The following is a 57,671-nucleotide window of genomic DNA, read 5'->3' as shown; positions in this document are numbered from 1 at the left end:
TGCAAATGGATAAAGGTTTAGATACCGGCGACATGATACTAACCGCAGAGTGTGATATTGAAAACACCGACACAAGCGCCAGCCTTTATGAAAAACTTGCTAACTTAGGCCCTTCAGCATTAGTAAACACTCTTGAGTTAATGGCAAAAGAAGATTACCAAGCGAGCGAACACAATATTGCACAAGATAACGAACAAGCAACTTATGCTCATAAACTAGATAAAACTGAAGCAGAACTTGATTGGCAACTTAGTGCAAGTGAACTGCATCGTAAAATCAGAGCTTATATTCCCTGGCCTGTTTCTCAATTTACCTTTGCCGAAACAGACAGTAAATTGCATAGATTACGAGTATGGCAAGCGTCTGTGCAAGAACATCAAGGTAATGCATCACCCGGTACCATAATCAAAGCAGACAAAGAAGGTATTGATGTCGCCACAACTAACGGTGTAATTCGTTTAGAAGTTATTCAATTACCAGGAAAAAAAGCATTACCAGTAAAAGATATTATCAATGGTCGCAGCGATTGGTTCGTTGTTGGCAGCCCTATTAATCAGTTAAATTAAATACAGCTGTATTCAAGTAAATAAATTAAGAGAAATAATGACCATTAATATTAGAGCCCTTGCCGCAAAATGTTGTTATGCCGTAATAGACCAAGGCCGCAGCTTAAGTGATGAGCTACCAAAGCAACAAGATAAACTCATAGGTAAAGATAAAGGCCTATTACAAGAAATCTGCTACGGCGTATTACGTTACTTACCGGAGCTAGAAAATGATGTGCGTCATTTGGTACAAAAACCAATAAAAGGCAAACAACGTGTTTTTCATTTTTTATTGTTAGTGGGTGTTTATCAAATACGCTATATGCGCATACCTGATCACGCCGCGGTTAGCGAAACAGTTGCAGCAACTAAACCGCTTAAAAACAGTCATATGAAAGGGCTTGTAAACGCTGTACTTAGAGGCTTTTTGCGTACTCTAGAAGCTGAAAGTAAAGTATCTGGATCAGATAAAAATCTACCCGACCCAATAAAATACAATCACCCTAGTTGGTTTATCAAAAAAGTACAACAAAGTTATCCAGAGCAATGGCAATCGATTCTTGAAGCAAACCAAAATAGACCACCAATGTGGTTACGTGTTAATCAGCAACATCATAGTATTGAACAATACCAAGCATTACTTAATGAAGCCGATATTGAAATTGCTTACATTGAGCCTCACTCACAAGCAATTGCCTTAGCTAAAGCACTCGATGTAGCAAAACTGCCGGGCTTTGATCAAGGCTGGGTTTCAATACAAGATGGTGCAGCACAACAGGCAGCATTACTACTAGACTGTCAGCCAAATGACATTGTTTTAGATTGCTGTGCAGCGCCAGGCGGTAAAACTTGTCATATTATTGAGCAAACATCTAATATTACTTCAATGACAGCTATTGATATTGAAGAAGGTCGTTTGACGCGTGTTCATGAAAACTTAGAACGCTTAAAGCTAAAAGCAACAGTTATTGCCGGTGATGCAGCAACTAAAGACTGGTGGTCTGGTGAATTATACGATCGAATATTACTTGATGCCCCCTGCTCTGGTACTGGCGTAATTCGCCGTCACCCTGACATAAAGTGGCTACGTAAAGCTGACGATATTGAAAAATTAGTCATATTACAACAGCAGATCCTTGATAATATTTGGTCATTACTTAAACCCGGTGGTACTTTATTGTATGTAACCTGTAGTATTTTACCGGAAGAAAACTGTCAGCAGGTATCTCGTTTTATTGAGCAAAATGAAGATGCACAATTAATTGCCATTAGAAACGATAGCCCTGATACTGATGAAGCTTCTATAGGCTGGCAATTATTACCTGATACAAAAAACATGGACGGTTTTTATTACGCCAAACTGTTAAAGACCAAATAAAGTCATTAAATTTTAATTAAACAAGCAGAATAAGTAACGCATGAAGATAATCATAGTGGGTGCAGGACAAGTTGGCGGAACATTAGCTGAAAACCTTGTTGGTGAAAACAATGAAATATCCGTTGTTGATACAAACAGTGAAAAGCTCCAAGAGTTACAAGATAAAATGGACTTACAGGTTATTAATGGTCAAGGTTGCTACCCCGACGTATTAAAAAGTGCCGGCGCTGAAGATGCAGATATGGTTATTGCCGTTACCAGTGACGATGCCACCAACATGATCACCTGCCAAATATGCTCATCGTTATTTAATACGCCGAAAAAAATAGCCCGTATTCGTTCCAATCAAATATTAAAATACTCTGACGAATTGTTTCATAAGAAACACATCCCTATCGATCATATTATTGCTCCTGAAGAACTCGTAACACGAGATATTGCTCGACTTATCGATTACCCAGGCGCTCTACAAGTACTTGAATTTGCCGAAGGTAAAGTCAGTCTAGTTGCTGTAAAAGCTTATTATGGTGGCCTATTGGTAGGTCATGCCCTATCAACGTTAAGAGATCATATTCCTAATGTAGATACTCGTGTGGCCGCAATTTACCGTAACGGTAGGCCAATACGTCCGTTAGGCACCACAGTAATAGAAGCGGATGATGAAGTATTTTTTATTGCCGCAAGTATTCATATTCGCGCCGTAATGAACGAATTACAAAAGCTAGAATCAGCTTATAAACGTATTATGATTGCCGGCGGTGGTAATATTGGTGCGGGTTTAGCTCGTATTTTAGAGAAAAATCATCAGGTAAAACTTATTGAGCGTTCACAAGCGCGTGCTGAAAAACTTACCTCTGAGTTAAACAATACCTTAGTTTTTGCTGGTGATTCTTCTGATCAAGAGTTACTCACTGAAGAAAATATTGACCAATTTGATATTTTTATTGCCGTAACCAATGATGATGAAGCAAATATCATGTCGTCATTACTTGCAAAAAGGCTCGGTGTGCGTAAAACCATGGTACTTATTCAGCGAGATGCTTATATTGACTTAGTGCACGGCAGTACTATTGATATTGCTATCTCACCACAACAAGCAACGATTTCGGCATTGTTAACTCATGTTAGGCGTGGTGCTATAGATAATGTTTACAGCTTACGTGGTGGCGCTGCAGAAGCTATTGAGATTGTCGCCAAAGGTGATGAAAAATCATCTAAAGTGGTAGGTCGTACCATCAAAAATATTAAACTGCCGCCAGGTGCCACGATTGGCGCAGTGGTTAGAGGCAGTGAAGTATTAATTGCTCATTCAAATACGTTAATATACGAAGAAGATCACGTTATTGTATTTTTAGTCAGTAAAAAATATATCAGCGATATAGAAAAACTGTTTCAAGTAAGTGCTATTTACTTTTAACAGCAGCCTTATATTTAGTTTACATGCTTAAGCATACATTATGAACGCCAGAACGCTGGCGTGAATAATACTAATAAAGTAAATATCTCTAAACGACCAAACAACATTGCCATAATTAATACCCATTTACTGGTGTCATTAATTGATGAGAAATTAGCAGCAACCTCACCTAAACCAGGACCAAGGTTATTAATACAAGCAGCTACCGCAGTAAACGCGGTAATATCATCCATACCTGTGGCCAAAAGTAATAACATACAAATAACAAATACTGCCGCATAAGCAGAGAAAAACCCCCAAACAGCTTCAACGACTTTATCAGGTAATACTTTTCGACCTAGCTTGATACTAAAAATAGCGCGCGGATGAACCAACTTATTTAGCTCTCTAAGTCCTTGTAAGTAAAGTAAGGTAACACGCACTACTTTCATACCACCACCTGTACTACCGGCACAACCACCAATAAAACTAGAAAATATAAGTAACATAGGTAATAACGTCGGCCACTCAGAAAAAGACGTAGTAGCAAAACCCGCGGTGGTACTAATAGAAACCGACTGAAAAAGCGCTTGATCAAGTGCATGATCAGCATCTTGATAAGTTCCTGTATTTATAAGTACCGTAAAACAAATTAAGGTAAGCACTACTTGAATACCAATAAACACTTTAAATTCTGGATCAAATATATAACTTTTTAGCGATCGACTTTGTACCGCAGCATAATGCAGAGCAAAGTTAACACCCGCAATAAGTAAAAAAATGACACACACTAAGTTGATTGCTGGACTATTAAAATAGCCGATACTGGCATCATGGGTCGAAAACCCGCCTATAGCAATTGTTGAGAAAGCATGACAAATTGCATCAAACCCAGACATACCCGCTAGCCAATACGCTAACGCACAAGCAACCGTTAAACCTAAATAAATGTACCACAAATGTTTTGCGGTATCCGCTATCCGCGGGGTCATTTTTGAGTCTTTTACCGGACCCGGTGTTTCAGCTCTATATAACTGCATACCACCAATACCAAGCATTGGCAGTACAGCAACCGCAAGTACGATGATACCCATACCACCTAACCATTGCAGCTGTTGGCGATACCACAATACAGCATGAGGTAAGTCATCAATATGCGTTAAGATGGTTGCTCCCGTGGTTGTTAATCCTGAGAAAGATTCAAAAAAAGCGTCTGCCGTAGATAAATTTGGTTGCTCTAATAAAATAAAAGGAATAGCAGAGAAGCTAGCTAATACAAGCCAAAAAAGTACAACAATTAAAAAACCTTCTCTGGATTTAAGATCTGTTTTTTCATTACGGTGCGGATACCAAGCTGCAAAACCAGTAAAAATACACCATAAAAAACCAAGTAAGAAAGGTAGACCACCGCCATCGCGATAGACTAAGGATATTAATGCTGGCGGTAGCATGGTTACGCTAAGTAGCATTACCAGCAAACCTATAATTCGAATTATATTTTTATATTGCACGTTTTATTTTCTTGTTTTTTATTTAACAGCGGTTAAGCATAATTGTCCTGCCGATAACGTTTGTAACTTATCTTGCAGTAATGTTAATTTTTCAATTGGAATAGCTAATTGAAATACCACATCTTGTTGGTAATCTTGTGACGTTACTTCGCCTTCAATTTGTCCTAATAAATGCAATACATCATCTACTTGGCTATATTGACATGCTAAGGTTTTATGCACCATAGCTTTCTTTATTTTAGACTCTAAAAGCGTTAACGCTTGACGTACACTGCCACCATAAGCTCTTTGTAAGCCCCCAGTACCTAATTTTGTGCCACCAAAGTAACGAACAACAATAGCACACACTTGCCCTATTCCTCCGCCTTGTAACGCCAACAGCATAGGTTTTCCTGCGGTGCCGCTAGGCTCTCCATCATCAGAAAAGCCATAACCTTGGCTATCATCAGCAGCTTTAGTTAAAAATGCCTGACAATGATGACTTGCTTGCGGATGAAGTTGTTGTAACTCCTTTAACATCAACTTGGCATCAGCAATACTTTCACAAGGTCTTAAGTAACAAATGAAACGACTACGGTTAACAATTAATTCGTCTTCGACGTTATTAACCGCAATGAGAAAAGATTTAGACACAATGTATTCTTATTTATTAATAGTTTTATGAGGTTTATTCTACACGCTAGGTTAGGCCAAGGTCTCTGGTGATATTTTCATTATGAGATTTATGCACAATAACATTATCTTCAATTCGAATACCGCCAAAATCACGCATTGCATCAACATTTTTCCAATTAACTTGATCCGCGTTGGTTGATGCTTTTAAATCTGCTAACAATGAATCAATAAAATATAAGCCTGGTTCAATGGTAAAGACTTGGTTTGATTCAATCATTCGCGACGTACGTAAAAATGGATGCTCTGCTGGCGTATTGACATGAGTGCCGCGTTCATCTGTCATAAAACCACCAACATCATGCACTTGTAAGCCTAAATGATGTCCTAAACCATGCGGGAAAAAGCTGGAAATTATACCTGACTCCACCGCAGTATCTGCATCTACATTAATAAAATTAAACTCGCGTAAAACTTCACCAATGGCTTTATAAGTTTGAATATGTAAATCAACATAGCTTACCCCTGGCTTTAACCCTGAAACAGCATCAAGCATAAGTATATCCATACGGGTAATTAACTCGGCAAACTTATCATTTTTATAAGAATAAGTACGAGTAATATCGGCGGCATAACCATTAAAATGGGCACCTGCATCAATAAGAAACGATTGATGTACTTGTGGTACTACTTTGTCTAAAGCGGTGTAATGTAAAATTGAACTGTTTTTATTTAACGCAACAATATTAGCGTATGGCGTATCATTAGTACCGTAGCCAATAGACTTTAAATAAGCCTGTTGAATATCATATTCGCTATCGCCTTGTAAAAAAGCATTACGTGCTATTTGATGCGCTTGTACTGCTATTAAGTTTGATTGGCGAATACATTCATGTTCATACTTTGACTTATAACCACGATGATAATGAATATAATTTAATAACGGCTCAGGGTTAATTGCTTCAAAACCAAGCGCTGTTGCTACTTCGATATGACTACCAATATAAGCAAAACCTTTTTTGTCATAAGGTAGTAGCTGATCGACTTCACTCGCTTTGGTTAATACTTTAATAGTAAAAAATTGATTCCAATAACTTTCTTGTAAAGGTGTTACTTTGTGCCAAAAATCAATGGGCTGGTAATAAATTAAGGTGGGTTTATCTTCACCATTGACCACTAGCCAAGAGTTTGGAATATCAATCAGTGGTAACCAATATTTAAAATGTGGATTTACTTTAAATGGATAACTATTGTCATCGAGAAAAGCTTTAATTTCTTGTCCTGAATGAATAACAATACCTTCAAGATTTTCACGTGAAAGCACTGTTTTTGTCATCTGTTGTAGTTGGGCTATATGTGCGGGAAATTGCGAAGCTAGTTTTTCATTAAGCGTTGTCATTATTCATACCTCCAAAATGCGCATTCAGTAACATAGCCTTATCATAGCAATTAGTATAAGAAAATGGTCGTTTCTTTAAGTTAATCATAAATATTACTGTTAACCGATAAGTAATATTTACTCTAATCACCAATATTCATATTAATAACCTGAGCAAATATTTGACTAACCTGCCCCGGCTTATGTTGATAAATCTCTTGATAAGCTAGAACACTTTTTACGTAATTTCGAGTTTCTTTAAATGGAATTGTTTCTATCCATATATCTGCTGGCATAGCTTTAGTTTTTTTTAGCCAGCTTTTAACACGATGCGGACCCGCATTATAAGATGCTGTAGCCAGTATTTGATTACCTTTATTTTCATCAAGAAGATCACGTAAGTACTGTGTACCTAATTGAATATTATTATCTGCATTATAAAGGTATTTACGACTAACACTGCCCTTATTCAGTTGCTTAGCGGTATTTGGCATTAACTGCATTAAACCACTTGCGCCAACAGGTGAGCGCGCATCAGTCATAAATGAACTTTCACGGCGGGCAATGGCAAAAGCCCATGCTGGGTTTATGGTTTGTTTTTGCGCATATTGATTAATTTTTTCATCAAATGCTTTTGGAAAACGTAACGCTACATCGTCTAAATAGCCTTCTTGCGATAAAGTAAATATTGCTCGATCAAACCAACCATTTTCATTAGCCAATTTAGCAGCAGCAAGCTTTTCTCTGCTATCAAGTTGACTCAACCAATAACGCCATTCTCTACGTGCTTCAATATATCGGCCTAAATAATAAAATTCAAATGCTCGTTGAGCTGATGGGTAAAGTAATATTGCACTCTTTTCCTCTCGTGTTATAGCTAATGGGTTATTTTGTAAACTAACAGATGTATCAAGGTAACTTGCTGCTAAAAAACCATAATAATGACGCTTACCAGACAGTTCACTCATTACATTTTGACCAAGCTCTAATTCATCTGTTTCTATTAATGCTCTTGCATACCAATATTTCCACTGCAATTCTGTTTTGTAACCTGCTGGCATTAATGTTAATTCATCAATAACCGCAGTCCAATTCTGATCTTTAAGTACTTCCGTTAATTGCCATTGTAAAATATTACGATCGACATTGGTCGGTTCAAGTTTTGCTAACCAAACTTTTGCTTCCGGATGTTTTTTACTCGACAGTGCCACGGCAAATTTTTCAGCGATTTGTTCTTTTTGCTGATAGGTAAAATCTAGTTTTTTTTGAGCTTTTTGATAACTTTTTATCGCTAAATCAGGGTTACGCCAAATTAAACGTTTAATACCATAAGTATAAATGTCACTTTCTTGTACTGAATTATGAGGAAATTTTTTAAGTTTTGCGACCTTTGCGGGATCACGTCGAACCTCATGCCATAACTTACCAATATATTGTTTTTCGTCTGGTAACAGCTTAGTTAAATAAGGAATTAAAGTATGCTGTCCGCCATTAGCTGCTAAAGCTATACGTTGTATAATTAAATCATCAGTTCTATAGCCAGCATCGGCCCATTTTTTTAACAGTGGATCACACTCTTTTTCAAGAGATTTACCTGTTAGCCATAATTTTTTGACTTGAGGCAAAATAATATCTTCCGATATTCCCGTTTGTAATGAAAAAGTTAATTGTTGGCAAGTCAGTACTTTATTGCTTGTTCGTTGATAAAAAGAAAGAAACAGCTCGGCTTGATCTTGCTCTGCTAAATACGACAACCAAGCTTTTCGTAACGGCCAATCTAGCGGAGTATTTTTATATTTTGCTAAAAACTCAGCGATAGCTTCTGCTGAGGTTAATTGCATATTTTCGAGTAAGTAACCTTGTTCAAGGTAAGGCTGTAGTGGATAGTCTGCTAATTCAGAATAGAGTTTTTTATATTCGGTAAGCTCTGCTGAAGAAATATTTTTTGATAACAAATTTTCTGCATCTAAAAATTTTTGCTGTTGTTCTAGATCGGTGAGTACAGTTAAACCTTCATCTAGTTGTGTGTGTTTTTCTTGAGTAACCTCTACTTCACCATAAGCCGCAGTACTAATCACTGAGCTTAGTGTAAAAGCTGAAAACATAAACACTTTAAAAATATTATTCACAAAAACCTCTATAATCCGTTATGTCCTTTAAATAGCTTAACGCTTTTAATCGTTAAATATCACCATTTATTTGTAATAATATTTATTATAGTTGCTACAATTTTTAGTAAATTTACAATTCGATTAACCTTATGTTCAAATAATGTATAATTCAGAAAAATTTATTTTATTCTGTACTTGTAATGCTAATGACTGTTTTTGAAAACACCGATCACACTCTCGATGCTATCGGACTTCGCTGTCCTGAGCCCGTCATGATGGTTCGTATGAATATACGTAAAATAGCGAGTGGTGAAACTTTATTAATTAGTTGTGATGATCCTTCAACTGCACGTGACATTCCTAGTTTTTGCCGCTTTATGGAGCATGAACTTGTCGCCCAACAAACTGAAACAATCCCTTTTTTGTATGTAATCAAGAAAAGTTAATTTTATTATCTCAATTATTACACACTCACTAAATTTTCCCCATAAAAAAAGGCCATGTTGCCATGACCTTTTCAATTTAACCTTATATTACTTTAATTTTAATAAAAGTAACTTACTGAAGCACTGATATATCAGCAATATCAAGGAAACTATTTCTAATTTCATTAAGTAAGGTTAAGCGATTAATTTTAACGGCTTCGTCATCACTCATTACCATCACATTATCAAAGAAAGTATCGATAGGTGCTTTAAGCTCTGCTAACTCACTTAATGCAGCTTGATAATCTTTATCAGCCATCAAAGGTGCTACTTTCAAACTAATGGTTTGGTAAATATCAGCTAAATCACGTTCCGCTTGCTCTGCTGCTAAATCAGCTTTAAACGCCGGGTAAAGCTCACCGTCAAACTTCGCTAAGATATTACCAACACGCTTGTTTGCTGCTGCAAGAGTCGCTGCTTCTGGTAATTCCCCAAAGAAAGTAACGGCTTTAATACGCTTATCAAAATCAAGTGGTGCACTTGGTTTTTTAGCTAATACCGCTTGAATAACATCAACATTAATACCCTGCTCTTGATAGAAAGCACGGAAACGCCCCATGATGAATTCTAAAACATCACTTGCGGTGTTTTCATTAACTAACTTGTCACCAAATAATTCGATGCTTTTGTTAATCAAATCAGACAGGTCTAAATTAAGCTGTTTTTCGATAATAATACGAATACTACCAATGGCTGCTCTTCGAAGCGCAAATGGGTCTTTATCGCCCTTAGGCGCTTGATTAATACCAAAGATACCAACTAACGTGTCAATTTTATCACTAATAGCGACTGCACAACCAATATTTGCTTCTGGTAAGGCATCACCAGCAAAGCGAGGACGATATTGACCTTCTAATGCTTGTGCGATGTTTTCATTTTCACCGTCATGTAAGGCGTAGTATTTACCCATAGTGCCCTGCACTTGTGGGAATTCTAAAACCATTTCTGACATTAAATCGGTTTTACTTAATAAACCAGCGCGGTAAGCATCATCAGCATTTTCATTTAATTGCTGTGCAATAAACTGGCTTAAATCAGCAATACGTTCAGATTTAGCTTTTAGCGTACCTAATTGTTTTTGGAACAATACTGACTCTAAGCTTTTAAGACGCGATTCTAAGCTTTGCTTTTTATCTGTTTTAAAGAAGAACTCGGCATCAGCTAAACGTGGACGAATAACTTTTTCATTACCAAATACAACGGCACTTGGGTCTTTCGACTCAATATTAGACACAAAGATAAACTTGTTAACTAACTGACCATTTTTGTCATTTACAGGGAAATATTTTTGATGATCTTTCATTGAGTAAATTAACGGCTCAGCTGGCACGTTTAAGAAATCTTTATCAAACGTTCCTACTAAGGTTACTGGCCATTCAACTAACGCAGTAACCTCATTTAATAAATCTTCATCAATTAGCGCTACTGCATCAATATCATCAGCTGCTTTTTTAATTTGTTCAACAATATTGTTTTGACGTTGCGCAAAATCTACATCAACGTAAGCTTTTAATAATTCAGCTTGGTAATCGTTAGCATGATTTATAGTGACTAAACCTTCGTGATGGAAGCGATGACCTTGTACTTGATTATTTGAAGTTACACCTAATGCCTCACCAGCAATTAATTCGCTGCCAAATAACATTGTTAATGTGTGAACCGGACGAATAAATTGAGTACGCTCTGCCCCCCAACGCATAGGTTTAGCAATAGGTAATTTCTTTATTGCATTGTTAACCATATCTGCAACTAATGCTGTAGTAGCAACACCGGTAACAGTTGCCTTATGCAGTAACCACTCACCTTTGTCAGTCACTAAACGTTCTGCTTGTTCTACGGTAATACCGTTTGAACGTGCCCAACCTTGTGCGGCTTTACTCGCATTACCTTCAGCGTCGAAAGCAACATTAACAGCAGGACCACGTTTCTCTACAACTTTATCTTGTTGTTTATCAACTAAATCAATTACTTGAACAGCCAAACGACGAGGTGTAGCAAACCATTTAATATCGCTATAGGCTAAATCATGGCTATCTAGTTGGCTTTTAATGTTATCAAAAAAAGCTGTCGCTAAGGTTGTTAATGATTTTGGTGGTAACTCTTCTGTACCTAATTCAATAAGGAGCGTTTCAGTAGTCATTATTTATCTCCCTTAGTTTTGGTATTGATTTCGGTATTAGTTGAAGTATCGCTGTCTTTACATAATGGGAAGCCAAGCTCTTCACGCTTAGCATAATACGCTTCAGCAACGGCTTTAGACAAAGTACGCACACGTAAGATATAACGCTGGCGCTCTGTAACTGAAATAGCATGACGCGCATCAAGTAAGTTGAACGCATGTGAAGCTTTCATTACTTGCTCGTATGCTGGTAATGGTAAGTTCGCTTCAATTAATTTTTGACTGTCTATTTCACACTGATCAAATTGCTTAAATAATGCATCAACATCTGCATGTTCAAAATTGTAAGTAGATTGCTCAACTTCATTTTGATGAAAAATATCACGGTAATATACAGTGCCTAAAGGACCATCTGTCCAAACAAGGTCGTAAATGCTATCTACGTTTTGAATGTACATCGCAAGACGTTCAAGACCGTAAGTGATCTCACCCGTTACTGGTGTACACTCTAAGCCACCTACTTGTTGGAAGTAGGTAAACTGCGTAATTTCCATGCCATTTAACCAAATTTCCCAACCTAAGCCCCAAGCACCTAACGTTGGTGATTCCCAGTTATCTTCTACAAAACGAATATCATGTACAAGTGGGTCAATACCTAATTCTTTTAATGAGTTCAGGTAAAGTTCTTGAATGTTTTTAGGTGAAGGTTTCAACATAACTTGAAATTGGTAGTAATGTTGTAAGCGATTTGGGTTTTCACCATAACGACCATCGGTAGGACGACGACACGGTTGCACGTATGCGCTGCTCATTGGCTCTGGGCCTATTGAACGTAAAAAAGTCATTGGGTGGAAAGTACCTGCCCCAACTTCTAAATCAAGAGGCTGTACTATTACACAACCTTGACGTGACCAATAATCTTGCAATTGCAAAATTAGGCCTTGAAAAGTTTTACTGTTGTAAGTTGTCATGGTGTTCACTTTTGTTTTGTTTGTCTCGGTATTTATAAGTACTCATTTATGTTCAGAACAATAATCAGTACGTTAAAAAATTTTATGCATTATAACTATATTAGAGTATTTATCCTACAAAAATGCCCGAATCTGAAGACCGGGCATCTTATTTGAGCAGTTACTAAAAACTACACATCTAGGTTTGAAACTTTTAAAGCGTTATCTTCGATAAAGTTTCTTCTTGGCTCTACATGGTCACCCATTAAGGTAGTAAATAATTGATCGGCTGCAATAGCATCTTCAATGGTTACTCGTAGCATACGACGTGTTTCAGGATCCATGGTAGTTTCCCAAAGTTGCTCTGGGTTCATCTCACCTAGTCCTTTATAACGTTGTATATATTGCCCACGTTTAGACTCAGCCATTAACCATTCTAATGCACCTTCAAAGCTTGATGTAGGGTTAACCTTTTCACCACGCTTAACGTATGCACCTTCTTCCATCAAACCATTAATAGCTTTATTTAATTCATTAATTGCTAAGAATTCTTTTGACTGAATGAATTCATAACTACAATGATATTCTTTATCAATACCATGTTTTCTTACGATAAAGTTAGGGAAATAAATATTACGCTCTTTGTCATACTTCACTTCAATTTTGTAAATTGAACCATTACCATCTTGATTTTCAAGTTGCGTAATTAAGTTCTTAGCCCATTCATTTACTTTAGCTTCATCTGTAAAGTCATCCGCTGCAATCGTATCGCTGTAAACCATTTTTTCAACAATATCGACTGGGATTTGTCTCGCTAAGCGCTTGATAATATCCATGGTATCACGGTACTGATTTACTAACTTTTCTAAGCCTGCACCTGAAATAGCTGGCGCATCTTCATTTACATAAATAGCTGCGCTATCTAACGCTAATGTAGTTAAGTATTCAGTTAAGGCTTCGTCATCTTTTATGTAACGTTCTTGCTTACCTTTTTTCACTTTATAAAGTGGGGGTTGAGCTATGAATATATGACCACGCTCCATAATTTCTGGCATTTGACGATAGAAGAAAGTTAACAATAAAGTACGGATATGAGAACCATCGACATCGGCATCGGTCATGATGATGATGCTATGATAACGAAGCTTCTCTGGGTTGTATTCATCACGCCCAATACCACAACCTAGTGCCGTAATTAAAGTACCAACCTCTTGCGAAGATATCATTTTATCAAAACGTGCTTTCTCTACGTTAAGAATTTTACCTTTTAACGGTAAGATAGCTTGGTTCTTACGATTACGACCCTGCTTGGCTGAACCACCAGCAGAGTCCCCTTCCACAATATATATTTCAGAAAGTGCAGGATCTTTTTCCTGACAATCAGCTAATTTACCAGGTAAACCTGCTATATCCAACACACCTTTACGACGTGTCATTTCACGTGCTTTACGGGCCGCTTCACGAGCTCTCGCTGCATCGACAATTTTCATAACAATAGTACGTGCAATTGTCGGGTTTTCTAATAAGTATTCACCTAATTTTTCACCCATTGCTTGTTCAACAGCAGTTTTCACTTCTGATGAAACTAGCTTATCTTTAGTTTGTGATGAGAATTTAGGATCAGGTACTTTTACAGAAATGACAGCAGTTAAACCTTCACGTGCATCATCACCAGTTGCATTTGTTTCAGCACCACCTTTTTTAGGCTTGTTTAATCCTTCTTTAACCATATAAGAATTTAACGTTCTGGTTAATGCAGTTCTAAAGCCACTTAAATGTGTTCCACCATCTTTTTGAGGAATATTGTTAGTAAAACAAAATATATTTTCTTGGAAACCATCATTCCACTGCATAGCAACTTCAACAATAATACCGTCTTCACGTTCTAAGTCGAAGTAAAAAATTTCTTCATTAACTGAAGTTTTATTAGTATTTAAATAATCAACAAAGGCTTGAATACCACCATCATAATGGAAGTGATCTTCTTTGCCTTCTTCTCGCTCATCAATTAAACGAATTGATATACCAGAGTTTAAGAATGATAACTCACGAATACGCTTAACTAATATATCGTAGTGAAATAAGGTATCAGAGAATGTTTCAGAGCTAGGCCAAAAACGTACTTCAGTACCTGTTTTATCACTTACGCCTACTTCTGCTAACGGCGCTTGCGCTTCACCAATATGATAAAACTGTTCATATAACTTTCCATCACGTCGTATATTAAGTTTAAGTTTTTCACTTAATGCATTAACTACTGAAATACCAACACCGTGAAGACCACCCGATACTTTATAGCCAGAGTCATCACCACCAAATTTACCTCCAGCATGAAGAACCGTCATGATAACTTCAGCGGCAGAAACCCCTTCTTCTTCATGTATTTCAGTTGGGATACCACGACCATCATCTTGTACTGATACAGAACCATCTAAGTGGATAGTTACAATAATATCAGAACAATGACCAGCTAATGCTTCATCGATTGAGTTATCTAAAACCTCAAAAACCATATGATGTAAACCAGTGCCATCATCCGTGTCACCTATATACATACCAGGTCTTTTTCGTACTGCATCAAGTCCTTTTAGAACTTTAATGCTAGACGAGCCATATTCATTTTCTACTGTCATAGTTTTAGCCTACTCAATCATTACTGAATTATTCACAGGTAATATACCACCATGTTTCACGTGAAACATATGATATTTTATATTCTTATCACTCTCATTCTTGCTGACATCCACGTCATCAATAAAAGGTTGTAATACATCTTCTTCAATTGCCGTTATAACAACTTGGCAATCTAAACTGCTTATTGCATTTGATAGAGACTGTCTAGAATGTAAATCTAATTCAGCACCTATATCATCAATAAGCAAAATTGGTTTTACTCGATTAACTCTGCCAATTAATTTTGCTTGGGCAAAAGTTAACGCCAGTAAAAACAACTTTTGTTGCCCTCTTGATAGTTGACTCTCTAAAGCGTGTTTTCCAATAAGAAATTTAACGTCAAATTTGTGAGCACCATACAAACTATATCCGTAGCTTTTTTCTCTATCAATACTATCATTAAGCGCTTCTAATAAGGTTTTCTTTTGTGGCCAACCTTGTAAATATTGCACCGTTACTTTATCAGAAATACTTGGTAGTAATATACCTAACCAATAAGGTAACTCAGCAATTAAATCTGTAACGTAATGTGATCTAACTTCAGCCACCTCTTCAGATAACTCACAGAAAATTGTTGTCCAATAATCCAAAGTTGATTTATCTAATTGATTACGTATACAGGCATTACGTTGTTTTAAAACTCTATTGAACTCTCGCCATTGTGTAGAAAAATCATGTTTCACGTGAAACATTCCTAATTCAACAAAACGTCTTCGTTCTCTTGGCCCACCAAAAAACAATTTAAAACTTTCTGGTGTTACAATTTGTACGGCTATATTTTTAGCCAGTTCAGACAAACGAGCATGTCGTTCGCCATTGATTTTAATTAAGGTAACTCCCGTATTAAAATCTTTACTTAAACCCAGTTGTAAATCATTAATATCTTTTATACTGACAACAAAGTTGTCTTTTTCATAACTTGCAATATGCTCTACTTTGCTAGTACGAAATGATTTACCATGACCAATAAAAAAAAGTGCTTCGAGTAAGCTACTTTTGCCACTGCCATTATCCCCAACAAAAAAATTAAGATTAGGGTGTAAGTCTATTGTCAATGATGACAAGTTTCTAAAATTGTACGTCGTTAGTTTAGTAACACTCATCAGCAATAAAACATTATGAATTTATAAACGCATTGGCATAACAACATACAGCGCTTCGCCGTTGTTACTGCCTTCAATAACTACACTGCTATTAGCATCAGCTAAAGTAAACTTTACATTTTCATCTTTAATTGCACTTAATACATCAAGTACATAACTTACGTTGAAGCCTATTTCTAATTCACCGTAAGGGAAGTTAATTTCTATCTCTTCTTCTGCCTGCTCTTGCTCAGGGTTATTTGCGGTAATTTTTAAATTTCCATCTGAAAAGTTAAGACGTACACCTTTAAATTTTTCATTAGATAAAATAGAGGCGCGAGATAATACCTGTCGTAGTGCATCTTTATTGGTTTCAAAAACCTTGTCACCGTTACGAGGTAAAACACGTCGGTAATCAGGGAAACGTCCATCAACTAATTTACTGGTAAAAGAAAACTCTGTATCAATAATACGAATATGATTAGAGCCTAAAAACACTTGTACTTCTTCATCGACTGGCGCTAATAAACGAATTATTTCTAAAATACCTTTGCGTGGTACAATCACTTGTCTTGCTGGTAAAGCTAAACTTTCATTAGAAATTTTACAAATAGCTAAACGGTGACCATCGGTTGCAACTGAACGTATTTCATTACCTTCACTTTCTATCGACATACCATTTAAGTAATAACGAACATCTTGGTTCGCCATTGAAAAATGGGTACTTTCAATTAGACGTAAGAATTCAGATTTAAGTAGCTTAAACTCAACATCCCCTTTCCATTCTTCAATATTAGGAAAGTCAGCAGCAGGTAATGTAGAAAGCGAATAACGACTGCGTCCAGATGATAATTTGATACTATCTTCAGCTGAATCAAAATTAATTAACGAATTTTCCGGTAAGCTTTTACAAATATCTAATAGTTTTCGTGCTGGAATGGTAATTTTTCCGTCTTCACCAAGGTTTTCAACCTCAGCATAAGCAACCATCTCAAGCTCTAAATCAGTGGCTGTTAAAGTAAGTGATTGACCACTAACTTCAAAAAGTATATTACTTAAGATAGGTAAGGTACTTTTACGCTCTACCGCCCCAGAAACCAATAATAATGGTTTAAGTAATAATTCCCTGTTTAATGAAAACTTCATGTTGATACCTGCTTAAGTGCTAATGTTATATTGTTTATTATTTTCAATAACTAAATTTAAGACGAAAGTGTTCTAATTAAATTTGAATAGTCTTCTTTAATATCATGTGTTTCTTCACGCAATGATTTTACTTTACGACACGCGTGTAAAACCGTTGTGTGATCACGTCCACCGAAAGCATCCCCTATTTCAGGTAAACTGTGGTTAGTTAACTCTTTAGATAATGCCATGGCAATTTGTCTGGGTCGAGCAACAGAGCGGTTACGACGTTTAGATAATAAATCAGCTATTTTAATTTTGTAATATTCAGCAACGGTTTTTTGAATGTTATCTATAGTAACTAATTTATCTTGTAAGGCGAGTAAATCTCGTAATGCTTCTCTAACAAAATCAATAGTAATAGCACGACCAGTAAAGTTAGCGTTTGCCATTACTCTATTTAATGCCCCTTCTAATTCACGAACATTAGAGCGCAGACGTTTAGCAATGAAAAAAGCAACTTCATCAGCAAGGTTAATCTGATTTTCTTGTGCTTTACGTTTTAATATTGCAACACGAGTTTCAAGTTCTGGCGGTTCAATGGCAAGTGTTAAGCCCCAACCAAAACGAGATTTTAATCTGTCATCTACCCCATTAATTTCTTTAGGGTAACGATCACTTGTAAGTATAACCTGTTGATTACCTTCAAGTAGTGCGTTAAAAGTATGAAAAAATTCTTCCTGGGTACGCTCTTTACCGGCAAAAAATTGAATATCATCTATCAGTAATGCATCAACACTTCGATAATATTGTTTAAACTTTTCCATAGCATTATTTTGTAATGCCCTAACCATATCTTGTACAAAACGCTCAGAGTGCATATAAGCAATTTTAGCGTTAGGCTTATTTAATAAAATTCCGTTACCAACCGCATGTAATAAATGCGTTTTACCTAAACCTGTTCCACCATATATAAATAGTGGGTTATAAGCAGTACCCGGATTATCAGCAACTTGTGAAGCTGCTGCTCGAGCTAATTGGTTAGATTTACCTTCAACAAAATTATCAAACGTATAATTAAGTCGAACATTGGTTTTTTTAGGAATGTTACTTTCAGGCTCTGCATTTTTTGTTGCTGGAGATGATTTGGAAAATAAAGACTCATTACCACCAGTATTTTTAGTCGTTGCAGATGTTTCAACCGAATTATTAGCAAGGCTGTCAATAATTGGTTTACTGCCTACATCAAAACGCAGTAATAAGGGATTACTTGGTTCGTTAAGTGTAAGTAGTTCGTTAATACGATTTACGTATTTATCTCTTACCCAATCTAAAACAAATCGATTAGGCGCATATAACGTCATAACATTTTCATCTATAACGCATTGCAAAGGTCGGATCCACATACTAAATTGCTGTGCTGGCAATTCTTCTTGTAGAACAGATAGGCATCTTTGCCAAGGTGAATGATCCAACCAAAACTCCAAAAGTAACTAGGGTATTATTTTTCTGAAGCCTATTATCTATTGAGTTATCCACAAGTGCAATATTGACTTTTAACGAAACTAACTTTTTTTAGATAAATTTTTAATAACCTACTGTAAATTAATATAAATATTAATAAAATTTAGACATTAAAAGTAATTTTTTATATGACATTTAAGATAAAAAGTACATAAAATAGTCTTAGTTATTAATATTGCAAAACACTAATGTGATAAAACTGTGAATATAATAGAAAAATACTATGTTTTAGCAGTAACGATCTTAAAGATCCTTTAATAAAAAACCTACGATCTTTGTTAAATAACTCGATAAATGATTGACAAATCCCCTAGTAAGCATTAATATTCGGCCTCATTTTTTAGACCAGTGTGCTCAAAAGGCTGTTTTGCCAGGGCAACAACAACCGACGGATTAGCGTAATGAAAAGAACATTTCAACCTAGCGTACTAAAGCGTAAGCGTAACCACGGATTCCGTGCTCGTATGGCAACTAAAAACGGTCGTGCTGTAATAGCTCGTCGCCGTGCCAAAGGCCGTGCACGTCTTAGCGCATAATATTAAATCTTGTTTACAATATTTAATATAAGGTAGTCAAACTATGACTACTTACAAATTTAATCGGGAGTCACGCTTGTTGACTCCCGGTCATTTTCAAAAGGTTTTTTCTAAACCTATTAGATTTGGCTCTCGCCACTTTACTCTATTAATCACTCCAAAACCTCATACCCTTGTTTCTGATCAACACAATACTATTGCCAAAAACCGTTTAGGTTTAGCAATAGCAAAAAAACGTGTAAAACTTGCTGTGCAACGCAATCGCATCAAAAGACAAATAAGAGAAAGCTTCCGCTTAAATCAACATGATTTACCTGCTATCGATATGGTTGTTATGGTAAAGTCTGGTATTGATCAACTTGATAATAAGTCGATAAATCAGGAATTAGAGAAAATATGGCGAAAAATAATTCAGCGCCACAAAAACTAGTAATACACTCATTAAGAAGTTACCAACGCTTTTTAAGTCCATTATTAGGTTCAAATTGTCGATTTACCCCTACTTGTTCAAGTTATGCCATTGAAGCGGTTGAGCGTTTTGGTGTAATAAAAGGTAGTTGGTTGGCCACTAAGCGTATAGCAAAGTGTCACCCACTAAATGAAGGTGGCGAAGATCCCGTTCCTTCTTTAGACAATCCAAAAAAATCAAAATAACTGTTACTTACGCGCTAAATTTTTACGTTAAAAAATATAATGAATATTAAATTTGTAGTTATTTGTTTCTAATTAGAATAATTTTATCTACTAAAAATCATTATTTAGTAATTTATCTAGGCTAAATACCCTCCTAAACCAAAAGATGGTTGGTTATCAAGCAAACGTATATTAAAATGTCGCGCACTTATCAAATTTAAATAATGTGCAGGAATACTCCCCTGCCAACAAAGAAGAGAAGTAAATTTTATGGAATCCCAACGCAGTCTACTTTTTATTGCGCTTATGGTTGTTACTTACTTATTGTTTAGCCAATGGCAATCGGAAAATTCCGTTGCTGCTGAGCCAACCAGTATCAACCAGACACAAACTGCTGAAAATTCTGACGGAGACTTCGTGCCTTCATCATCAGATATGCAAATAAGCCCTAATAAACCAACCGTTACTTCTGCCAAATTAATCACTGTAACTACAGATGACTTTATCGTAAAAATTAATAGCCAAGGCGGCGATATTGTTGACGTTAAATTACTTAAATTTGATACTGAACAAGGCAATGGTATTCCATATACCGTTATGCAAAATGGTAATCAAAAATATATTGCGCAAAGTGGTTTAACAGGTGCAAATGGTATAGACCGTATAATTAAAGGTCGTCCAATTTATACAAGCGCGAAAAGTAACTATGAATTAGTTAACGATAGTGTAAATGTTGATTTAGTATTTAATGACCAAAATGGCATGGCAGTTACTAAACGCTTTACTTTTAACAGAGATAGCTACAGCGTTGATGTTGAATACTTAATTGATAATAAAACAGCAAACAGTGTTTCTGTACAAATGTATGGCCAACTTAAACAATCTACCGTAGTTGATACAGGCGGCGGTATGTTACCAACCTACCGTGGCTCTGCTTACTCAACGTCTGAAGACCGTTACGAAAAATATGATTTTGATGATATTCAAGAAGAAAACTTAGCGAAAGTAACTCCTGGTGGCTGGATTGCCATGTTAGAGCATTACTTTGTATCAGCTTGGGTACCAAAAGCTGAAGATACTAACCAAATCTATACAACATATAGTAATAATCACGAAGCAGTTATTGGCTTTAAAGCCCCTGCCGTTATTATTGACGCAGGTCAACAAGGTTCAACTTCTGCAATATTTTATGTTGGTCCTAAAGATCAAGAAGTATTAGAAAAAATAGCACCAAGCTTAGATTTAACTATCGATTATGGCTTTTTATGGATGATCAGTCAGCCACTATATAGCTTACTTACTTTCATTCAAAGTTTTGTGGTTAACTGGGGCTTAGCAATTATAATTATTACATTAATTATCAAAGGTTTAATGTATCCATTAACTAAAGCGCAATATACCTCAATGGCTAAAATGCGCGACTTAGCACCTAAAATGGCTCAATTAAAAGAGCGTTTTGGTGATGACAGACAAAAAATGTCGCAAGCGACAATGGAAATGTACCGTAAAGAGAAAGTAAACCCAGCGGGTGGTTGTTTACCACTTTTACTACAAATGCCAATATTCTTAGCACTTTACTGGGTATTTTTAGAAAGTGTTGAATTACGTCATGCGCCATTTATGTTTTGGATACAAGATTTATCAGCAATGGACCCATACTTTGTATTACCTATTTTAATGGGTGCAAGTATGTTCGTGATGCAAAAAATGCAACCGATGACAATTCAAGATCCAATGCAACAAAAAATCATGCAGTACATGCCAGTTGTTTTCTCAATATTTATGGCTTGGTTCCCGTCTGGCTTAGTACTTTACTGGTTCATAAGTAACGTAGTATCTATTGTGCAAATGAAAATAATATTTGCTGATATTGCTAAGAAAAAAGAAGCTAAAACTGCAGAGTAAGCATTAATAAAATACTGATAAATTAACTTCAGTGTAATATTTTAAAGCTTATACAAAAGGCGATTACTGATAACAGTAATCGCCTTTTCTTTTTTAGTTATTTAACTTTTAAGCATTTAGTTTATAAATAAAGTAAAATAGCTCTTAATAATTAAACCATCACTTTTAGATAAATATTTTGCTATGACATCAATTGCTAAAACAACCACTATCGCCGCACAAGCCACAGCACCAGGACGGGGTGGTGTTGGTATAATTAGAGTTTCAGGACCAGAAGCTAAAAATGTTGCGCAAGCTATTTTAGGAAAAGTACCTGAAATTAGAAAGGCTGAATATTTACCTTTTACCGATGGCAATAGTACTGAACAATCACAAGTATTAGATCAAGGTATTGCCATCTATTTTAAAGCACCTAATTCATTTACTGGTGAAGACGTTATTGAGTTTCAAGGTCATGGCGGCCCAGTTATTTTAGATATGTTATTAAAAGCTATTTTAGCCTTACCTAAAATAGTTATGGCAAAGCCTGGTGAGTTCAGTGAGCAAGCATTTTTAAATGACAAACTCGATTTAACACAAGCTGAAGCCATTGCCGATTTAATTAACTCAAGCTCAGAGCAAGCAGCGCGTTCTGCCCTACACTCTTTACAAGGTGATTTTTCAAAGCTGGTTAATGAAATGGTTGAAAGCATTATTCATTTAAGAATGTATGTTGAAGCCGCAATAGATTTTCCCGAAGAAGAAATAGATTTTCTTGCCGATGCAAAAGTTGTTAACGATTTAAAAGCTATTATCACTAAAGTAGAAGACGTACGTAAACAAGCACAACAAGGTAGTATAGTTAGAGAAGGTATGCGCGTTGTTATTGCCGGTCGCCCTAATGCTGGTAAATCAAGTTTATTAAATGCCTTAAGTGGTAAACAGACCGCCATAGTTACCGACATTGCAGGTACTACACGTGACGTATTAGCCGAACAAATTCATATTGATGGTATGCCACTTCATATTATTGATACCGCAGGTTTGCGTGACAGTGATGACGTAGTAGAAAAAATAGGTATTGAACGAGCATGGCAAGAAATTAATCAAGCCGATCGCGTACTATTAATGGTTGATGCGAGTGAAGAGCACACGGTAATAGAAGATGAACAATACATTAAAAACTATTACCCAGAATTTTTTGCTAAATTACCTAAAAACATGGGCTTAACACTTATTAGAAACAAAGCTGATGTAAATAATGCAACTACTGGCTTTTCTGAATTTACCGATACAGACGGTACTCAACATGCGGTTATTACCTTATCCGCTAAAACCGGTGATGGTGTTAGCAGCTTAAAAGAGCATTTAAAAACGATCATGGGTTACCAAGGTAGTACCGAAGGTGGTTTTATGGCAAGAAGACGCCATTTAGTGGCATTAGATAACACTCACCAACATTTAATTACTGGTCTTGATCAGCTTGAATCTTATGTTGCCGGTGAAATCCTTGCAGAAGAGCTACGCATTTGTCAGCAAGAGTTAGATCAAATTACTGGTGAATTTACCAGTGATGATCTGTTAGGTAAAATATTTAGCTCATTCTGTATTGGTAAATAGCTAATAAAATATAGAGTATTTATAATATTAAACTATGGAAAAACGACTAAAATTATTTTGATCTATATTTAAGTTTCTCATTTCTAAATAACTAATAAATTTATCTGTATAAAATTCATCAGGCAGTACCATTATGTTAGTTACATCTTTTAAATAGTCTATTCCTCCTTCTAGGAGTGAATTATTATAATATAGACCTTTATCATTAGATAAAATTAATAAATTTGAATCAAATAATTTGTGGTGGTTTTGGCACAACCAGATTCCATTATCTCCATTAATAGCTTCATTTAATTTTTCTGTATTCGAAAGAATCTGGCTTTTTTTTATTTCAGAAACAGGCCATATGTGCGCACCTTGTATTATTTCAGGAATATCACAATCACAAAGGCTACATTTTTTAGGACCTAGTTTATTAAGTAAATTACTGATGTAACGAGGTGACCTTAAACTATTATTTTCCTTATACTCACGTTCTTCTTGCTTAATATCTGATGTTATAATATTTATGCGTTTTAATGAAAGAAGATAATTCCTAGCAATTTCTGGAAGTTTAATTAAACCCTGTTCTTCGATTTCATATATTACTATTGGTAATATAGATATATGATATAAAGCTAAACTTATTAGGGTTGATTCATATTTACTAGCACCATAAACTTTACTGAATATTTGCAAACTCCCCACATCAGATTTGGTAACATAAGTAGATTTGTTACTTCTATTCTTTTTTCTAATATTTTCTTTACTAAGTATAAGATCCTCATAAGAAATAAATTTAATTACAGGCTTATTAAGCATATCCTCTTCATTTAAAAAAATAGTACCAACCGATTTTATTAATCTATACATAAAGTGATGATAGTCCGTCACAATACTGCCACCTACTGGCTGTAATATATAATAGGCTAAGTACTTATTTTCACTATCATCATTACAATATTGTAAAAGGGCAGAGGGGAAACTTTGAAAAAAAGAGTTTCTAGCTTGGACTATCTTTTCAGAGAAAGAAATATAGTGTGTTTCTTCATCATAATATAGACATGCTAATCTTCCTTTATTAACTTTATTTACGAACTCTATTGTATAGTCTGCAATTCCAACACACTTCAAAGCAACATCAGATAAAATATGATGTGTAAGTAAATCTTGGTATCTACCACCTTTTTGAAATTTATCAAAAATCACAAAGTGAGGTATATTTTTATTTATCATAATTAATAATTATAACTTCATGTCTTTTAAGACCTGAATATCCTTTTAATTCAATAATTTTAAAATTATTTCGCTGAACCCAATCAATAATATTATTATTTTTTTCTCCTTTATGCTCGATAACATAAGAAATCATAAACTTACTATTATTATCATTTAGAGTACATGCATAATCCAATAATCTATTTTCTTCTTCCAGATTCCAACCATTAAACCCTCTTTTTCCATCATTATAGGAAGCTGTCGTCATAGAATACGGTGGATCTAAATAAACAAATGTATCATCATCTAAACCTTTGAATTCGGAGTAATCCACATTGTATATTTCTATTTTCTTTTCTTTAATTACTCTTGAAAAACTAATAAATTTTTCTAAAACTTTATCATTAAACCATCTCATTCCAACTGGATTATTAAACTCATGTTTACTATTAAATCTTAATTGTTGATTAAATCCATAAAGTAACATTGTATAAAGCATCTTAGAATCTCTTTTATTTACCTTTAAAGAGTTATAATATTTTCTTACACTAATATAACTTTCCGAATCTTCTTTTTTCAAAGAAAACTTCTTTTCTATTCTCTTTATATACATTAAGTAATCGTATGTATCCGTTATTTCAAAAGAGTCAATGAGATCTTTTACAAAATAATTTAATTCGTTATATATAACTTTTTTAGCATTAGCATTAATTGCAACATTTGCCCCCCCTCCAAATCCATCTATAAATGTAGATATATTTTTAGGGTAATATTTGGACAACTCATTGACCAATTTTGATTTACTTCCAATATAATTTAGTGGGCTTTCATAAAAAACTTCACTACTATTTTTTTTCTCTACATAAAAAAGTAATTCAAAGTGTTCTTTACCTTTTCTAGACTTAAAATTAGTGTATTTGTTATATGAAATTTTTTGACAAATATACGACTCTGCTTTCCCATACCTTTTTAAGGTTGCTTCTATAAAGCTTTTAGATAGGAAGCCATCTACGCTATAACTAAATACGATATGCTTGGCTTTAGTTTTGGCAATTAACTTGTCAAACAAGATATGAGATTTGAAGTTTTTTGACCAATCTGAACGCATTGGTGAAGTTGATCTTGAACCTGTTACTTTACTAATTGATGGATTATCATTTTGAACTAAAGTTTCTAATAAATGATACTGAGTACCATATTGATTTTGGGTATAAGGGGGATCTAAGTATAAAATATCACATTCAACATCCTCAATTATTTCTTCTACTTTTGAATTATAAAGCTCAAGTTCAATAGAAAAAGAACTTTTAGCTCCTACTTTAATAAACTTAATTTCCTTTTTTGCTCTTGTATCCCAATGCTTTAAAAAGGCTCCGTAAACTCCCGCAGTATTTGATACATATGATATAGATTCAATTAAAGAAGATAATAAATATGCATATTCATTATCATCAATCAATTTGTCATCTTTCCAATCTTCTATGGCTTGTCTAAAATAATCAATCCTTCCAGCATTGTACTCCGAAAAATACATTCTATCTGAGTTCCCTGGACTATAATTATTATAAAAGAAACCTTTAATCATTACCTCACTAGAGTTTAAATGTAGGAAGGGATCAAAACCTAAATTGTCAAAATTACATAATGCAGACTGAATTCTACCTTGTGCGTATATGGTATTCCAATAAATCATGTCATTGATTTTTAATCGAAATTTACTTTTAAAATAATCTGATACTGCACCTATTCCACAAAAAGCATCAAAAAATACCAATTCTTTATTTAAAAGATTCTTACCTTTGAGTAATTTCTCAATATCTGTTGTAATTAATTCTTTATTACCTATAAATCTCATTTATCTTCATACTACTTATTTTGATATTCAGATAAACCTGAATAAAATGTAAAATATTTATTACCACATTTTTAGTAATAAATACTGTTCTCTTGCCTTATTGTACCTTTTTAAAATGAATAATAGCTATAAACTAGGTTTACTTTACTTTTAAATATAATTTTACAGTTACTTTAAGTAATACAATAATAAAGCGTTTATCATACTTATAAATTCTCCTTAAAGTAGTAAGAAATCTCTATGAACGCAATTCAAATCATTGTCGGTAGTATGCTTGGTGGCACAGAATATGTAGCAGAAGCATGCGAAGAAACACTAAATAAACTCGATCGAAACGTTGATATTCATCTAAAACCCGATCTAAAAACTATCCTTAATAATACTTTTTCTGCCATAAACGATCTTGGATTAGTACAAGAAAACAGCAATATTTCATCAAAATCTCCTGTTTGGATAATTTGTACCTCTACCCATGGCGCAGGTGAATACCCTGACAACATTCAACAATTTGTTAGTGATCTTACAAATTGTGATCAAGATCTATCCACGGTTAGTTTTTTAACCATTGGGATCGGAGATTCAAACTACGATACTTTTTGTAAAGCCGCTAAAGATATATCAAAATTATTAATATCAATAGGTTGTAAAGAGTTAATAGCATTAAAAACCTTTGATATGGCTGCAGATATCGATCCAGAAGATCTTGCACAACAGTGGATCAGCACAAATAAAGATCTATTTTAGATCTAAGGTGATCAGTTACACATAAGTTATTCACACATTAAACGTTAATTTTATCTATATGTGGATAAAAATCTTAATAACCCGTTATTTTTCTATTATTATTCAGTTAATTAAATTGTGTTTTAAATGAGCTGTGGGTAACTAAAGCTTTTGATCAAGGCTTATTTGTTGATTGATCAATGTTTGATCACAACCTTATCATTTACGTTAGTTATTAATAAATAAAGTAAAAAACCACTTACCCACAGAAAATAAGGATCTTAATAAGTAATAACTACAAGATCTCTTTAAAGATCTCTTTTTATATATTAAGGATCACACCCGATCTTTTTTACACATTTGATCGTATCACTGAAGAGAAAAAAGCGTTAAAATACGTTCCCTAAATTTGAGTGATGTAATTTTCAAGTCGTTTTGAGTCACTCTAAAAAATATTAAATAAAACGAAAAATAAACTTAACCAAGCAGGATTGTGATTTTATGTGGTATCAAGAGTCTTATGACGTAATTGTTGTTGGTGGCGGACATGCAGGAACTGAAGCTGCCCTAGCCTCAGCACGTATGGGCTGTAAAACATTATTGCTAACCCATAACATCGACACGCTAGGCCAAATGTCTTGTAATCCAGCCATTGGCGGTATTGGCAAAGGTCACTTGGTTAAAGAAATTGATGCGCTAGGTGGATTAATGGCTACAGCAATTGATCACAGTGCCATTCAATTTAGAACCTTAAATTCAAGTAAAGGTCCAGCAGTACGTGCAACACGTGCTCAAGCAGACCGTGTTTTATATCGTAATTACGTTCGTAACTTCTTAGAAAATCAAGAAAATTTAACTATTTTCCAACAACCTTGTGATGATTTGATCATGGAAAACGATCAAGTAGTTGGTGTTTCAACACAAATGGGTCTTAAGTTCAAAGCTAAAACTGTTGTGTTAACCGTAGGTACTTTCCTTGCAGGTCAGATACACATTGGCTTAAACAACTATCAAGGTGGTCGTGCTGGTGATCCTGCTAGTGTAAACCTAGCGGCTAAAATGCGTGATATGCCATTTAGAATGGATCGTTTAAAAACTGGTACACCACCAAGGCTTGATGCTAGAACCTTAGATTTTTCAGTAATGGAAGAGCAAGCAGGTGATACGCCAAGCCCAGTGTTTTCTTTTATGGGATCACAAGCGGATCATCCAGCGCAAATTTCTTGTTATATCACTCATACTAACGAGCAAACCCATCAACATATTCGTGATGGTTTAGATAGATCTCCGATGTACACAGGGGTTATCGAAGGTATTGGACCAAGATATTGCCCTTCAATTGAAGATAAAATTACTCGTTTTGCTGATAAAACATCTCATCAAATATTTGTAGAGCCAGAGGGGTTAACAACCCATGAAGTCTATCCAAATGGTATTTCTACAAGTTTACCTTATGACGTGCAACTTAACCTAGTTCGCTCAATTAAGGGTTTTGAAAACGCATTTATTACTCGTCCTGGTTACGCCATTGAGTACGATTACTTCGATCCTCGTGATTTAAAACAAAGCTTAGAAAGTAAGTTTGTTAGTAATCTTTATTTTGCAGGCCAAATTAACGGTACTACCGGTTATGAAGAAGCCGGTGCGCAAGGACTTATTGCCGGTACAAACGCAGCTTGTCGAGTTAAAGAGTTAGGCGAGTTTACTTTAGGTCGCGATCAAGCGTACATGGGCGTATTAATTGACGATTTAGCTACTTTAGGTACTAAAGAGCCTTACCGCATGTTTACCTCCCGTGCAGAGTATCGTTTATTACTTCGTGAAGACAATGCTGATATTCGTTTAACAGAGCAAGGTCGTAGTGTTGGCTTAGTTGACGATGCACGTTGGCAGCGCTTTAACGAGAAGATGGAAAACATTGAACTTGAACGTCAACGTTTACGATCTACTTGGGTACAAAAAGATCATGCTAAAATAGCTGAAATTAACAACTTACTTAAAAATCCAATGAGTAAAGAAGCTAGCTTAGAAGATTTAATTCGTCGTCCTGAAGTTAATTACACAGATTTAATGAATATTGAAGGTTTAGGCCCTGCACTAAAAGATGAACAAGCGGCTGAGCAAATCGAAATTCAAACTAAATATGCCGGCTATATCGACAGACAGCTTGATGAAATAGCTAAAAAACAACGTAATGAAGATACAGTAATCCCAAGTGATTTTGATTATCAGCAAATTTCAGGCTTATCAAATGAAGTAGTTGCTAAGCTAAAAGATGCTCGCCCTGAAACTATTGGTAAAGCATCGCGAATTTCTGGTATTACTCCGGCAGCAATTTCGTTATTATTAGTCTACTTAAAAAAACACGGTCTGCTACGCAAATTAGCGTAGTAGCAATAGGTAGGTACGAGGCGCTAAATAAACATTAATAACATGTTTATTTAGCAAGGCTCGTTTAAATAAAAATGACGTTAACACAACAATTAACAACACTGATCAGTAAAACAGATCTTGTTGTCTCTCAAGAACAAATCGACTTATTAATCCAATATGTTGAACTGCTCAATAAATGGAATAAAGCCTACAACCTAACTTCGGTTCGTGACCCTAGTGAAATGCTTGTTAAGCATATTATGGACAGCTTAATGGTTGGTGAAGTACTTATTGGTAATAACTTTATTGATGTAGGAACTGGCCCAGGCTTACCGGGAATTCCTTTAGCTATATTGTATCCTGAACGAAATTTTGTATTATTAGACAGTTTAGGAAAACGCATAACCTTTTTACGCCAAGTCGTATTTCAATTAAAACTAACCAATGTAACACCTGTTAAAGCGCGCGTTGAAGAATACCAAGGCGAACAAGCTTTTGATGGCGTATTAAGTCGTGCGTTTTCATCACTAAATGATATGGTAAGTTGGTGTCAGCACTTAATTACTACGGAAAATGGTCGTTTTTTTGCTCTCAAAGGACAATACCCTCAGGACGAAATTACTCAACTACCTGAAAACATTACCTTAGTAGACAGTCATAAAATTAATGTACCTGAACTTGTTGGCGAACGTCATGTACTTGTGTTAAAAAAATAACACGGTTAAACAGAACACAATAAAAAATAAAAAACAGAGGCGCTTGTGGGAAAAATAATAGCAATTGCAAACCAAAAAGGTGGTGTTGGTAAAACAACAACCGCGGTTAATTTGGCAGCCTCATTAGCGGCAACTAAACGCAAAGTTTTATTAATCGATTTAGATCCGCAAGGTAATGCCACCATGGCAAGTGGTGTCGACAAATATAAAGTGCATGCCACCTGTTACGAATTATTAATTGAAGAACAAAGTGTAGAAGAAGTGGTTGTTAAAGAAACTTCAGGGCTTTATCACCTTATTTCAGCTAATACAGACGTAACTGCCGCAGAAATAAAATTAATGGAAGTATTTGCGCGTGAGCAACGTTTAAAACAAGCGCTTGCCCCCGTAAAAGATGTTTATGATTTTATTATCATTGATTGTCCACCTTCATTAAATATGCTTACCGTTAATGCAATGACTGCTGCTGACTCTGTATTGGTGCCAATGCAGTGTGAATATTACGCATTAGAAGGCTTAACCGCATTAATGGACACTATTACTAAATTAACATCAGTGGTGAATGATAAGCTTCATATTGAAGGTATATTACGTACTATGTATGATCCTCGTAACCGTTTAGCAAATGATGTATCTGAACAATTAAAACGACATTTTGGTGACAAAGTTTATCGTAGTGTTATTCCGCGCAATGTTCGTTTGGCCGAAGCACCAAGTTTTGGCTCGCCAGCTATGTATTACGATAAATCATCAACGGGCGCAAAAGCTTATTTAGCGCTTGCCGGTGAAGTATTACGCAAAAATGATACCGCGAAAAAAGCTCAACAAGTTACGGCCAATGTTGCCAATTAGCGCAAAGGAAAATTATGAACTCAGCAAAACGTAAAGGCGCTAGTCGCTTAGGTCGCGGTCTTGATGCTTTATTATCACCATCAGCTTCAAGTAATGAAAATCAACAAAATACTAACTCAACAGAAGAAATTCAGTCAGTTAAAGTAACTGAAAATGAATTGGTAAAATTACCTATTGGGCAATTAATGCCAGGTAAGTATCAACCACGTCGTGGTATGTCAGATGCAGGTTTAGAAGAATTATCTTTATCTATTCAATCACAAGGTATTATTCAACCTATTGTTGTTCGTTTACTTGAAAACACTGATGAATCAACGGATAAAAAATACGAAATTATTGCCGGTGAACGTCGTTGGCGCGCAGCTAAATTAGCACAACTTGACGTTGTACCTTGTTTAGTTAAAGACGTACCTGATGAATCAGCCGTTGCTATTGCACTGATTGAAAATATTCAGCGTGAAGACCTTAATGCGATGGAAGAAGCAATAGCATTAGAGCGTTTATTAAATGAGTTTGATCTAACTCATCAAGAAGTTGCCATTGCAGTAGGTAAATCGCGGACAGCGGTAAGTAATTTATTACGATTAAATAAATTAAATGACGAAGTAAAAATATTTTTAGAAAATGGTGATATAGAAATGGGTCATGCCCGTGCATTATTAGCATTAGAAGGTGAAATACAAACCTCTGCAGCACAAACCGTAGCGGCAAAAGAGTTAACCGTACGTGAAACTGAAAGTTTAATTAAAAAAATTCAAAGCCCTGTCGCAGAAAAAGAAAAAATTGAAAAAGAAATGGAAACTATCGACATGGAACAAGAACTTACCGAAAAAATAGGGGCTAAAGTTGCTATAAGCCACAATAAAAAAGGTAAAGGTAAATTAGTTATCTCATACGATAACTTAGAAAAACTGGAACAAATATTAGCTAAAATTCATTAATATTAATCACTTTGCTTAACCAAAACAGAGGTTAGTTAGTGAGTTAATCCCTATAAAAACCAGTATTATGCTGGTTTTTTACTTTAACTCATCTAAAAATGGAAATATTCTTTTTCGTACCGCATTACGCTGTCGCTTTTTATACTCTTTGTGTGATGCTAGCCCATCTCGAGTTTGTAGATAACTTTTTTGATCCATCATTTGGATTTCAAACGGAAAATAAAAACATAGTTTTTTCCCATCAGGTTGAGGTATTTTTATTCGCTGTCGACAAGTAATTTGTACCGAATGATAAGAGACTTCAGTAAATTGATTATATTCAGTGTGTTCAGGATTTATTAATTTTTCCGGCGGAAAGTCTGCTGATTGCATTTCAGATTTAATTTGCTCAACAGACATTCCGTTATCTAAACAGGCATTTAACCAATCCATATCAATTAATGTATTGCGAGACCGAGACGGCTTAATGTTCGCATAAGTGACAATATGTTGTTGGCGTAAATAAGCCAGTACATCTATAACATCAGCACGGTATTCTGTAATAAAACGAATACCTATCCAATCAAAAATGTCCGCAGCAACATTTTCAGCTTTATGCATTAACTTCATGGCTACTGAGCGACGTGATTTAGCTGTTCTAAACTCAATATCTAACAGTTTTATATCGCCAAGGTACTTCATCCCCTCTTTAGTATGAATATGGCCTTCAAAACGGTTAAAAATTTGTTGTCTAATTGGATCATGATAAACATCATTCAAATACGAGTGGCTATGAGTAAGAGTATGAATTACGCGTAAAATTGCCCCACTCCATGGCGCTAATTTAAAATCGCCATGGCCCGAAGCATTTAATAAATACTGGCGTACATCTTTTTCACTTTTTAATGATTCAGGAATACTTTCATCTAGCCCTAGTAACTCTTGTTCAATTAACTCTATTGCTTCAAGACGTAAGTTTTCTAACTCTTCTTTATCAGCATCATCATTAAAATCAAAACCATAACATTCTAAGAACCTACTCGCTTCTTGCTCTGAATGGATATGAATTCGTTTTGTGTCGATAAAAGAACGACCTTCAAGTGCCGTTCTAACAGAAGTACTTCGCCAAGGATTAATATTCATTTATTGATAGTTCGTTTTTGATAAGTAGTTTAATGCGTATTTATAAAAATTAAATAAATAGTTAATAAGTAATATATATAATATAAATTTTAATACATAGATTTGTGTCTAATTTATACTGATTTTTGGTAAAAACATTAAGTAATACAACAAAAGAAGATAAAATATATTTTTTATTCGTTAACTTCATAATCAATTTTTAAACATAAAATACTTAAATAATTTGTTTTTATTTTTTTATTTTTTGATTTGGATAGTTAATTAACGTAAAGTAATTGTAGTTATTATCCAAATGGAAAGTATGTAAAGGATAAACTTATGGAAGAACTTCCTCCCTTAGCGCTCGTAAAAACTTGGCTTGATGTAGTACAGCAAACAGATATGCCAAATAATATTCGCGAAAAGCGTAACAAATTACTCACTTATTATTTTGGCTCTATTCAAGAAGCCAAAATGTACGTAAAAGATAACGATAACTCACTTATTAAAACCTCTAAATAAGAATGTTTAGAGGTTTTTTTATGCTGTATTAAAAATATCTAAGTGTAAAATATTCAAAACATAAATTATAGATAAGTAATATACCGCAGAATATACAGCAGTCATTCACCTATCATTATTACTCGTTATTTATTGTCATAAAAGTGTCACCTTTTTGTCTTATAGTTGGTGCTTAAGCAAGCAAGTGGTATATGCAAAGTAGTGAAGCAAAAATATAGTCTTTTATCTTATAATCAGATTACTTATAAGTTAGTTGTTGGCATAGCTTATTTACTCTGTGTTTTACTGCTTTCGCTTATCTTTTGGCAAAAGCCTGTTAGCCCTACTCTTTCTGAAATTACTTTTTATCAGTGTGATGTTGAAAATAGCCTTGTTTCTCATAAAACCTTAAATGTGCTTTTACCGATTGCTGATCACGCGAACAATTTTGCAGAAATGCTTTGTGATAATAAGCTAGTAAGTAAATACTATTCAAAGGTGAAAGTGACTTGGGGTGGGCGTTCTGAGCTTACTGCTGATGAGCTATTAAAAGAACAATATCAATTACTTTGGGCAAGAGCGGAAAGCTTGCAAGGTATGGTGCTTCACCTCGATGATATTTACCAAGAAGTATTGCCTAGCCAAGCAGTGAATATGTTTTGGTTAAGCAATGTTGATACCGCTCAATTAACACCTGCCTTTTTAGCCAATAGAGTGATTGGCCTAGTTAAAGATCAAAAAAGTTTTTCTTCATATTTAGTCCCTATTGCTTCATTAAAGCAACAAGGCTTTAATTTAAGTAACTTATCTATAAATTATTATGATACTTATAAGTCGCTTTATGATGCATTTAAACGTAAAGAAGTTGACTTAATACCTAGTGGTAATTGGTTTAGTTCGTTTGTTGATTTAGATAGTTACCATAAAATTGCCATTGGGCATCAGTTAGAAACGGGGGAGTTATATATGGCTAAATCTATTTATTCTCTAGAACTAAGTTGTGAATTAGTGTTAGTTTTTAGTCAATATAACCCGTTGTTTTCAGAATCAGAAATAGAATTTAAAACATCACAACATTGTGAATATTGATACTTTTATGAATAAATTTTTAACAAAAAAATTATTTGCTGTTTATTGGTTTATCTCAGTATGTGTATTCATTTTAGCTATTTTATCAATAAGTCATTATTCAATTAAAAAAGAAATATCGGAGCAATTACAGCAAAAATTTTCACCTATATTATCTAAAACATTTAAATTATATATGTTTGATAAAAACTACCTTAGTTATGCAAAAAAAGAATTTAATCAACAATTTAAAAATAGTAAAAGCATAAATAAATCTGATAATGTATTTACAATTATTGAAGATTATCATCTAAGCATTAATTCTTTGTTTGTGGAAAACCAAACACAACAATTAAATATTATTTATATTCCGTGGCAGTTTGGGCTTGAAGCTAAATTAGCGCAGGTTAGCTTTGAATATAGGGTTAATTGGTGGGTGCTTGTTATGGTGAGTATGTTTTTCTCATTTGTAACAGTTTCTATACTTTGCTCTTTACCGCCACCTAAGTCTGCATCGCATAAATCATGGTTATTACTCTTTAAAAAGTTATATATTGATGACGATGTTGCTAATCAATTAAGTAGCAAGTTGAATGTTGATTTAACACAAAAATATTATCACGATTTACAAAAGGGTAATGCGTGGTTAAAAGATGTGTTAGAGGATTTTTTAAATGATAAACGCATACAACAAGAGCTTAATATTGCTGAGTTTGTATTGTGGTTTATTAAAAAAAATCATCAGCAATGCCAAGCACAACAAGAAAACAAAGCGTTTAACGATGTTTCACTAAAAAAACTAAAAGCTGCATTATTACAGCCTAATTTAAATTATGATCAAAGTTACTTGCTAGCTAAAGAGCCGTGCGAACTTTCATTTAATATTGATTTGCTTACAGTAAGCGCAAATAACATTGAAATACCGTTAGCTAAAACCCCTTTTTTTTATTACCTATATTACGCTTATTTAAGGGTAGAAGATATACATTCAGGTTGGTTAATTAACCCGTCGGTAAATACTCCAGATTTTGATTCAGCTAAAAAATTATTAGTGTTACTGAATAACTATAATGGCCATAGCAAATCTATTAATGAATTAGAAACCCATGGTTTGAGAGCTAAAACAGTTGATCAAAATCGCAATAAAATTAAAGAAGCTTTTATCGCACAACTCGGTGAAGAGTTAAGCCAAAATTACTTATTTGAACAAGTAAGAGATACTCGAACAGGCCGCTTTAAATATCGCTTAGAGTTAAATATTGAGCATATTTTATTACCTAAAAATTTAATAAAAACTAATTAGTTCAATCTTTTTTATTAAAATATAAATATAAAAAACCTTATTAATTATATATTTATGTTTTAGAGATATCTAATTATCACTAAAGATATCTTTGTCACTTTCCAGTAATAAATTAAATAGAGAATGACCGCGTTTTCTAATTAACCCAATCATTATTAGTGGAAGTAAAAATGTTTAATTACCCTAAAAATAAGTTAACTATATCTATTACATTAGCGTTAAGTGCAGCGACAACTTTTTCTGCTTTTGCTGATGAAGCTACAGAAACTAATCAAGCAATAGAAGAGGTTGTTGTTGTAGCATCACCTATTCTTGATAGTCAAAAAGCTGCCTTAGAAGCAAAGAAAGAAGCGACTAACTTTGTTGATATTATTGCTGCCGATACTATTGGTCGTTTTCCTGACCAAAACTTAGCAGACTCTTTAGGCCGTATACCGGGTGTTGCTATTGAGCGTGACCAAGGTCAAGCACGTTATATTAACTTTCGTGGCGCACCATTTAAATATTCTCCAATCGCGATTGATGGCGTTGTTATTCCCGGAGCTGAAAATGGCCGCGTAGCTCGTTTTGATTCATTCCCTTCTGTTATTACTAGTCGTTTAATTGCCAACAAAGCAATTACACCGAATATGCCTGGCGATGCGGTTTCTGGCTTTATTAATATTGAAACACATGACCCATTCAAATTTGATGGTTTTGCCTTTAATGCTGATTTAGGATTTGGTAAGCAAGACTTAGGTGGCGGAGATATTAGTAAAACGGCACTTAAAGCATCTTATTCAACTGAAAATTGGGGTGGCATGATTTACACCTCAAACAATTCTCGTGATCAAATTACAGATAACCGTGAATACGGTTGGCTTAACGATAATCAACTAGGTAGTGTTGAATATCGTAATTATGAAGTAACTCGTGAAGATGAAGCCTTCGGTGGTAAGTTAGAGTATCGTTTTGATAATGGTGCTGGTCGCGTGTTTTTATCGTTATTAGAAAGTGAATTTAACGATCATGAATTGCGTAACCAATACGTATTAGATATTGAAGGCGGTATGGATGCATTAAGCCTTGAAACACCAACAGGCCAAACTAACACTGTACCTTTAGCGCTTGTTGAACGCTGGCTACAAGACGGTAATTACAAAAGTAGTACATCAACTAAAACATTAGGCTTTGAATACGATATTCAAGGTTGGTTATTAGAAGGACGCTTAAGTGATACTCGTTATGTTGGCTCTGAAGCAACTCCAAACCAAGTTGAACGTTACGGTAAGCGTTACATGGCTGGCGTGCGCATTAACTACTAATCAATTTAATATAAAAACATCATTCAGAGATAAGTCTTAACGCCTTATCTCTGAAAATAAACCAATACAAAATTCTTATTATAAATACAGGATATTCTCATGAAAAAACTATCAATAATCGCGTCAGCATTCGCATTAACGTTCGCAGGCTGTACATCAACGCCACCAGTGAATAACATTAGCGACTTAACGGTTACGTTTAACGAAAATAATGGTATGTATCAGTTAAACTGGCAGGCATCAAATGAAACACAAGACGTTGAAATATTAGTGGCTTCAGATAAGTCAGGCGCTGACGCTAAAGTAATAGGCAAAGCAGCAGCAGAACAATATCAGTGGAAAGCTGAAGGTGAAAAAGGACGTAAATACTTCACTGTTATGCCTAGTAACGGCGAAGCTGATAGCGCAGCAAGTCGCTTATTACCGCTTGAAGGTGGTCGTAATTTCCGTGAATTAGGTGGATATGAAACCGTTGATGGTAAAACGGTTAAATGGGGTAAGCTTTTCCGTTCAGGTGCATTATCAAACCTAACTGAAACGGATTATCAGTATATTGATAACTTAAATATAAAAACGGTTGTTGATTTTCGTGATAATAATGAAAGAGCAACAGAGGTAACAAATTGGCAAGCAAGTGACGTAGAAGTTGTAAACAAAGATTACGGCCAAGTACTTGATATGAAAAAATTTGCTAAAGCGTTGATGGATCCAACATTAGACGAAGAAAAAGCCACAATGTTATTTGCTTCTATGTACCCAAGCTTAACTGACACGCAAAAAGAAAATTACACAACCATGTTTAATCGCTTATCAACTTCAGATGATGGCTTATTATTCCATTGTACTGCTGGTAAAGACAGAACAGGTGTTGCAGGTGTATTAGTTTTAACAGCGTTAGGTGTTGATAAAGAAGTAGCAATTCAAGATTACTTATTATCAGAGCAATACTTAGATCCTGAAGAGTTGTTCCATGTACCTGAAAACATGTCTGAAGAGCAAAAAAGAATGTACGCTTTTTTTAGCAAGTTACCACCAGAAGTTATGCAAGTATTTGCTGGTACGCGTCGCCCTATGATTGAAGCGGCTATTGCGCATATGGAAGCTCAATCAGGCTCAGTATTAAATTACATTCAACAAGAACTTGATGTGTCAGATCAAGACTTAGCTAACATCCGTAAGCATTATTTAAACTAATGTTGAACTAATAGAAGTAAGTTAAGTAATGGAGCGCCATGCAGGAATCTAGTCAACTACCTTCGCTTCTGGAGGGCGCTCCTGTTATATTCTTTAATAAATATCGAACGAGCATGGATATAAGTGATTGAATATATTTCCTTTTCAAAAAATAGTCAATTTTTAACTATTAACACTTTTTATTCAGTATAATAATTTTAATTTATATCTTAATAGTTAACGTATTGTTAGGAATATAACCTAATTTTAATAACCCAGCAGTTAATGGTGCCATTAAAATATTGTTTTGGTATAATTATTTGTATAAAAGTTCAATAAAAGTTTTAAGGAATAAGTAATGGGAAACCGAAGATTGTTTTGGCGAATAGTTGATAGTATTGAGGCTTCGATAAACTCAGGACAATACTCTATTGGAAGTAGGTTACCACCAGAAAGAGAGCTTGCAGAAATATTTAATGTCAGCAGACCTACAATTAGAGAGGCAATTATAGCCTTAGAAGTAAGAGGTCGTATAGAAGTAAAAACTGGATCTGGCGTTTATGTTATTGAAGATGTAAATAATACTAATTCAACTGAAGTATTAAATGCTTTTGAGGTAACGCAAGCTAGAGCACTTATTGAAGGTGAAGTTGCCGCTATCGCCGCAACAACTATTACAACAGAAGAGCTAAAACAGCTTAAAGCTACTCTCGTTGCTATGAAAAATGATAAAAATGTTGAAGCAGCAGATGAAGAATTCCATAAAGTTATAGCTAATGCTACAAGAAATGGGGCTATGATTTTATCAGTTCATAACCTTTGGAAATTACGATCGTTAACACCAGAAATTGTTAATGACTATAATCGTGTTTGTAGTAGTGATAACAAGAAAACCCTTGCAGAGCATAGTGCTATATACACTGCTTTAAAATCAGGTAATGCTTCTGAAGCCCGAAGTGCCATGCATAGTCATTTTAATCGGTTAATTAACTCATTATTTGAGGTTGTGGAATCAAAAGCACTTGAAGAAATTAAACGTAGAAACAATGAAAAAAGAGAGCTCTATTCTATACCTGCATTAAAGCTAGTTGATTCGCAAGTTTCATTACAAACAGAAAGTGTTTAAATATTGAGCTCTGTTTTTATTAAATCAATTGTTTTCAATTAAATAACGGTACATTTCCACAGTATGATAAGCCGACTTTCCTATACTGGATTTAGGAACAGCTGTAATAGGCGTATTATTTAAATTAAAGTATTCGCCTCCGTTAACATGATCAATAAAATTGCTTTCAAATAAATTAAGTAGATCGGCTAATTTTTCGTAAACGTCCGGTAAAAAGGACTATCAATAAATACTTTTTAATAGTTAACTGTGCTTTAGTTAGATAAGTTTTTGGTAATAACAAGCAGGATACTTGTTTATGGGCGATTTACTGGACTTTTCAAGCGATTATCGAATTGCCTAACAATATATGTAAAAACATTCATTTAACCAATAAAAGCGGTTAAATGAATGTTTTTTATAATTATCATATAGTCCCTAGAAGTAAATAATTATATTCATATTTTAAAGTTATTTATACATAGTTATCCGCGTTACTTGGGTTAGTTCAAATGAAAATGTTTGAAAAGTTATTTTTTATTGCCAGCTGTATCATGATTATTTTCAGCTTAGGGATTATTTCCAATAAATTCAGTTTATTTCCTTCTCGTGTATTCGACTATCTTTATTATAATTCCGAGCAGGTTTTAAAGAGCCTTAATGGCGAGCTTCCTTGGTATTATGTTAAACACGAAATGAAACAGCCACAAACGATTGAAAATATATCAGAAATACAGCCGGGTCTAACATTGATAACCTCTATGGGGACATCGTTTATCCCAAATATTAAAGTTATTAATCAACATGGCGTCACCATAAAATCTTGGCAGTTAAATTGGTTTGATATATGGTCTGAATCAACACATATTCCTGAAAATATGATCCCAAAATCACTCCCAGGAACGCATATTCACGGCTCAAAATTATTGTCTAACGGAGATATATTATTCAATTTTGAAAACTTAGGATTAGTTAGAGTCGATATTTGTGGTAATGTCGTATGGAAGTTATCTAGATTGACTCATCATTCAGTTAACCAATCAGTAACAGGTGATTTTTGGATTCCAAGTCAAATCAGGTATCAAAATAAATTAGAAGGGTTTCCTAATTTAATCCCACCATTTAAAGATGACTTTATACTTAAAGTATCTCCAAAAGGTGATGTTTTGAAAGAAATTTCTATCGCTTCACTTTTGAGAGATAATGGCTATGAAGGGTTACTATATTTATCAACTATAAAAAGCCGTGATACTTCTGTTACTGGTGATTTATTCCATCTAAATGATATTGAAGAGTTCCCTCCTCACCTTAAAGAAGGACTTTTTTCACACGGAGATTTGCTTGTATCATTAAGAAATATCAGCACGGTATTGGTATTTGACCCTACTAATTTAGAAATTAAATTTATAAGTACTGGCTTGGTTACACGACAACACGACCCTGACTTTATAGATGGTAATACGATATCTGTTTTTGATAATAATACGTCGGTTAAAGGAAGGCGAGGTCAAAGTCATATAGTCTTTATTGATGCGTTAAGTGGGCAAAAAACGAATTATTTTTCTGGCACCAATAAAATTCCATTTTATAGCAATATCATGGGTAAACACCAATGGCTCAACAATGGAAATTTACTACTCACGGAAGCGATGAATGGCAGGTTAATAGAAATTTCACCACAAAAGAAACTGGTTTGGGAATATATTAACTTTGTAGATAATCCTGCTGTTGCAGGTATAATAGAAGGTGGTGAACGCCTCTCGGAAGAATTCGACATCAATTTTTTTCAACAAAAACAACAAGAATGTGAAGTCAGGTAATATATGATAAGAAATCTAGTTTTATTTTTCACACTAATCTTCCCTTTTTACGCATTTTCATATGTCGGACCAGGAGGAGGTCTATCTGTTATAGGTTCGTTTATTGCCCTAATAAGTCTAATTTTTTTTGTTTTAATAGGTTTTATTTGGTATCCACTTAAACGTTTTTTTTATAAAAAAGAAAACGATTTAGATAATGATATACCTGAGTAAGTGAACAAATGATTGCTCATATTGAAGCAATTTTAACTCTATTTTTAATTGCTTACTTATTTAATAAATTGTCACTTGTGAGCAGGGCAAAAAATATTATAACCCTTTCTCAAGAAACGAAAAACGCCCTATTAGACCAGTCAAAAAGTGATTACGAAAAAGAACGTATTACCCAAAAAATAGCTATTGAAATGCTAAAGCTGTTTTTTACCATTAACTTTTTAAGCTGTTTATGTATGGGGGTACCTTTTTTAATTTTGTATTTAATTGTGCCCATTACCGGTTATTCGATTGAAGTTATTTATTCACTCCTTAGTTCCCCTATTTATATTGCTTCTTTTGTTTTTATTAGCCTATTTATACATGTTTATGACTCAAAAAAATGATAGAGCTTATACATAAATTTGCATAGTAGTAAAAAGTAGAGGAGTCGGTTTTAAATTATGCGGATTTATAATTATGAATAATAGTATAAAGTACCCATTGATCAGTGTGTATATGCCGACAAAAAATAGGTCCACTTTATTAAAAAAAGCAATAGACTCGGTTTTAAGTCAAGATTATAAAAATTTTGAGCTAATTATTATTAATGACGGCTCTATTGATAAAACATTTTCCATACTACAAGATTATCAAAATAAGCATAAAAATATTCACTGCTTTCACAATAAAACCAGTGTAGGTATTTCTCGAGCAAGAAACCAAGCTTTAGAAAATTGCTCAGGTGAATTTGTAACAGGCCTTGATGATGACGATCACTTCTACCCCGATCGCTTAAGCTCTTTAATGAACTATTACGATGATAAATACAGCTTTATTTGTAGTAGTGTGGTGTGGGATTTTGGTACCCGAAAAAAAGTTGCTGATAGTCATCGTAAAATAATTAACCTAACAGAACAGCTAAATTATAACCATGCAACAACACAAGTTTTAGTTAAAAAGGAAAGGCTTATTTTAATTGGAGGGTTTGATAATAGTTTAGTGGCAAGAATTGATTATGATGCGTGGACACGCTTAATTGAAATGTATGGTTGTGCTTTACGTATTGCACACCCGTCATATATTTTAAATCGATATACAGACATAGAGCGTGTCACATCAAGTAATAGCGATATCATAGGTAACCATCAGTTTTTAGCTAAACATAAGCGCCTGATGAATACTCATAACTTAATTAATCATGAATTTAGAGATTTATATGCCCGTAACGCTCCGTATAGCTTTAGAACCTTTATATCGCACTTACCTGCTGGCTATATGTTAAATAAATTAAAGTACTATATACGTATCAATTTTTTACCTAGGTGGCATAAATAGTCATGCTTAAAATAGAAGTTAAAGGTGTTGAGTTCAATAATAAAGGAGCTGAGCTCATGCTACTCAGTGTTATTCAAGCACTCGATATGCATTTGTTGACTTATCAATTAGTATTATCACCCGGATTTTTATTGCCCTATGAAAAAAGGGCAAAGCTTGGGGCTTGGCAAAAATTTAGTTTTAAACTTTTCGGAATAGACTGGACATGGTTAGGAAACTTTATTCCTGCACCAATGCGTAAAATGCTAAATCATTTTGGTATTATCGTTGAAAAAGAAATTGATATAGTGCTAGACGCTTCTGGCTTTGTTTATAGTGATAAATGGGGGGGGCAGCGATTAAGAGAAACCCTTAAACACTTAAATAGAATACAGAAAAAAGGTCAACGTTATATTTTTTTACCCCAAGCATTTGGACCATTTACGGAAAGGAATATTGATTTGATTCAAAGAATAATGACTAAATCAAAACTAGTTATTGCCCGTGATCAAGAATCTTATCAGCACATAATTAAAATAGGTGACGCTTTATGTTTTCCGGATTTAACACCACTGCTAAGTGTTAACGATATATTGTTACCTGATAACCTGCCTGAAAAATACGTTTGTATAATTCCTAATCATAAAATGTTTTCAAAAAAATCAGCAACCGATAAACAGTCTTATATTCAATTTTTGATGAACTCCGTCGAAGCGGTTGAAGAGTATGGTCTAACACCGATACTACTCAATCATGAGGGAAAGGAAGACTATGAAATATGTATGAGTATTTCTGCTAAAAAAAATAATGGATTGATGGTTCTAGATAGTTTAGGTGCACTGCAAATAAAAAAGATTATTGCACATAGTACTTTTTGTATTTCTTCACGCTTTCACGGTTGTATTAGTAGTCTTTCTCAGGGAGTACCTGCTTTGGCGACAAGCTGGAGTCATAAATATGAAGAACTATACCGTTCATACCAATGCGAAGGCTTTTTACTCGACATTATGATTAGTAAAGCGGAGCTATTAAGAAAAATAGGGTCCATCATCAATAAGCGTGAACAACAATCGAAAGAACTGCAATATTTATCTCAAATACATAAAGCGCAATGTAAAGATATGTGGGAAATTGTTTTTGATAAAATGAAAAATTAACGATTAAATTAGTTTTCCAATAAAGGTGAACAATCGTATTTATATAAAGAAGGATTGAGCATCTGACTACCTCATTGCATACAATAGGCTTATTAGTATAATGTTAGGTATAAAGCTTATTGCTCGAATATATTGATAACTGTTTTTGAAAATACTTTATATATAGCAAGATCACAAATTGAAAACCATCCAATAGTAAAAACAGTCATCGTAAGGTTTTTACTAAAACATACTTAACTCTCTTAAGGATATAAATGAATGCGCGTCAGGGAAGTTATAATTTATTTGATAAAGCCTTACATTATTGCGCTTTTAAAAACGTTAAATTACAACTTAAGCTTGCTCAATATGAAACAGAAAGATATCAAATTCATAAACAAAATATAACTATAGATAAACCCGTTTTTATTACCTCGTTACCTCGCTCGGGCACCAGTATTTTACTCGATGTATTAACCAAGACAGAAAAATTTAGTTTTCAAACCTATCAAGATATGCCTTTTATATTTTTACCTTTACTTTGGCATAAATTTAGTCATAAATTTGAAAAAAAAGTAGGTAAAATAGAACGTGCTCATAGCGATGGATTACATATTAATTTACATAGCCCAGAAGCATTTGAAGAGGTTTTTTTTAAAGCGTTTTGGCCGCAATCTTATCAAAAAGCGCAAATTTCCATTTGGAGCGAAAGTCATAATTTAGCATACGATAAATTTTTTCAGTGTCATATTCAAAAGTTGATTCTTAGAGATAAACAAAAGGGGTATTTAAATAGAACCCGATACATATCAAAAAATAATTTAAACATTTCCAGAGTTAAATATTTATCTCAGCTGTTTCCAACAGCAACTATTTTGATCCCATTTAGAGAACCTTTGCAACATGCTATGTCGCTATTGCGCCAGCATCAGAATTTTACGCTACGCCATGAGAGCGACACATTCTCTCAAAGGTATATGGCTGACATTGGACATTTTGATTTTGGTAAAAATTTAAAACCAATTAATTTCAATAATAGAAATGAGACGAGTAAATATAAACAGAACACATTAAATTTTTGGTTAGAATATTGGATACAAGCGTATAGCTACCTTTTAGATAATAAAACAGAAAACTGTACATTTTTTAGTTTTGATTTGTTGTGCGAATCACCGATGCAAAGTTTAAATCATTTGGCTGATTGCTTAAATATTGAAGCTGAAACTGTATTGAAATCTTTGAGCATAATAAAAAAAATTGAAACTCATGATCTAGAGATAAAATCAGTTAATAAACAACTCATTGATAAAGCCTATATATTACAAAATAAGCTATTATATCTATCCATTAATTAAGTTGATAACAGCTATCTGTTAAATATGAATAAGGAGGATAATTACCATTAAAACTATTACGAGAAACCTACGAAAAAAGCTAGGCTTTTATTATCACTTTATTCAGCAGTATTATAAAAATAAAGCTGTATTTAAACAGATCATCGATTTAAAAGAGTACCCTCTTACCTACTTTTCAGCCCTTGAAAATAAAAATATTGCAGAAAAAGATGTACTGACTCATATAGAAAAAGGCGATATTATCATTGTTAAAGATCTAATTTCACAATTAAATCTTGAATCAAAGTTTTCACAACTTACACGAGACTTTTTTGCTATTCAACAGAATCAACTTGATGATATTCATAATCTTAAAAGTGTTGAACAAATTGTTGATGATGCGCTTGCAGTAAGGCATAACGTATCAACATTAATCTTACAGTCATCAATCATGAAGCGTTTACTTGAACCACATGTTTCTGCTCCTTATGTTGAATTACAGCCTAATTTCCGTTTGCATTTACCCTATAAAATAGTAAAAAATCATGAACAGTTTATAGAGTCACGCATGGGCAGAGGTAAACTTAACCCACATGGTCAACATAAAGACTCTTGGCGATACCATCCTAAAAATACAATTAATGTATGGTTAGCACTTACACCAGCAAATAAAAATAATGGTTTGTCTATATTACCTAATAGTGCTGAGTATCACCCTAAATTTGATGTCGATAAACAAGAGATTGCTGCTGGAGTAAAAACCTACCCTGTACAACAGTATATTTCTGATATGGCTGCTGGAGATGCATTATTATTCAAGGCTGAGTTGTTACATGGTTCTATTATTAATACTTCCGAAAAAACGCGTGCAACTTTATCTATGCGCTGTACGACCACTAAACCCAATTTTCATAAAAAAGTAGTTTATAATTATATTAAGATTAGCAGTAAAAAATTTGATAATTTAAGCTTTGATAAATTAAAGCCGATAGGAAAATTCGAGCCGGCTTCAACAGATTGTACTTTTGCGTTAGCAGAGGAAAAAAAAACGAGTATTAAACCTATAGAATATGATGAAAATTATATAAAGATAGATATTAAAGGTGAAATATATTCGTTTCCTCGATGGTGTTCTCATGCGGGAACCGATTTACTCAATGGGGAATTAGATGATAATGGTCATTTACTTTGTCCATCTCATCGTCTTTGTCATTTAGGTAAGCGCTGTAAAAAATGAAGTTCAATACTGAATTTAATTTTAATCAACTGAAAAAAAATATTTTTACTAATTCTCTACTATTGTTATTTGAGAAAATTTTACTTTTAGCTGGAGGGTTACTGCTATCCGTTTTATTTGCTCGTTTGTTAGGACCTGAAGATTTTGGTAGATATAACTATATTCTGTCTTTAGTTGCTTTATGTGTTCCTATTTACAGTTTAGGCATAGGTAACATTTTATTAAGAGAGCTTAATGAACAACATGCTTTGGCGCCGACGTTATTAACGAGCTGTTTCAAAGCCCGTTTTCTAACAGGTATATTTGTCACTATTGTGGTAATCACGATACTCTTTTATATGTATGGTGCCAGTTGGAAGCCTCAATTAATCACGCTGCTACTTTTTGCTAATATTTTCAATGCTTTTGAAGTGTATGAAAAATGGTTTCAACACAAATCAAATATTAATAAAATGGTCTATTGGCGAGCATCTTGTTTTATATTTTTTACCCTTTTAAAAGTAATAATGATCTATCAGTATGAAAGTTACATAGTGCTTTTAGTGATTATGAGTTTAGAAGTCGTAACTAAAAACATTGGTTATTATTTTTTATATAAAAAATATACAAAAATAACGGTAGAGCCGAAATTCAATAAAAAATTATTTTTAAATGTTTTTTCCCAATCAAAATATTTGATTGTTTCATCTTTGGCTGCTGTAGTTTATCTTAAAATAGATATTCTAATGCTTGAATCGATGGTTGATTCAAAAACAGTAGGTATATATTCGGTTGCTGCTAAAATATCTGAGATTTGGTATATATTACCCCAAGTTGTCATTACTGCGCTTTTCCCCACTTTAATCAGTTTAGCAAAAAGCAATAATAAACGTTATTTTAAAACACTACAGAGTGGTTTTGATCTTTTGTTTATTAGTGCAGTTATAATCAGCACGTTAATCTATATTTTTAGTCCAATGCTTATCCAAACACTCTATGGCGATGACTACAGTGAGGCTAGTACTATATTAAGAATACATATTTTTTCCTGTATATTTATATATATGAGAATATTATTGAGCCATTGGTTTGTGTCTCAAAAGCTCGCTAAGTTTTCGTTATTTAGTCAAGTTTCTGGTGCTGTTGTAAATGTGGTATTAAATTTACTGTTGATACCCGCTTATGGAGCTTTAGGGGCCGCAATAGCCACACTAATTTCTTATGCGGTCAGTGCTTATGTTTGTTTATTTTTATTTAAGAAAACACGTGTAATTGCGCTTATGATGACTAAATCCATTTTATTCATTTTTCGTTTACACAAGGTAGATCTTTTGAGTAGTCGCGCACTTAAGTAATATTCAATATTTCAATTATTTCTTTTGCTTTTACAAAAGGGTTATCTTTATATGTTGCGGGTGAAAAGTCGACACTCAAAGGTAATAACGTTTCCAACTGATTTAGTTCAAAACAGGCCAACCCATAGTGATTCTCATTGACGTAATTTACTATTTCAACTTGATGAGGGTCTACGCGATGATTATTTAGTACTACAATTATTTTTTTTCTTAACTCCAGTAATTTAAATATTGTCCCTGCCCCTCCGTGTGTAATTACAACATCAGCATCTTTATAATAACTAATAATATCGTCAGTAAACCTAAAATAAGAACCACTGTTAGGGATATAATGACCATCAGATATTTGATACGTCATATGCCAATTTTTATCCTGTGCTATACGGTCGACTTCTTTAAATAGTGCATCAATCGAGTATTACCTACTGTGGTAAATATTTTCATAACCTTCCCGAATAAATAGCTCTAGGGTATTTTTTCAATAATGATTCATTTTGCACATAAAATTTATTTGCTATGTAATACATCACTTTACCTGTGTAGGATCGAGAATTAAATCTAGACCAATCTTCAATATGAATTACGTTTTTGTTCATTAATCGTAATATCAATGCAGGAATTATGACCATACCAGTTCCTGTGGATACCATGCCTGAAATTTTATAGTGTTTTAATAGATAGACTGTTTGAAGAAAGGTCATATAACCTGTATGACAAAGTTGAATAGGTGCACGCCAAACATTAAATTTATCTCTCGGTTCAGGACAGACTATATGCTCCAATGCACCAAAACAGTCTTCTAGATCAGCAATAGATACAAACTTAAGATCTGGTTTTTGCTGCTTTAATAAGAATAAAAGTCTTTCCATCGCATCTTTATGGCCACCTTTACTGTATATAGCTAAAAAAACTTTTTTACTCATACATAAATTCACTTAAAACCGTATATTTACTGCTTAAATTACTAATGGTTGTAACCCTCTATATTAATTTCAATATTTACGTTAATTATTTAACTTATGAGTATCATTAATGATGCTTTCGTTGAGTTCTATATATTTTAAATGTGACTGTGAATGAATCTCACCGTAACTAATTTTATCGATACATTCTTTTAATGCGGTTAAATTACCATGATAAAGTGCTGAGTATTGTAAAGAGAATTGTTGTCGATTTTTGACCGCATTGTAGTTTTTTTTACATTCTAATAAACACTTTACTAGCTGCCGTAAGTCATTATTGTATACAATAAAATTATTGCCTAGCAAGCCTTCACCGGCTACATGTACTGATTTATTTACGTAGTGAGAAGTAACCCAGTGGCTAAAAGGTGTAAATATAAAATTACCACATAATTGATTTTCTACTATTGGTAATCCGAATGATTCCTTGAATGATAGAAATAGCGCACTATGTTCTCGGTATATTTTTTTTATTTTATTTTGACTATAAGTACCTGAAAGTTCTGTGTAGGGAATATTGCTCTCTTCTAGTGCTTGAATTTGTAATGCACGATATTCTTCAAAACCTGGTCGTTTAAAGTCGAGTAAAACTTTAAATTCTTTGTCTATTCTTGGTCTTAATATATTATCTCTCAAATCATGGCCTATTAATGAATAGGGATGATTTTCTTTACTTAAAGGATAAATACTACTAATTGATGCCGCTAAATACCAGTCATAGCGCTCTAGACCAAAGCCCCCAGCTTTCAAAATGATATGACTCCAATTACCTCGAGTAGGCAAATAGTAATTTTGATATAAAATAATAGGGACTGTGTTGTGTTGTTGTCTTATTTTTTCTATACGGTGTAGCTTTTTTTTCAAAAAAGCATCAGGAATATTACATACAACGATAATGGCATCATATTTACTGAGTTGATCTTCAAAATATTTAACTGATTGCCAAGTTGACGTTTGATGTTGTAAATATGTGTTAGGTTTGATGATATTCAAACTAGATTTAATAACATTTTTACATTTTATACTGACATTATTAATATAACTATAATTAAGCATAGCTATACCATTATCAAATATTTCAGACTGCACAGATAACTGGGTTAACATACTCTGTAAACCCGTAGCCATAGGCTTTATAAAACCAGGAGCATTATTTGCTAGAATTGCAATTTTCATGGTTTATATAATTAATAAGTTGTTGTGATGTTTTTTTATGAGAATAAGGTATTTTTCCTTGGGTTTGTGCATAGCCCACAGCAATAAGCATCGTTGGTCTAACAGTGTCAGGTAAGCTTAAAAGTTGAGATATTTTTACCTCTAATCGTTCAATATCCGGCCAGTTTAATGCGCACGAACTTAAACCTAATGTTTCTAAGGCTAACATAAATTGCATACTAGCTAACGAACTATCAATATAAATTAAATGCCTATCACGCTCTGTAGGGTAATAAGATAAATTACCAGTTACCACAATTAAGCATTGAATATTATGGGCAAAGCCAGTAGTTCCTATGGGTAAGGAAGCGAGTGTAGATAGCAATGGTTGCTGATCAATAATATTGAACATAAAAGGCTGTCGATTGCAGGCACTAGGTGCTGTAGATGAGATATTAATAGCTTTCTCTAACAATTCTCTTGATACCTGTTTAGGTTGAAACCATCTGACCGAACGACGTTGATGACACAAAGCCGAGAATTGTTCAAAGCTAACGTCTGACTTGATTTTATCTGCAAAAGCATAAGGTACATTGTTAAATATATTGTTTTCAGGTTTGGTTTCAATGCTTTTTTCAAAAATAGTTTTTATCTTTTGCGGTAATAAACACTTGTCAATGGAGATAAAATATAGACTTAGTACCTCTTTCGCCCACAAAAGCTCTTCCTTGTCATGTTCAGTATTTTCACATGATTTTACATATTCATTTATTGTTTCATCAATATAGTTTAGCGCAAAAATAGGCTTTTGCGGTTGCATGATTAATCCCTTTTCTATTCGATGAATGTTACGCCTCAATAATACACTACTATTGTCACCTCCCCCTTGATGCTTTAAATATGTGATTCGAGCCTTCAAAACAGACTGATGTTCTCGTGAAAACTGTTGGCTAAAAAAACAATAATACAAAGATGAGGAAAAGCGTGAAAGCGAAAAAAAACTTAGCAATAATAAATTTATCTTGGTCGACATACCAAGTAATAATAACTTTATTGAATTCGGTATATATTTTTTAATGAGCAATATGATCAGAGATCCTCAGTAATATTTTTATTTGTAAGAAGTAAACTTTTATCTATATTGTTAAACACTTTATCCCAAGTGTAATTTTTATGCATAAGTATTCTTGATTGCTCATTAAAAAAAAGCCATTTTTTTTTGTTTGTTAATAAATCGAGAACACAAGTCGCAAAGTCGGTGGGATCATTTGTAACATAAGCATGCACCTCATTATCTAATTTTATTCCCTCTGCAGCAATGGGTGTCATTACCGTTGGGACTCCTCTGGAAAGGCTATTTATTACTTTAACTTTTATGCCACTACCAAACCTTAAAGGACAAATAAAAACCCTATGCGCTTGGTAAAGTTCGTCTAATTGATCAACAAAACCTAATAGATTTATTTTAGGCTCCAATTTTAACAATTTGCGACTAATTTGTGGGGAGCATTTCCCTGCGATTGTAAAAACAACATTAGGTAGCTGCGCCTTAATTAATGGCCAACTGTATTTTAGAAACCATAATAAACCATCAATATTTGCTTCCCAAGTTAAGGTACCAATATAAAGTATATTTAACCGTGTTTTTTCAAAAGTTAAATTTTCAAGTGTTAGATTACTAGCGTCACCTAAATGAAAAGTGTTTAAAAACTTTTTAGGATTAGCGCCAATTTTTGTTAATGCCGTTTTATCATTCGGCGCAGCAAGTGTAGTATGTGCGCGCTCAATCATATCTAATTCGTAATGTTTAATTCGGTATGACTCAATATACAATAGTAATTTTTTTATTGGGTTTTTCACCAGCTTTGCATATCTCGACCACATAATGAACTCAGCATTGTGTTGATGAATAACAATACGACCTCTAAAATTTGATGGAATATATTGAAACATTAAATAATGATCGATAAAAATTACGTCATATTTATGAGCTATCAAGTCAACTTTTTTCTTTAGGTTGAATGAATAATTACGATAAATAGTTAAAGGCAAAGAAAGGAGATAACTTGATAATAGCGTCTTAAAATTTCTTTTCCTCTCCAAGTTAAAACTAAAAATATTTAGCTTCGGTTTAACTTCTTTATACTGGGTCAAATTAACTTGTTCTTGTGGACTCTTTATTAAGCAACCTAGGGAAACTTCGTGATTCGTCGATAGGTGTTCTAAAATTTTAAAGCTCTTTATGGTACCGCCACTAATTGTAGGGTATGGGACCTGAGGGGTTAAAAACAAAATTTTCATTGCGGAAAAACCATATTGCTACTTTTATTTACTTGGAAATATATAGTACATAAAATAAATATTTTGACTATCACTAAAGTGTAAATCTGTAAATCGGGGCACCCATGAATTGATTTTAATAACTTCAATCCATGGGTGTCCTGTTTTATCTGTTTTCTTTTTGTTAAAATACAACTGTGTATATATACAGTTACTAATAAATCCCGCTTTCTACCATAAAACAGGAAATTTTCCCGCTATCACTCATCAACCAGTTATGTTGAAAAGTATAATATATTGATTTAAAAGCAGTAGTGTAATAATCTGTGTGATAATTAAAAATAAGTAGTAAAACTTCCCTCCGTGGATAGGAGGAAATTTTCCTGCTAATAAACTGTTAGGTGTATTGGGTTACTTGCGTAAGGTATATTTTTTGATTCACGTTTAGTGCATCAATTATGTATTCTAAAACGTAATTTAACTTTGTATTTATCGCGCGTATATTATTGTTTCGCGGTGTTGCGTAAAATTGAGCAAAGCAGTTTATTTAACTTTTTTTGTGCGCTAATTTCTCAGTTTTTACTGCAAGATTTCGTGCAAGACTTTGCCAATTACTTTATTGTGGTTTGGTAAGTTTAGGTGGCATAAACTCTAATCAGTTTAAACACCTAACAAGGCATTAAAGCAGGACAAAAAACAGTTTGCTGTTTCGTGCCTCAACATTTTAGCAAACTACTTTTTGCCTCTTAATGAGGCGTTAACTGGCGCGTTGGTCAGGAGCTTAATTTGAATGTTTTGCTAAACATGAAAGCACATCGTTTTTAGCAAAGTGTTTATTTCGGCATTGTGGAAAGTAGTTGAGCATCAGCTCAATTCACACCATTTATTGGAAATGAATAAACAAGTTGAAATGCACCTCAATTTACCTGAAACCTTTGCTTTATTATTGCGCTGTGTTGAATTTTTAGGTTGTAGTTTTCGGCTTCTAAGCTTGGTGCTCTGTTCATCGGTTGGCTGCAAAACTCTTGGGTTTGCGCGCCGAGTTAACAAGGCAATTAAACGGAAAAATTACAGTTGGCTATTTTTCGTTCCTCAAAATTTTAGCCAACTATAATTTTCCGCTTATTGCGGCGTTATATGCTCTTAGTAATTTTGTTTTAGAGCAAGAGAATTTACAGTGTGTTTTGCGCTAAACTCGGTTTGGTGTTTGCACTAATAAGCGTTGCCTTTGCTTTTTATAAGTAATGTTTTTCAAAGGTGGCAACGCTATTATTTTAGTTCTGACTTTGGTGAGTAGCTTCAAAAGTTCACGGTCAGGTTTTTATATTACGGTGCCTTAAAGTTCGTGCAGTATTTAGTTCAACGTACGCTGCATATAACAAGGCACTCAAACGGAAAATTTACAGTTGGCTGCGGCTCGTGCCTCGCGCATTTTAGCCAACAGTAATTTTCCGCTTAGTGTAGCGTTATATGCATCAACTGGGAATCAGTATGGCAATCAGACATTGTAATCTTTGTGAAAGAAAAGTCGAAGCAAAAAGGGAAATCGGGGTTGGGTCTCTATTGTTAGTTTTATTAACAGGCGGTTTATGGTTAATTGCTTTGATTTTTTATGGTGAGCGCTGCTCAATATGTAAAGGTAATTCTTTGTCTAATGAAAAGGGACAAGCAACTTATAGTATTGGTCATTTTATGTTGGGCTTACTTGTCCTTTTGTTTGTAATCAATTTAATTATAATGTAAAGCATATAACAAGCCGCTCAAGCAGGACAAATAACAGTTGGCTGTTGCTCCTGCGTCGCACATTATAGCCAACTATTATTTGCCTCTTAGCGGGGCGTTATATGCCACCACTTGTTCAAGTAATATTTTGTTGTGGTTTTGGTGTTTTAATAAATAGTATTGCGCTTGCTTCGTTCTTTTTCGTGGTAAGTTTTAGCGCAGCCAAATAGTTTTAAATGTGTGGCTACACAGTTTTCGCCTAACGTGTTTGGTGAATCCATTTACATAAGTGTTAGCGGCTCAAATTCATGGTTAGTGGCAAAGTGGTGGTTCGTTGTTAGTTCTACTCATTCCATTCTACTAACTTTTATATTTTTTAAACGTTATGTGTTTTTTAACCAGTAAACATATAACAAGTTGCTTCATCGGACACGTACAGTTGGCTGCGGCTCGTACCTCGCGCATTTTAGCCAACCATACTTAGCCGCTGAGCAAAGCGTTATATGCCACCACTTGTTCAAGTAATATTTTGTTGTGGTTTTGGTGTTTTAGAAAAGAGTATTGCGCTTGCTTCGTTCTTTTTCGTGGTAAGTTTTAGCGCAGTCAAATAGTTTTAAATGTGTGGCTACACAGTTTTCGCCTAACGTGTTTTGGTGAATCCATTTACAAAAGTGTTAGCGGCTCAAATTCATGGTTAGTGGCAAAGTGGTGGTTCGTTGTTAGTTCTACTCATTCCATCCTACTAACTTTTTTATTTTTTAAACGTTATGTGTTTTCTAACCTGTAAACATATAACAAGTTGCTTCATCGGACACGTACAGTTGGCTGCGGCTCGTACCTCGCGCATTTTAGCCAACCATACTTAGCCGCTGAGCAAAACGTTAGTTGGCACAACTTGTTCAAGAATAATTTTGTGTAAATAGGAAAGTTATCTCGCATAAACTGCATTTGTTTCAGTTCTTTTATGTGGTTAACTTTTTTGTGAATAATTCGTTTAGTATTTTTTGCTCAACAGTTTTCGCCTAACTAGTTTGGTAAATCCAATTGGCAAAAGTGTTAAGGCTCAAATTCACGGTTGGCGGCAAGTTGTGCAGTGCTTTTTAGTTCTTACTTATGCCATTGAATTTCAGTGTTGTTGGTGAGTAAAATGTGTTTAACTATCAACCAACTAACAAGGCAATCAAACGGACAAATTACAGTTGGCTGCCGTTCGTGCCTCACTATTTTAGCCAACTGCAATTAGCCGCTTATTGTGGCGTTATATGCTCTTAGTAATTTTGTTTTAGAGCAAGAGAATTTACGGTGTATTTTTCGCTAAACTCGATTTGGTGTTTGCACTAATAAGCGTTGCCTTTTATACCTTTTTCAAAGGTGGCAACACTATTAATTTAGTTCTGACTTTGGTGAGTAGCTTCAAAAGTTCACGGTCAGGTTTTTATATTACGGTGCCTTAAAGTTCGTGCAGTATTTAGTTCAACGTACGCTGCATATAACAAGTCACTCAAAAGGACAAATAACAGTTGGCTATTTACTCCTTCGTCGTCTATTTTAGCCTACCATTATTTGCCTCTTAGTGAGGCGTTAGTTGCCTCAAGGATGGCTCATGTTTCAAACTTTGGTGATATGTCTTTTTATTTTGTCTATAGTCGCATTTATCAAAAGTGTTAGTGACTTTATAAAAACGTGGAAAGTTGAAGCTCCATTACATTGGAGACAGTGGGAAGAACCAGAGTTTATAGATCTATACAGGCAAATGTTCACGAGGCTTTGGCCTGTTGTCTTTGGCAAAGCTTGCGAAGATGCAAATTCAGAGTTACTTGTAAAAAAGCGAAATGATATAAGATTTACTTTAATCGTTGTTTCATTACTATTTGTCGCTGGAACTGCGTTTAATGGTTTCTCATTTGATATATCGCCACGTTGGGTGAGCTAAACGGCAACTAACAAGCTAATAAACAAGGACAAAAAACAGTTTGCTGTTTTCGTTCCTCAACATTTTAGCAAACAATTTTTTGCCTGTTATTAGGGCGTTATGTGTCGCCACTGTTCGAATAATACTTTATTAGGCTTTGGCGTTTAATTTAAAATGTTTGTGCTTGTTTCGTTTCTTTGTTGTGGTAACTTTAGCGCAGAAAAATTGGTTTATGCTTTTGGTTACACAGTTTTCGCCTATTTCGTTTAGTGCGAATAATTAGCTAAAGTGTTAAGGCTCAAAACTCACGGTTTGGTGGCGAGTGGCGATCTGTTTTTTAGTTCTACTCATTCCACGCTAAAACCTTTTGTGGATTTGGGAAAGTGCAGTGCTTGCCATGCAAAACACACATAACAAGCCAATCAAGCAGGACAAAAAACAGTTTGCTGTTTTCGTTCCTCAACATTTTAGCAAACTATTTTTTGCCTCTTATTGGGGCGTTAGGGCTATTCAGCTAGCTCATATATTTTTAACTAAGGAGAGTCATTATGGCCGGAAAAATCAAGTTACCTCACAAATGTCCAAAGTGTGGTGTTATTGCAAAAACAGAACCTGAATTGGAAAAGATTTTTGGTTACAGAACCTTAAATGGTGGAGTTAGTAACCAAAGCCAGTGTAAAAAGTGTAGATAAGGATATTTTATGAGTTTCTGGAAAAAAGCTTTAGATGTCACAAAGAATGTTGCTACAGCTGTTGTAGGTGAAATAGAAACAAAAGCAAATGAACTACGAGAACTAAAGCAGAAGTATGAAGAGAAAAATGATGATGAATTACTCAAAATAGCTAAGAATGACGGGGCTTTTGGTAACTCGAGTAAGGAAAGGAGCGTTGCTGCATCAATATTAAAAAAACGAGGTTACTCGGTAGAGGAATTGAAGTCATAGCCCTAACAAGCCAATCAAACGGAAAAATAACAGTTGGCCATCGCTCCGCGATTATAGCCAACCATTATTTTCCGCTTATTGGGGCGTTAGTTGGCACAACTTGTTCAAGAATTATTTTGTGTAAATAGGAAAGTTATCTCGCATAAACTGCATTTGTTTCAGTTCTTTTATGTGGCTAATTTTTTCGTGAAAAAGTAGTTTAGTATTTTTTGCTCAACAGTTTTCGCCTAGCTCTGTTTGTAAATCTAATTATCAAAAGTGTTAAGGCTCAAATTCACGGTTGGCGGCAAGTTGTGCAGTGCTTTTTAGTTCTTACTTATGCCATTGAATTTCAGTGTTGTTGGTGAGTAAAATGTGTTTAACTATCAACCAACTAACAAGGCAATCAAACGGACAAATTACAGTTGGCTGCCGTTCGTGCCTCACTATTTTAGCCAACTGCAATTAGCCGCTTATTGTGGCGTTAGGCATCTATATTGTATTCGAATCACATTTATCATTTATCAATGTTTTTTTATGTATTGTCTATGGTCCTTCCATTTGATGAACACT

Annotated in this window: 48 protein-coding genes (1 of these 48 running past the window's edge); 30 read left to right on the top strand and 18 right to left on the bottom strand. The window is 34.3% G+C overall.

What is annotated here, in order from left to right; genetic code table 11:
- The 3 genes in view from fmt to trkA are tightly spaced (at most 40 nt apart) and all read left to right on the top strand, a layout consistent with a single transcriptional unit that may run on beyond the window.
- Positions 1-566: the 3' portion of a methionyl-tRNA formyltransferase gene (gene fmt, locus KO502_RS09770; protein WP_252730703.1), read on the top strand. The gene continues 418 nt to the left of window position 1, outside the view; 566 of the gene's 984 nt are visible here — the last part of the coding sequence; its start codon lies beyond the left edge, outside the window; the stop codon is at positions 564-566.
- A gap of 37 nt (positions 567-603) precedes the next feature.
- Positions 604-1,923 (top strand): 16S rRNA (cytosine(967)-C(5))-methyltransferase RsmB, encoded by a 1,320-nt coding sequence (rsmB, locus tag KO502_RS09765; protein WP_216022394.1) that lies wholly within the window; start codon positions 604-606, stop codon positions 1,921-1,923.
- Positions 1,924-1,963: 40 nt separating this feature from the next.
- Entirely contained in the window at positions 1,964-3,340 is a 1,377-nt protein-coding gene (gene trkA, locus KO502_RS09760; protein WP_216022393.1) for a Trk system potassium transporter TrkA, read from the top strand.
- 38 nt (positions 3,341-3,378) lie between these two features.
- On the opposite strand, the gene KO502_RS09755 is transcribed toward trkA, so the two are convergent.
- The 4 genes from KO502_RS09755 to KO502_RS09740 form a co-directional block, all read right to left on the bottom strand.
- Positions 3,379-4,830: a TrkH family potassium uptake protein gene (locus KO502_RS09755; RefSeq protein WP_216022392.1), complete on the bottom strand. Its 1,452-nt coding sequence runs from the start codon at positions 4,828-4,830 to the stop codon at positions 3,379-3,381.
- Positions 4,831-4,848: 18 nt separating this feature from the next.
- Entirely contained in the window at positions 4,849-5,463 is a 615-nt protein-coding gene (locus KO502_RS09750; protein ID WP_216022391.1) for a YigZ family protein, read from the bottom strand.
- 46 nt (positions 5,464-5,509) lie between these two features.
- On the bottom strand, positions 5,510-6,841 hold the full coding sequence (gene pepQ, locus KO502_RS09745; RefSeq protein WP_216022390.1) for a Xaa-Pro dipeptidase: 1,332 nt from the start codon (positions 6,839-6,841) through the stop codon (positions 5,510-5,512).
- A 122-nt stretch (positions 6,842-6,963) separates the two neighbouring features.
- Complete coding sequence (locus KO502_RS09740) at positions 6,964-8,949, bottom strand: transglycosylase SLT domain-containing protein (RefSeq protein WP_354668317.1); 1,986 nt, start codon at positions 8,947-8,949, stop codon at positions 6,964-6,966.
- 182 nt (positions 8,950-9,131) lie between these two features.
- On the opposite strand from KO502_RS09740, the gene tusA reads away from it, so the two are divergent.
- On the top strand, positions 9,132-9,377 hold the full coding sequence (gene tusA, locus KO502_RS09735; protein ID WP_216022389.1) for a sulfurtransferase TusA: 246 nt from the start codon (positions 9,132-9,134) through the stop codon (positions 9,375-9,377).
- Between the two features lie 112 nt (positions 9,378-9,489).
- Here tusA and glyS read toward each other — a convergent pair whose 3' ends face one another.
- From glyS to dnaA, 6 genes are all read right to left on the bottom strand, one after another.
- Entirely contained in the window at positions 9,490-11,556 is a 2,067-nt protein-coding gene (gene glyS / locus KO502_RS09730) for a glycine--tRNA ligase subunit beta (protein ID WP_216022388.1), read from the bottom strand.
- Positions 11,556-12,506 (bottom strand): glycine--tRNA ligase subunit alpha, encoded by a 951-nt coding sequence (glyQ, locus tag KO502_RS09725; protein ID WP_216022387.1) that lies wholly within the window; start codon positions 12,504-12,506, stop codon positions 11,556-11,558. Before glyQ ends, glyS begins: the two co-directional genes overlap by 1 nt.
- 170 nt (positions 12,507-12,676) lie before the next feature.
- Positions 12,677-15,118: a DNA topoisomerase (ATP-hydrolyzing) subunit B gene (gene gyrB / locus KO502_RS09720; protein WP_216022386.1), complete on the bottom strand. Its 2,442-nt coding sequence runs from the start codon at positions 15,116-15,118 to the stop codon at positions 12,677-12,679.
- Positions 15,119-15,127: 9 nt separating this feature from the next.
- Positions 15,128-16,261 (bottom strand): DNA replication/repair protein RecF, encoded by a 1,134-nt coding sequence (recF, locus tag KO502_RS09715; protein WP_216022385.1) that lies wholly within the window; start codon positions 16,259-16,261, stop codon positions 15,128-15,130.
- 21 nt (positions 16,262-16,282) lie between these two features.
- Entirely contained in the window at positions 16,283-17,386 is a 1,104-nt protein-coding gene (dnaN, locus tag KO502_RS09710; protein ID WP_216022384.1) for a DNA polymerase III subunit beta, read from the bottom strand.
- A 56-nt stretch (positions 17,387-17,442) separates the two neighbouring features.
- Positions 17,443-18,840 carry a chromosomal replication initiator protein DnaA gene (gene dnaA, locus KO502_RS09705; protein WP_216022383.1) on the bottom strand — a complete coding sequence of 466 codons (1,398 nt, stop codon included), beginning with the start codon at positions 18,838-18,840 and terminating at the stop codon, positions 17,443-17,445.
- 450 nt (positions 18,841-19,290) lie between these two features.
- Between dnaA and rpmH the strand changes: the two genes are divergently transcribed.
- The 5 genes from rpmH (at position 19,291) to mnmE (ending at position 23,562) form a co-directional block, all read left to right on the top strand.
- Positions 19,291-19,425, top strand: coding sequence for a 50S ribosomal protein L34 (gene rpmH / locus KO502_RS09700; protein ID WP_011045771.1), 135 nt, complete (start codon positions 19,291-19,293; stop codon positions 19,423-19,425).
- Between the two features lie 43 nt (positions 19,426-19,468).
- Positions 19,469-19,855 (top strand): ribonuclease P protein component, encoded by a 387-nt coding sequence (gene rnpA, locus KO502_RS09695; RefSeq protein ID WP_216022382.1) that lies wholly within the window; start codon positions 19,469-19,471, stop codon positions 19,853-19,855.
- The gene (gene yidD / locus KO502_RS09690) at positions 19,822-20,079 is read left to right on the top strand and encodes a membrane protein insertion efficiency factor YidD (RefSeq protein ID WP_216022381.1); all 258 of its coding nucleotides are present in this window, start codon (positions 19,822-19,824) and stop codon (positions 20,077-20,079) included. Before rnpA ends, yidD begins: the two co-directional genes overlap by 34 nt.
- Positions 20,080-20,328: 249 nt before the next feature.
- Positions 20,329-21,963: a membrane protein insertase YidC gene (gene yidC, locus KO502_RS09685; protein WP_216022380.1), complete on the top strand. Its 1,635-nt coding sequence runs from the start codon at positions 20,329-20,331 to the stop codon at positions 21,961-21,963.
- A 183-nt stretch (positions 21,964-22,146) separates the two neighbouring features.
- Positions 22,147-23,562 (top strand): tRNA uridine-5-carboxymethylaminomethyl(34) synthesis GTPase MnmE, encoded by a 1,416-nt coding sequence (gene mnmE / locus KO502_RS09680; RefSeq protein WP_216022379.1) that lies wholly within the window; start codon positions 22,147-22,149, stop codon positions 23,560-23,562.
- A 27-nt stretch (positions 23,563-23,589) separates the two neighbouring features.
- Here mnmE and KO502_RS09675 read toward each other — a convergent pair whose 3' ends face one another.
- Together KO502_RS09675 and KO502_RS09670 are read right to left on the bottom strand one after the other, a co-directional pair.
- A complete protein-coding gene (locus KO502_RS09675; protein WP_216022378.1) occupies positions 23,590-24,777 on the bottom strand; it encodes an HNH endonuclease signature motif containing protein in 1,188 nt (395 codons plus the stop codon).
- Positions 24,767-26,614 carry a DNA adenine methylase gene (locus KO502_RS09670; protein WP_216022377.1) on the bottom strand — a complete coding sequence of 616 codons (1,848 nt, stop codon included), beginning with the start codon at positions 26,612-26,614 and terminating at the stop codon, positions 24,767-24,769. The genes KO502_RS09675 and KO502_RS09670 overlap by 11 nt, the downstream gene beginning before the upstream one ends.
- Positions 26,615-26,854: 240 nt before the next feature.
- Between KO502_RS09670 and KO502_RS09665 the strand changes: the two genes are divergently transcribed.
- From KO502_RS09665 to KO502_RS09645, 5 genes are all read left to right on the top strand, one after another.
- Positions 26,855-27,358, top strand: a complete 504-nt coding sequence (locus KO502_RS09665) for a flavodoxin domain-containing protein (RefSeq protein WP_216022376.1) — start codon at positions 26,855-26,857, stop codon at positions 27,356-27,358.
- Positions 27,359-27,838: 480 nt separating this feature from the next.
- Positions 27,839-29,728, top strand: a complete 1,890-nt coding sequence (mnmG, locus tag KO502_RS09660) for a tRNA uridine-5-carboxymethylaminomethyl(34) synthesis enzyme MnmG (RefSeq protein ID WP_216022375.1) — start codon at positions 27,839-27,841, stop codon at positions 29,726-29,728.
- 74 nt (positions 29,729-29,802) lie between these two features.
- Complete coding sequence (rsmG, locus tag KO502_RS09655; RefSeq protein ID WP_216022374.1) at positions 29,803-30,426, top strand: 16S rRNA (guanine(527)-N(7))-methyltransferase RsmG; 624 nt, start codon at positions 29,803-29,805, stop codon at positions 30,424-30,426.
- Positions 30,427-30,471: 45 nt separating this feature from the next.
- On the top strand, positions 30,472-31,278 hold the full coding sequence (locus KO502_RS09650) for a ParA family protein (protein WP_216022373.1): 807 nt from the start codon (positions 30,472-30,474) through the stop codon (positions 31,276-31,278).
- 14 nt (positions 31,279-31,292) lie between these two features.
- A complete protein-coding gene (locus KO502_RS09645; RefSeq protein WP_216022372.1) occupies positions 31,293-32,219 on the top strand; it encodes a ParB/RepB/Spo0J family partition protein in 927 nt (308 codons plus the stop codon).
- Between the two features lie 78 nt (positions 32,220-32,297).
- On the opposite strand, the gene KO502_RS09640 is transcribed toward KO502_RS09645, so the two are convergent.
- The gene (locus KO502_RS09640; RefSeq protein WP_216022371.1) at positions 32,298-33,341 is read right to left on the bottom strand and encodes a TIGR04552 family protein; all 1,044 of its coding nucleotides are present in this window, start codon (positions 33,339-33,341) and stop codon (positions 32,298-32,300) included.
- Positions 33,342-33,659: 318 nt separating this feature from the next.
- Between KO502_RS09640 and KO502_RS09635 the strand changes: the two genes are divergently transcribed.
- From KO502_RS09635 to KO502_RS09575, 13 genes are all read left to right on the top strand, one after another.
- A complete protein-coding gene (locus tag KO502_RS09635; protein WP_216022370.1) occupies positions 33,660-33,842 on the top strand; it encodes a hypothetical protein in 183 nt (60 codons plus the stop codon).
- Positions 33,843-34,043: 201 nt separating this feature from the next.
- A complete protein-coding gene (locus tag KO502_RS09630) occupies positions 34,044-34,910 on the top strand; it encodes a hypothetical protein (protein ID WP_216022369.1) in 867 nt (288 codons plus the stop codon).
- 7 nt (positions 34,911-34,917) lie between these two features.
- Entirely contained in the window at positions 34,918-36,192 is a 1,275-nt protein-coding gene (locus KO502_RS09625; RefSeq protein WP_216022368.1) for a hypothetical protein, read from the top strand.
- Between the two features lie 170 nt (positions 36,193-36,362).
- Entirely contained in the window at positions 36,363-37,496 is a 1,134-nt protein-coding gene (locus KO502_RS09620; protein ID WP_216022367.1) for a TonB-dependent receptor plug domain-containing protein, read from the top strand.
- Between the two features lie 99 nt (positions 37,497-37,595).
- The gene (locus KO502_RS09615; protein WP_216022366.1) at positions 37,596-38,690 is read left to right on the top strand and encodes a tyrosine-protein phosphatase; all 1,095 of its coding nucleotides are present in this window, start codon (positions 37,596-37,598) and stop codon (positions 38,688-38,690) included.
- Positions 38,691-39,027: 337 nt separating this feature from the next.
- A complete protein-coding gene (locus KO502_RS09610) occupies positions 39,028-39,795 on the top strand; it encodes a FadR/GntR family transcriptional regulator (RefSeq protein WP_216022365.1) in 768 nt (255 codons plus the stop codon).
- A 491-nt stretch (positions 39,796-40,286) separates the two neighbouring features.
- Entirely contained in the window at positions 40,287-41,594 is a 1,308-nt protein-coding gene (locus KO502_RS09605) for an arylsulfotransferase family protein (RefSeq protein WP_216022364.1), read from the top strand.
- 221 nt (positions 41,595-41,815) lie between these two features.
- On the top strand, positions 41,816-42,193 hold the full coding sequence (locus tag KO502_RS09600) for a hypothetical protein (protein ID WP_216022363.1): 378 nt from the start codon (positions 41,816-41,818) through the stop codon (positions 42,191-42,193).
- Positions 42,194-42,266: 73 nt separating this feature from the next.
- Positions 42,267-43,124, top strand: a complete 858-nt coding sequence (locus tag KO502_RS09595) for a glycosyltransferase family 2 protein (protein WP_216022362.1) — start codon at positions 42,267-42,269, stop codon at positions 43,122-43,124.
- 2 nt (positions 43,125-43,126) lie between these two features.
- A complete protein-coding gene (locus KO502_RS09590) occupies positions 43,127-44,260 on the top strand; it encodes a polysaccharide pyruvyl transferase family protein (protein WP_216022361.1) in 1,134 nt (377 codons plus the stop codon).
- Between the two features lie 254 nt (positions 44,261-44,514).
- Complete coding sequence (locus KO502_RS09585; RefSeq protein WP_216022360.1) at positions 44,515-45,594, top strand: sulfotransferase; 1,080 nt, start codon at positions 44,515-44,517, stop codon at positions 45,592-45,594.
- A 430-nt stretch (positions 45,595-46,024) separates the two neighbouring features.
- Positions 46,025-46,810, top strand: a complete 786-nt coding sequence (locus KO502_RS09580; RefSeq protein ID WP_216022359.1) for a phytanoyl-CoA dioxygenase family protein — start codon at positions 46,025-46,027, stop codon at positions 46,808-46,810.
- The gene (locus tag KO502_RS09575; protein ID WP_216022358.1) at positions 46,807-48,144 is read left to right on the top strand and encodes a flippase; all 1,338 of its coding nucleotides are present in this window, start codon (positions 46,807-46,809) and stop codon (positions 48,142-48,144) included. Before KO502_RS09580 ends, KO502_RS09575 begins: the two co-directional genes overlap by 4 nt.
- Here KO502_RS09575 and pssE read toward each other — a convergent pair.
- The 5 genes from pssE to KO502_RS09550 all read right to left on the bottom strand — a co-directional run bounded on the left by pssE (position 48,137) and on the right by KO502_RS09550 (position 52,562).
- Positions 48,137-48,556: a PssE/Cps14G family polysaccharide biosynthesis glycosyltransferase gene (gene pssE / locus KO502_RS09570; protein WP_354668318.1), complete on the bottom strand. Its 420-nt coding sequence runs from the start codon at positions 48,554-48,556 to the stop codon at positions 48,137-48,139. The two genes, KO502_RS09575 and pssE, sit on opposite strands and share 8 nt — an antisense overlap.
- A gap of 28 nt (positions 48,557-48,584) precedes the next feature.
- Complete coding sequence (gene pssD / locus KO502_RS09565; protein WP_216022356.1) at positions 48,585-49,067, bottom strand: PssD/Cps14F family polysaccharide biosynthesis glycosyltransferase; 483 nt, start codon at positions 49,065-49,067, stop codon at positions 48,585-48,587.
- A gap of 81 nt (positions 49,068-49,148) precedes the next feature.
- Positions 49,149-50,282, bottom strand: coding sequence for a hypothetical protein (locus KO502_RS09560; RefSeq protein ID WP_216022355.1), 1,134 nt, complete (start codon positions 50,280-50,282; stop codon positions 49,149-49,151).
- Entirely contained in the window at positions 50,257-51,081 is an 825-nt protein-coding gene (locus KO502_RS09555) for a nitroreductase family protein (protein WP_216022354.1), read from the bottom strand. The genes KO502_RS09560 and KO502_RS09555 overlap by 26 nt, the downstream gene beginning before the upstream one ends.
- Before the next feature lie 269 nt (positions 51,082-51,350).
- Entirely contained in the window at positions 51,351-52,562 is a 1,212-nt protein-coding gene (locus KO502_RS09550) for a glycosyltransferase (RefSeq protein WP_216022353.1), read from the bottom strand.
- Between the two features lie 1,470 nt (positions 52,563-54,032).
- Between KO502_RS09550 and KO502_RS09545 the strand changes: the two genes are divergently transcribed.
- From KO502_RS09545 to KO502_RS09535, 3 genes are all read left to right on the top strand, one after another.
- On the top strand, positions 54,033-54,284 hold the full coding sequence (locus tag KO502_RS09545) for a hypothetical protein (protein ID WP_216022352.1): 252 nt from the start codon (positions 54,033-54,035) through the stop codon (positions 54,282-54,284).
- A 1,582-nt stretch (positions 54,285-55,866) separates the two neighbouring features.
- Positions 55,867-56,196, top strand: coding sequence for a hypothetical protein (locus tag KO502_RS09540; protein WP_216022351.1), 330 nt, complete (start codon positions 55,867-55,869; stop codon positions 56,194-56,196).
- Between the two features lie 680 nt (positions 56,197-56,876).
- Positions 56,877-57,119 (top strand): hypothetical protein, encoded by a 243-nt coding sequence (locus KO502_RS09535; RefSeq protein ID WP_216022350.1) that lies wholly within the window; start codon positions 56,877-56,879, stop codon positions 57,117-57,119.
- The last annotated feature ends 552 nt before the right edge of the window (positions 57,120-57,671 follow it).

This window comes from Colwellia sp. E2M01, assembly GCF_018860585.1.
Lineage (GTDB): Bacteria > Pseudomonadota > Gammaproteobacteria > Enterobacterales > Alteromonadaceae > Colwellia.
This window is presented reverse-complemented; position numbering and strand designations above follow the sequence as displayed.

Bases quoted from the DNA above. Each gene is read 5' to 3' on its own strand.
- rsmB (WP_216022394.1), top strand. From the start codon at position 604: ATGACCATTAATATTAGAGCCCTTGCCGCAAAATGTTGTTATGCCGTA.
- trkA (WP_216022393.1), top strand. From the start codon at position 1,964: ATGAAGATAATCATAGTGGGTGCAGGACAAGTTGGCGGAACATTAGCT.
- pepQ (WP_216022390.1), bottom strand. From the start codon at position 6,841: ATGACAACGCTTAATGAAAAACTAGCTTCGCAATTTCCCGCACATATA.
- tusA (WP_216022389.1), top strand. From the start codon at position 9,132: ATGCTAATGACTGTTTTTGAAAACACCGATCACACTCTCGATGCTATC.
- glyS (WP_216022388.1), bottom strand. From the start codon at position 11,556: ATGACTACTGAAACGCTCCTTATTGAATTAGGTACAGAAGAGTTACCA.
- glyQ (WP_216022387.1), bottom strand. From the start codon at position 12,506: ATGACAACTTACAACAGTAAAACTTTTCAAGGCCTAATTTTGCAATTG.
- gyrB (WP_216022386.1), bottom strand. From the start codon at position 15,118: ATGACAGTAGAAAATGAATATGGCTCGTCTAGCATTAAAGTTCTAAAA.
- recF (WP_216022385.1), bottom strand. From the start codon at position 16,261: ATGAGTGTTACTAAACTAACGACGTACAATTTTAGAAACTTGTCATCA.
- dnaN (WP_216022384.1), bottom strand. From the start codon at position 17,386: ATGAAGTTTTCATTAAACAGGGAATTATTACTTAAACCATTATTATTG.
- rpmH (WP_011045771.1), top strand. From the start codon at position 19,291: ATGAAAAGAACATTTCAACCTAGCGTACTAAAGCGTAAGCGTAACCAC.
- rnpA (WP_216022382.1), top strand. From the start codon at position 19,469: ATGACTACTTACAAATTTAATCGGGAGTCACGCTTGTTGACTCCCGGT.
- yidD (WP_216022381.1), top strand. From the start codon at position 19,822: ATGGCGAAAAATAATTCAGCGCCACAAAAACTAGTAATACACTCATTA.
- yidC (WP_216022380.1), top strand. From the start codon at position 20,329: ATGGAATCCCAACGCAGTCTACTTTTTATTGCGCTTATGGTTGTTACT.
- mnmE (WP_216022379.1), top strand. From the start codon at position 22,147: ATGACATCAATTGCTAAAACAACCACTATCGCCGCACAAGCCACAGCA.
- KO502_RS09675 (WP_216022378.1), bottom strand. From the start codon at position 24,777: ATGATAAATAAAAATATACCTCACTTTGTGATTTTTGATAAATTTCAA.
- KO502_RS09670 (WP_216022377.1), bottom strand. From the start codon at position 26,614: ATGAGATTTATAGGTAATAAAGAATTAATTACAACAGATATTGAGAAA.
- KO502_RS09665 (WP_216022376.1), top strand. From the start codon at position 26,855: ATGAACGCAATTCAAATCATTGTCGGTAGTATGCTTGGTGGCACAGAA.
- mnmG (WP_216022375.1), top strand. From the start codon at position 27,839: ATGTGGTATCAAGAGTCTTATGACGTAATTGTTGTTGGTGGCGGACAT.
- rsmG (WP_216022374.1), top strand. From the start codon at position 29,803: ATGACGTTAACACAACAATTAACAACACTGATCAGTAAAACAGATCTT.
- KO502_RS09645 (WP_216022372.1), top strand. From the start codon at position 31,293: ATGAACTCAGCAAAACGTAAAGGCGCTAGTCGCTTAGGTCGCGGTCTT.
- KO502_RS09640 (WP_216022371.1), bottom strand. From the start codon at position 33,341: ATGAATATTAATCCTTGGCGAAGTACTTCTGTTAGAACGGCACTTGAA.
- KO502_RS09635 (WP_216022370.1), top strand. From the start codon at position 33,660: ATGGAAGAACTTCCTCCCTTAGCGCTCGTAAAAACTTGGCTTGATGTA.
- KO502_RS09625 (WP_216022368.1), top strand. From the start codon at position 34,918: ATGAATAAATTTTTAACAAAAAAATTATTTGCTGTTTATTGGTTTATC.
- KO502_RS09620 (WP_216022367.1), top strand. From the start codon at position 36,363: ATGTTTAATTACCCTAAAAATAAGTTAACTATATCTATTACATTAGCG.
- KO502_RS09615 (WP_216022366.1), top strand. From the start codon at position 37,596: ATGAAAAAACTATCAATAATCGCGTCAGCATTCGCATTAACGTTCGCA.
- KO502_RS09610 (WP_216022365.1), top strand. From the start codon at position 39,028: ATGGGAAACCGAAGATTGTTTTGGCGAATAGTTGATAGTATTGAGGCT.
- KO502_RS09605 (WP_216022364.1), top strand. From the start codon at position 40,287: ATGAAAATGTTTGAAAAGTTATTTTTTATTGCCAGCTGTATCATGATT.
- KO502_RS09600 (WP_216022363.1), top strand. From the start codon at position 41,816: ATGATTGCTCATATTGAAGCAATTTTAACTCTATTTTTAATTGCTTAC.
- KO502_RS09595 (WP_216022362.1), top strand. From the start codon at position 42,267: ATGAATAATAGTATAAAGTACCCATTGATCAGTGTGTATATGCCGACA.
- KO502_RS09590 (WP_216022361.1), top strand. From the start codon at position 43,127: ATGCTTAAAATAGAAGTTAAAGGTGTTGAGTTCAATAATAAAGGAGCT.
- KO502_RS09585 (WP_216022360.1), top strand. From the start codon at position 44,515: ATGAATGCGCGTCAGGGAAGTTATAATTTATTTGATAAAGCCTTACAT.
- KO502_RS09580 (WP_216022359.1), top strand. From the start codon at position 46,025: ATGAAGCGTTTACTTGAACCACATGTTTCTGCTCCTTATGTTGAATTA.
- KO502_RS09575 (WP_216022358.1), top strand. From the start codon at position 46,807: ATGAAGTTCAATACTGAATTTAATTTTAATCAACTGAAAAAAAATATT.
- pssD (WP_216022356.1), bottom strand. From the start codon at position 49,067: ATGAGTAAAAAAGTTTTTTTAGCTATATACAGTAAAGGTGGCCATAAA.
- KO502_RS09560 (WP_216022355.1), bottom strand. From the start codon at position 50,282: ATGAAAATTGCAATTCTAGCAAATAATGCTCCTGGTTTTATAAAGCCT.
- KO502_RS09555 (WP_216022354.1), bottom strand. From the start codon at position 51,081: ATGCAACCGCAAAAGCCTATTTTTGCGCTAAACTATATTGATGAAACA.
- KO502_RS09550 (WP_216022353.1), bottom strand. From the start codon at position 52,562: ATGAAAATTTTGTTTTTAACCCCTCAGGTCCCATACCCTACAATTAGT.
- KO502_RS09545 (WP_216022352.1), top strand. From the start codon at position 54,033: ATGGCAATCAGACATTGTAATCTTTGTGAAAGAAAAGTCGAAGCAAAA.
- KO502_RS09540 (WP_216022351.1), top strand. From the start codon at position 55,867: ATGTTTCAAACTTTGGTGATATGTCTTTTTATTTTGTCTATAGTCGCA.
- KO502_RS09535 (WP_216022350.1), top strand. From the start codon at position 56,877: ATGAGTTTCTGGAAAAAAGCTTTAGATGTCACAAAGAATGTTGCTACA.